The sequence below is a fragment of the Nodularia sp. UHCC 0506 genome (assembly GCF_034931045.1).
Lineage (GTDB): Bacteria > Cyanobacteriota > Cyanobacteriia > Cyanobacteriales > Nostocaceae > Nodularia.
In genome coordinates, this window is the sequence record NZ_JAYGHH010000030.1 from 1 (window position 1) to 57,483 (window position 57,483).

Consider the following 57,483-nt stretch of genomic DNA (forward strand, 5'->3'; position numbering starts at 1 on the left):
TTAAAATCCCAAATTTCTCAAATTATTGTTCCGGATTGTACGTGTATTTTGTCCTGATGTTGGGGGAGAATTTAAGGAATTAGACGGCATTTGTTGACTAGGCGATCGCCAAATTAAATTACCATTTTGATCAGCTACCACTGGGGATATCTGTGTAAAATTATGAGGATTGGGAATTGGAGGCTGAATAGTAGAGTAGGGTTCCATATTAGTTTGTACGCCAGTTGGCATACCATAGCTAACAGGTGGTGTCAAGGTTGTGGGCTGTACTGGGTTAGGCAATCCTTGGATATTATTGACATTATTGAATGAGTTTGGCGGTAGGTTATTTGGTACAGCTACAGTTGCTTGAATACCAGTCGGCGAATTTAACCCGGTTCTAGGTAAACTGTTGTTAGGCTGGATTGGCATAACTCCAACCGAGGAAGTTTGTCCTAAAGCATTGATTGGATTGACAGTCTCACCATTTAAACTAGGCAAAGTTTGGTTGCTTGATTGATTAAGTGGTGTTGGTAAAAAACTCCCTGAGTCATTATTTTGACTATTGTCGGTTTGATTAACGCCAACACCTGATAGATAAGATGTTGCTGTTGTTCCTGTTGGTTGTAATGAAGTGCCTAAAGAGTTAATACCTAAAAACTGATTACCAATATTCACCCCACCCGGCTGCAACAAGTTTTTAGCTTCTGAAATAAAAGGATTCTGCCCTGGAAGTGCAGAAGTGCTATTAAATGTACCTGCTGCCGGATTTAATCCTGCACTGTTAGAAGATTGTTTTTTGTTAACTTCCTTGAGTAAATTGTTGTTATTCTTGGGCTGAGATTTTGCAGGAGGAAGATTAACTATAATCGGCAGATTTCCCTGCTCTAAATCTTTAAACAAAACTGGTAAATTATCAATATCTGCTGCAACGGCTTTGTCTTCTGCGGAAATAGCAGAATTATCACCCTCAAGGGCAGTAACTTCTTCGTCTTGATTGTAAATAAACAGATTTGGGTTATACCAGTACTCCCGAATTACCAGGCCGATGACAGATAAAAAAATTGCTGTTCCCCAAATACTAGGTCTGGTTAAATTTAATAACCTGGCTTTGAGATAACGTAAATAGGCAGGAGGATAATGACGATTTGGCATAATAAGTGCTGAGTGCTGGATAGAACTAAGTATGAGTGAGTATGGCTACGCCAATCCAGCTATAACAGATATACTCAATTACAAACAATAATTTTAATAAACCCGCCCCTATGTCAAGGCTTTGAGGAATCAAGAATATCCTCACTTCCTTGGCGGTTGCTATAACTTTATAGTACCTTTCGACTCATTAAAATTATCACTCCCTAACATTTCTCTATATTGACACTGCTATATAAATACTAAACAAAGCTATACATTTACTTCTTACGTCAAAGGGAGCATGGGAGCGGTTATCCCTCGGTAAGCTTTCATAGCTCTCCCCGCGCCCCTGGCTCTTCGCTCAACGTTCAGCAACCCGCATCAATAAAAATAAACCTACCCCTAAAAACAGGAAATTAGGTAGCCAAGCTCCCATAAAGGAAGATAAAACACCGGCTTGTCCCATTGCACCACTGATAAAGAAAATTAAATAATAAGTAAAAATTACTATGACACTCACACCAAAACTCGTGCCTTTTCCGCTACGTTGGGGTCTGCTTCCCATCGCTGCACCTACCAAGCCAAAGACTACGCAGACAAATGGCAAAGAAAATTTTTGTTGAATACGTACTTGCAGTTTACGAATTTTTTGCCTATCGCCGCCAATACGTTCGATTTCTAATTGTTCTAAAGATTCAGCAATATTCATTTCGCCATAGTCTCGGCTTCTTTCAACTAAATTTAATGGTGTGCGAGGTAGTTGTAACTGCTGATGTTCAAATCTTAAAATGTTGCGATAGGAGCGGTCAGGAGCTACTAAATAAACCGTACCATCGTAAAAATCCCAAACGTTTTGAGAAGCATTCCACTGGGCAGAATTTGATACGACAATTTGATTCAAACCTTCTGTGGTGCGGTCGATAATTGTTAAACCATTCATCTGCTTACCATCAAATTGGTCAGCATAAAATAAGCGTGACAATATCCTATTTTTGCTACCATCTGGCTGCTCAACGTCTCGATATTCGGGATAAAAGATATTTGACTGTTGAAAAGTTGGTTTGTCTGACTTGAGGGCTTTTTCTAGGGTAATAGTTGCTTGGTAATTTGCGGCTGGTGCTATTTGTTCATTAAAAACGAATGTCATACCTGTCACCAACAGACTCAACATCACAGCCGTTAGCACCATGCGATAGACACTTACTCCACAGCCACGCATAGCAATTAGTTCGCTCTCACTCGAAAGACGACTATAAGTCATCAAAGTAGCCAGCAGCGTAGACATGGGAAAGGCTAAAACAATAAAATTGGGGAATTTCAGTAAAAAAACCTGAATTGCAACGCTGATTGGCAATCCAGATTCCACTATTCGCCTCACTAACTCAAACACAGCATCAATGGTGACACCCAGGGATGAAAATGCCCCCACACCAAATAAAAATGGTGCTACCAATTCTTTAGTCAGGTAGCGGTCCATGAGCGTAAAAGGCAACAGCGAATTGAGGCTGTATAAAGAATTGAGCTTCTTTGAGATCATAAGGAACTATCAAAATTAAGTATGGACACCCTAGCACCGCTACGCGGAAGTCAAAAGTCAAAAGTCAAAAGTCAAAAGGCTTATAAATAGGCTTTTGATTTATTTAGAATGGTGGTTTTATTTACGCCAAGCTGTATTAGGCATAGCAAAGCACAAGTATTTCCTTGATAATTATCAGAAATTCGAGATTTATTTGTAGTTCCTCTGTTAGTCTCCTAATTTATTCCATGACAAAATCTGATGATTTTCATTAATTAAGTTTTAATCAAAAATTAAACAATTAAAGTATTCATGACGAATTTAAGCTTGAAAGTTATCTCCCAAATAGTATTGCCGGACTAGGGGATTATTATAAAGTTCTTCAGGATTACCAAAAGCGAGGATTTGTCCTTCACGCATAATATAGGCACGGTCTGTAATGGCTAAGGTTTCGCGGACATTGTGGTCTGTTATTAATATACCCATGCCGCGATCGCTTAGTTGTGCGACAATGTTTTGAATCTCAGAAACTGCGATGGGATCTACACCCGCAAATGGTTCATCCAAAAATAAGAATTTCGGGCCTTCTCTTCCCGCAGCTAACGCCCTAGCTAATTCTGTCCGTCGTCTTTCCCCTCCAGAAAGTTGAATTCCTTTACTATTAGCGACTTTTTCCAGGCGAAATTCGTGCAGTAGAGCTTGCATTCGTCTTGACCATTCCCATCGTGGGACATTAGTTTGTTCTAGCACCAAGAGAATATTCTCCTGTACTGAAAGTTGGCGAAAAACACTTGGTTCTTGAGCTAAATAGCCAATGCCTAACTGCGCTCTTTTGTGCATAGGCATTGCAGTTATTTCCATACTATCCAGCCAGACTTTCCCCTGATTGGGCTTTTCTAAGCCTGTAGCAATATAAAAGGTTGTCGTTTTACCCGCACCATTGGGGCCGAGTAACCCAACCACTTCACCCTGAGAAATAGAAAGGTTGACGCGATTAACGATATTTCGCTTACCGTAAGATTTGTGAATATTTTCTAAAACAATTTTCACGATTCGCGCCTATTTTGGTCATTGGTCATTGGGAAGTTATCGTCTTCTGCACCCTGTACCCCTTGCCTTTTATTGGTCATTTGGGGTGCATACCCTGACTACGCTATGTTAGCTATAGTGCTTTTGGTTAACTAATGACTCGGCATAGGGGATTGATACTAATTAGATTGTCTACCAACTTCGGTATCATTCACCATGTAGGTGGACTCTACCTGACGGTTGGATTGAGGTAACGCCAGAAAACGTCCTTCGTCAATGAGATAAGTCACTTTTTCCGCACGGATACTATTGACTCCCTCTTGTAAAATATAAACGTTCCCACTCAAATCAATGCGGCGTTCCTGACTAAAAAATTGTGCTTGAGCAGCTGTTGCTTTAATCTGGCGAGCAGGATACAACATTTGCACGTTACCGCGAGCTGTTGCTACTTGAGTGTTGGCGTTATATTCTTGCACATCAGCGCTGATGGTAAGGGGGCTATTTTGTTTAGAGGCCTGTGCAGTAGCAGTTTGGACATGAGTCGGAAATGTAAAAGTACCCAAGAGTGCAGCTGGTAGCATCAAGATTAATCCCAGGCGACGCATTTGTGATCCGGGTAATTGATAACAGGACATCATAATTGTAATTACGAGGTTAGGATATTAGCTTGTATATTGACTATCTCAATTTTTTTCTCCAAAAATCTACATTCTGGAGTAATTTGGGATCATCACTTGGAGGATTGACGCTGTGTCAAGCCTTAAGGTTTCGCCAATATCCACATTTATAGCAGTCTTGAATTGATTTTTATCATGGATGATTTTTGAGAGAGTATCCCCAAAGCCTGCATTCCCAGCTCAGGCCGGGAACGAGTCCATGAGGGGGTTAACTTTACGGGTTAATTAGCACAATTTTGGGGGAAGGCAAAGCCTGAAGATTATCCAAGTCACCAGCACTAAACTTTTCTGCTCCCATTTGCTGTAGTTCTGACAACAGTGCTGCACTCTGATTCAATAACTCGTCTACATCAATGTTGCTGTAAACAGATGGGTAACGCCGCAGGCGACTGCTGCCTTCTCCCAGTAAAATTACTGCACCTCGCCAATTACGGTTTCCCAAATGATATTGTGCGACAGCAATTTGCAGAATGCCTTGATAAAAGGTTTTTTCTGGTTCGCTGGCTTCTATCCACAAGGCTTCTAAAGTGTCATGACAAGCATAGAACTGTCCAGAATTAAACTGTTCTACTCCTTGCCAAAACTCTGGGGGGATAATTTCACTCATCCCATGCTGTCTCGCACTTCTTTAATGGTTTCTAAAGTAATTTCTTGTTTTTCTCCAGCAAACTCGTTATCTGGGGTCAGAAATAGCATACAATGGCACTCCTTGCGTTCCCTCATGGGTACACAGGGACAATTCCAATATGTAGCATGAACTTCGGCTTCTTTGTCTTCGTAGTGGCGACAGGGACACAAAGGCGCACCTAAATCGTCTTTATGTTTTGCTAGTCCTTCAATCACGACTGCGGTTACAGAAGGTTCAGAACAGAAGTATGTTCCAGTTCGTTTAGCATACTGTTCGGAAAAGTGCCGCATTGCCTCAAGGCTTTTATCTGTGGATGTTGTGTTATTTTCTGATGAGATCATATTGGATCGGCGCTCATAATTTAAATATTTCTTTGCATTGTACCTCAGCCTTACGGGGCTATTGCTGGGGGATTTCCCCAACTTGAATAAATCGAAATCAAAAATCTGGGATATTCAGAGTTATAGCAAAGTGCTGAGTAAGAACCGAGTCGGGACGGGTTGATTAAAATTATTATTAGTCATTTGGCGTGGCGTAGTCATACCCGTTGACTATAAACGTAATGACTTTTGCAGTTGCGGTTGCAGTTCTTGTTCGTTCTGTACCACTATGCCAGGATAGTCTCGATTAACTACCGCTTCTTCAGTTGGTGAAGTCAGATTCTGCCATAATACCCAACGACTGCCTTGTGTTAGGGAAGTCAGGCTTAAAGGGTTTTGAGTTAGCCAAATTAAGGCTTGGCTTTGACGTTCGGCAAAGTTGCGATCGCTTGTGCTAATTTCTTCTTGATATGTGGTTGCTGCTAAGGTTTCTAAAACTACGCGATCGCCTTTAACTAAACCTGTGGATGCTGTCCATAATTGTACTTGCATTTGCTGGCGTTGGGCATAAAAATACAACGATGCGGCGGCAATTACGGCTTGTTCAAAGTTATCTGTTTCCCAATTCCCCGCACTGTCAAGGGCAATGATTATATCTTGTCCACCTGTAACTATTTCTAACTCCCGTACCCGAAATTCCCCGTAACGAGCGCTTGTCCGCCAGTGAATTAGCCGAGTAGGATCGCCCATGCGGTATGGACGGAGCGATCGCACTAATCCAGATGTTGCTGTCTGTAAAGGTCTACCACGGGGATCACCTCGTCTGCTCTCTTCTTGCCCCATTTCATCCACTAGAGGGCAGGTAGCCAAAGGTAATACGGTGGGATAGACAATGGCTGTAGCTGCACAATGACGCTGACGGCGACACCAAAATAATCCTAAAGGCTCACCAGTACCTAATTCGACTGTATGCCAGCGATATATTCCTCGTTGCGAAGTTGGTTGATAGTATACCCAACGGTAACTGCTTTGACGGTTAATTGTTTCAATAACCGTTTTAACTGGTTTTCCTAAGACAAATGGTAATATATCCTCGACTTGGAACAAGCTGACAGGGTGCTGTGTTTGATTGCAGATTTCTAATTCCACTGTCAAGTCATCCCCTGCTGAGACAGGTTGCATGGGGCGACGTTTGACCAATAAACCCACAAGCGATCGCGGGGGCAAAAAAGCAGCTATACCTAAAAGTGCAAAGCTAATGCCACTAATAGCATATAGCCAGCCCGCCATAGTATTCACAGCAGCTCCAAAAAAACAAATAGCAATTCCTCCTAACACCCACCCGCTATGTGCAGGGGCAATAGCATGGGTTTCTAACCAATTAGTGATCGGCTTAATTATTTTCATGTTTCTTTTTTAACCCAAATTACCTAAATTTTGCACTCCAGGCGAAAGTCAAAATTCAAAATTCAAAAGGTTTAATGGTTGCTTTATTTACGCAATGTATTATGGGACTCCTATTTAAATTTTGATAAAATTCCTTATTCCCTATTCCCTACCTCTACGAATAAATGCAGAAACCAAACCGGATTCCTATAGTTCCCAGTGATACAAGTCACGGCTAATAGGATGAGTAGTATTGTAATTTTTTAAACCAGCAGATTTATTGCTAACAGCGATCGCTATACCCTCAGACTGATTATTAGGGCTGAAACCCTAGTTTTTACGTTCATTCGCTAAAAATCCTGGTTTAATGATTCACATTATGTTATGATCTGTATTATTCTAGTGTTATGTTTTGTATACTGGCTCTAAGATATCGACTAGCAAATTATTTGTTAGTTTAAGCTAAAATAGCTTAATTTAAATCTAGACAGCCAATTAAAACATATTTAGAGTTTACGAGACACACAACCGTTCCTTAACAAACTTAAACTTTAGTTACAATTCACTCAGATATCTTAAATTTCTGAACTTTCAGGAGCTACTAAGGTAGTTATTTTAAATACTGCGTAGTAACTTAGGTGAACAAGACAGGAACCATACCCACATTCTTAATGAATGTAATCAATCATCTAATTTTTTAGCCCTTGTATATTTTCAGACTTATACCAAAAAATAGGTGTCTGATAATTAATTGTGGGGATAATTTCCCACCTCAGTTAGTAAATAGACCATATTTAGTAGTTGAGAAATATAGGAGTTTTGCCAAGTTTCACGATGGGAAAGTTGCTATTGTCAAAAACAAGTGGAATTAATTAAAATACGGAAAAATTCCTCAAAGTCCACTGTCATTCTCAGCCAAATAGAATGTAGCGAGTTTAGCAATATAAGGTTTGATGATCATGCTTAGAAACAGCGAATTAAGAGTTAATCAGGGTTCTCAACTCAAATTAAAGATTGGAGATAAACGATATGAACATTTCTCCAGGATAGGATTTTTACGAAATCTCACCATTGGCAAGCCATTAGAATTAAAGATAGTGGAATGAATCTTAATTCAGATGAATCTTTGCCAATTAGAGTCAAAATACTGAAAAACAAAGTGCCAATGTTATGTCCATAAAAGGACTAGTGCATCTGTGAAGAAGTCAAAAGGCTTTTATTGAGGAATTTTGAACTTTTGGAAATCCTATGCCTATTTATGCTTTGCTGTACTAGTTGGCTAATTGAGAGATAATCTCGAATTAGAGGTTAATCCACGTAAAGAAGTTACTCAAATGAATGGTGTTGTTGAATAACATTACCAGTCAGGAATAAAATGCAGTTTTCTGATTGAAAGCCCATTTTATCGTGCCTTTAATTTCAAAGAATAAATAGCATAATTTCTGGCTGGCTTGCATTAGGGTAAATCGGACTTAAATACCGTAATCTCACAATTTTTTTACTTGGAATAAGGTCAACAGACATGAATAAAGTACAAGCATCCTTTGAAGCTACAGCCACAGCATTTCACGTAGAAGGGTACGAAAAAATTGATTTTAGTCTTGTCTATGTGAATGGTGCATTTGATCTCAAAAACCGCGAAATTGCCGATAGCTACGCTAAATTTGGGCGCTGCTTGACTGTGATTGATGCCAATGTTTATGAACTTTATGGCAAGGAGATCAGGTCATATTTTAAGCACTATGACATTGAACTCACAGTATTTCCCATCATCATTTCGGAACCAGATAAAAGCCTGGCAACTTTTGAAAAAATTGTTGATGCTTTTTCCGACTTTGGCTTAGTTCGTAAAGAACCAGTTTTAGTCGTCGGTGGTGGTCTAGTTACTGATGTGGCTGGATTTGCTTGTGCAGCTTACCGTCGTAAGAGTAATTACATTCGCATTCCGACCACATTAATTGGTTTAATTGACGCAGGTGTAGCGATTAAGGTAGCAGTGAATCATCGCAAGTTAAAAAATCGCTTGGGAGCATATCACGCACCTTTGAAAGTAATTCTGGATTTTTCATTTTTGCAGACCTTGCCCACATCTCAAGTTCGCAATGGGATGGCAGAGTTAGTAAAAATTGCTGTGGTGTCTAACTCACAAGTGTTTGAACTGCTATACGAATATGGCGAACAACTGCTTTCAACTCACTTCGGATATGTGAATGCGACACCGGAAATTAAAGAGATTGCCCATACAGTTAACTACGAAGCCATCAAAACCATGCTGGAGTTAGAGACTCCTAACTTGCATGAATTAGACTTGGATCGAGTGATTGCCTATGGACACACCTGGAGTCCTACCCTAGAATTAGCGCCTCGCGTACCCCTCTATCATGGTCACGCGGTGAATATAGATATGGCTTTATCTGCAACTATTGCGGCACAACGGGGCTATATTCCCACAGGAGAACGCGATCGCATCCTTGATTTAATGAGTAAAATTGGTTTATCTCTGGATCATCCCCTACTGAATAGCGATTTACTTTGGGATGCTACCGAGTCTATTAGTCTAACACGAGACGGCAAACAACGGGCAGCTATGCCTCGTCCCATTGGTGAGTGCTTCTTTGTCAATGATTTGACCCGTGAAGAACTGGATACAGCTTTGGCTGAACACAAACGTCTTTGTGCTAAATACCCCCGTGGTGGCGCAGGCGTTGACGCATATATTGAAAGTCAAGCAGCCAAGCTATTGGGAGTGTGAAGATATGACCAGTGTTGCCGGAAAAGAAACAGCTAGACCAATCACGCCACACAGCATTTTAGTGGCATATCTCCAAAAAACACTCAAATTAGCCGAAGAGAGTCACATTTCCCCAGAAATATTAGATTCTTTGCGTCAGGGAGTGGAATTAGCCGCAGGTTTAGATCCCTATTTGGATGATTACACCACCCCCGAATCGAGCGCATTAAGAGCATTAGCGCAGAAAACCAGTCAAGAAGACTGGGGAAAACGCTTTAGTAATCAAGAAACCGTGCGTCAATTAGAGCAGGAAATGCTTTCAGGACATCTAGAAGGACAGACATTAAAAATGTTTGTTCATATCACCAAAGCCAAGCGCATTCTCGAAGTGGGAATGTTTACAGGATATTCCGCCTTGGCAATGGCAGAAGCACTACCCAGCGATGGAGTACTAATAGGTTGTGAAGTAGACCCTTATGTGGCTCAATTTGCTCAGGATTGCTTTAGTGAGTCTCCCCACGGCAAAAAAATCATTGTTGAGGTTGCACCAGCCTTAGAGACAATTCACAAGTTAGCAGCCAAAAAAGAAGCATTTGATTTGATTTTCATCGATGCAGATAAAAAGGAGTATGTCGAATACTTCCAAACAATTTTGGAGCATGATTTACTGACTCCCGACGGGTTAATCTGCGTCGATAATACTTTGCTGCAAGGACAAGTATACCTCCCAGCAGCACAACGTACCGCTAATGGTGAAGCGATCGCCCAGTTTAACCGTGTTGTTGCGGCTGACCCTCGTGTAGAGCAAGTTTTGTTACCTATCCGAGATGGTGTCACCCTCATTAGACGCGTCGCGTAAACTTTCTTTCTCGGCGCTCTCTGTGCCTCTGTGGTTTTAAAAGTCATTTATTTAACCACAGAGACGCAGAGGACACAGAGTTAAGAGGATACCCCTTTTTTTAAATGACTTATGACACAATCAATTTCTTTATCTCTGGCGAAATCTCCAGGGACTTCAACGGGTGTTTGGGTAAAGTTAGTGGCTTTATTTCAGACCCTGGGTACTTTGATATTATTACTGATAGCTTTGCCGTTCAATGCTTTAATCGTCTTGATATCTTTATTGTGGGGAATTGTACAGTTACCTTTTAGACAAAAAGCTGTAGTCGCGTCTCATCCCCAGACTATCTTGGTAAGTGGAGCCAAGATGACCAAAGCATTGCAATTGGCTCGTTGCTTTCATACAGCCGGACACAGAGTGATTTTGATTGAAGGTCACAAATACTGGTTATCTGGGCATCGATTCTCTAAAGCCGTCAGTGGTTTTTATACAGTCCCCGCACCCCAATCAGACCCAGAAGGCTATATCCAGGCGTTGGTAGAAATCGTTAAAAAAGAGCAAGTTGACGTTTATGTACCTGTATGCAGTCCTGTAGCTAGTTACTACGACTCTTTAGCAAAGCCGGCATTATCAGCATACTGCCAAGTTTTCCACTTTGACGCAGATGTTACCAAAATGCTAGATGATAAATTTGCCTTTACTGCTCAGGCGCGATCGCTTGGTTTATCTGTCCCCAAATCCTTTAAAATCACAGATGCCCAGCAAGTGATCAATTTTGATTTTAGTCAAGAAACCCACAAATATATCTTAAAAAATATTGCTTATGATTCCGTTCGCCGCTTAAATTTAACTAAACTTCCCTGCGATACCCCAGAAGATACAGCCGCCTTTGTCAACAGTTTACCCATCAGCGAAGAAAACCCTTGGATTATGCAAGAGTTTATTCCTGGTAAGGAGTTATGCACACATAGCACAGTCCGGGACGGAGAATTAAGACTGCATTGCTGTTCAGACTCTTCCGCATTTCAAATCAACTATAAAAACGTAGAAAATACCCAAATTCGGGAATGGGTGCAACACTTCGTTAAAAGTTTGTCACTAACTGGGCAAATTTCCTTCGACTTTATCCAAGGGGAATCCGGTACAGTGTACGCCATTGAATGCAATCCCCGCACCCATTCAGCCATCACCATGTTCTACAATCATCCTGGTGTAGCCGCAGCTTACCTAGATAAAACTACCCTAGCTGCACCATTAGAACCCCTAACAAATAGCAAACCCACCTACTGGATATATCACGAAATCTGGAGATTAACAGGTATACGTTCCTGGAAACAATTGCAAACAGCCCTAAATACCCTATTCCAAGGTACAGATGCAATTTTCCAGCTAGATGATCCTGTACCATTTTTAACTCTACATCACTGGCAGATTCCCCTACTACTGCTAAAAAACCTGCAACAACTCAAAGGTTGGGTAAAAATAGACTTCAACATTGGCAAACTCGTAGAACTAGACGGCGACTAAATCAGTTAACAGTTAACAGTTATCACGCCGATTTAGTCAGGGGTTTCGACTCAATTATGTCTCTAAAAACCCTCTTTACCTTTGCGCCTCTGCGCCTCTGCGTGACAATAATCCATATTAATAAACTATGCCATTACTTCGTATCCTGCACTTAGTCGGTTCCGCACAGAATGACTTTTACTGCAATTTGTCACGGCTTTACGCCCAAGATTGTTTGAATGCAACAGCAGAGCGATCGCGTTATGACTTTCACATAGCATACATTACACCGGATGGCCAGTGGCGATTTCCTCGCTCCCTGAATCCAGAAGATATCGCCATTACTAAACCAATTTCTTTAGTTGAGGCTATAAAATTTGTTACAACACAAAACATTGACCTCGTGCTACCCCAAATGTTTTGTATTCCCGGAATGACATACTACCGCGCCCTATTCGACCTACTCAAAATCCCCTACGTAGGTAATACTGCGGATGTCATGGCAACAGCAAGCCACAAAGCCAGAACCAAAGCAATTGTCGCCGCCGCCGGGGTGAAAGTACCTCAAGGAGAACTGCTTCGCCCCGGAGATGTACCGACAATTACACCTCCAGTAGTCATCAAACCTGTAAATTCTGACAACTCTTTAGGGGTGGCTTTAGTTAAAGAAGCTAGTGAATATGAAACTGCTTTAAAAAAAGCATTTGAGTATGCAGATGAAGTAATTTTAGAAACATTCATCGAACTCGGTCGGGAGGTCAGATGTGGTATTCTTGTTAAAGATGGGGAACTAGTGGGTTTACCCCTAGAAGAATATAAATTAGATCCTAAGGAGAAACCTATCCGCAGCTATGCTGATAAACTCCAACAAACTGATGATGGTAAATTGCATTTAACAGCGAAAGATAATATCAAAGCTTGGATTGTAGACCCTAGCGACCCCATTACCCAAAGAGTTCAAGAAATCGCTAAAATCTGTCATCAGGCTTTGGGTTGTCGCCACTACAGTTTATTTGATTTCCGCATCGACCCAACGGGACAACCCTGGTTTTTAGAAGCCGGCTTGTATTGTTCTTTTGCTTCCAAAAGTGTAATTTCGGCCATGGCGAAAGCAATGAACATCCCTCTCCATGAGTTATTCACCACAGTTATCAATGAAACCTTGGGCAGTTGGGAAAGGAGTAAAGAATTGGGGACACGACCCACTCAAGTGAAGTATCCCCAAAAACTTATTGCCAAAGATAAATTAGGATAAACAAAACAATCCAAATCACATCAACGAAGTGCCAAAATAACGAAGTAGCATTCACACCAAAGTGACCTGAATCGTAGTTACCAGGAAGGTAAGAACGGACAAAAATAATTGACTGCAACAGAATACCGGTGAAAACGTGCAAACCGTGAAAACCAGTTAGCAGATAGAACATTCCACCGTATACCCCAGAAGTAAAGCCAAATTCTAGGTTACTCCATTCAATACCTTGCCCTACTAAAAAGTAGCTACCCATTGCCATTGTCGCCCCAAGGTATAGGCGAAATCCCTTTAAGTTGTGGTTTTGCAGGGCGCGTTCTGCTAAGTAAATCACGAAGCTACTGGAAACTAGAATGACTGTGTTGATTGCAGGTTCTTTGATTTCTAGTCCCGTAACTCCGGCTGGTAGCCAGTTAGGAGTTGTGGTTTTGTAAACGATATAGCCGGCGAAGAAGCTGAGAAAGATGACGCTTTCTGAGAGGAGGAACACGATGAAGCCAAACATTTTGTTGCCTTCTTCGTCGTGTTCGTGTTCAACGCCTGGGTGATGGTGAGGTAGTTGTAATTCGTCTGGGTTGATGGAACTGTCCATTGAGGGAAATTCTCCTTTTTTAAACGCAGAGGAACGCGAAGGGAAGCGCAGAGGTGCGCGGAGGGAGTTTAGTCTGCGTTTTTTAATGCGGGGTTGTTGGCTGTTAAGGGTTCTGTTTTGCCGTAACCGTAGGGTTCGGAAATGATGATGGGAATTTGTTCAAAGTTTTCTACTGGAGGGGGTGAAGAAACCATCCACTCTAGTCCTATGGCGCGCCAAGGATTATCGGGGGCTTTTTCTCCTTGCATCCAGGACACTATCATGTTGAATATGAAGGGTAGGGTGGACATTCCTAAAAGGAAGCCGCCTAAACTAGCGATAATGTTCCAAAATTCGTATTCTGGGGCGTAGGAGGAAACACGGCGTAACATTCCTTGCAACCCTAATGGGTGCATGGGTAAAAAGTTGAGGTTAGTACCAATGAATGTTAACCAAAAGTGTAGTTTACCCCAGCCTTCGTAGTACATTCTGCCGGTCATTTTGGGAAACCAGTGGTAGATGGCAGAATATAAGCCCATCGTCACTGTGCCAAAGAGAACGTAGTGGAAGTGACCAACTACAAAGTAAGTGTTGTTTACGTGTACGTCTACAGGTACGGAGGACAGCATAATTCCTGTGATACCTGCGAAGACGAACATTACTAAAGCACCCAGGGAAAACAGCATGGCTGTATCTAGCCGCAGTTTACCGCCCCAAATGGTGGCTACCCAAGCAAATACTTTAATGCCTGTGGGTACGGATACAAACATGGTGGTCAGCATGAATATCAACCGCATCCAGCCTGGTGTACCACTGACATACATATGGTGTACCCAAACAATACCACTGACTACCGCAATTAACATTGAGGAAATGGCAACTACTTTGTAGCCAAACAATGGTTTGCGGGAGTAGACAGGGAATATTTCGGAGAAAATCCCAAAGATGGGCAGAATAATCACGTAAACGGCAGGGTGGGAGTAAAACCAGAAGTAATGCTGAAACATGACTGGATTACCCCCTTGACTGGGGTTGAAAAAGGCTGTACCAGCTGTGAGGTCTAGTAGCAGCATGACTGCACCGGCTGTGAGTGCAGGTAGTCCAAACAATTGGATAATCTGGGCGCTAAATACTGCCCAAACAAATAAAGGCATCCGAAAGAAGCCCATGCCTGGGGCGCGCATTTTGACAATGGTGGTGACAAAGTTAACTGCCCCCATAATTGAGGATACGCCAGATATGGCTACTGCTAGTAACCACAGCACTTGACCATTAATCAAGTTACCGGTGGGGTTTTGCAGACTCACTGGGGGATAAGACCACCAACCTGCTTGGGCGGGACCACCAGGAACTAAGAAACTGGCCATTAACAATGTTCCGACTACCGGCACCATCCAAAAGGCGACGGCGTTAAGTCGGGGAAATGCCATATCTCGCGCCCCAATCATTAGGGGTACTAGATAGTTAGCAAAACCGACTAGGGAAGGAAATGTCCACAAAAACAGCATGATAGTGCCGTGCATGGTGAACATTCCGTTATATACGGTACGGTCAACTAGGTCAGATTCGGGTGTAATTAGTTCTCCCCGAATCACCATGGCGAAGATACCACCGACGAGAAAGAAGATAAATGAGGTGACAAGGTACTGTATACCTATTACCTTGTGGTCGGTGCTAAAGCTGAAGTATGTTTTCCAGTCACTTGGCTTCTCACCAGGGTGACTGATGCCTGCGAGAGGGATATTTGTCATCGGTGAGTTTCCTATGAACCAGGATAATTTACGAGAGGAGATGCCGCAGGTGCAACGGTAGTCCAACCAGTTTTGACTGACTGACTAGCTGCTTGGGCATACTCGGAGGCTGCTTGATTGTGTGCTGCTGTGGGTTGTTGGGTGGCAGCGTGGGATAGCCATTGGTGGTAATCTTCGGGAGATTCCACGACTACATTGGCTTGCATGGTGGCAAAGTATGTACCGCTATATTGGGAGTCGGTTAACCGATACTGTCCCGCACGGATGGGTGTAAATTCAAAGTCAATGGTGTGGTTAGGAACTATATCTTGCTTGAGGCGGAATGCAGGAATATAGAAGCCATGCAGCACATCTTCTGATTTTAGTGCCAAACGTATCCGGCGATCGCTTGGTAAATGCAATTCGGTACTAGTCACATTTTTTTCAGGGTAGTGAAACACCCACGCCCATTGTTTAGCCAGGACATCAATGTTTTCTACAGGTTCGGCCAAGGCGTTGACTGGTTCATCTTTTGGTGCGGCATAAGCCGATTCCATACCCACAGGATTATGCAAATGTACCAGTTCCATCGGCCCTTGAATTCCCATTTGTTCGTAGACTTGATAGCTATAGCCAGCAATCCACAATACCAACATAATCGGAATGGCTGTCCAGACAACTTCTAAAGTGACATTACCCTCAATGTGGGGGCCATCTGTCAAGTCGCCTTTTTCCGCCCGATGGAAAATCAGGGAATACATCAGGGTGCTGGTTACGCCCAAGAAAATGAACGCCCCCAGGGTAACTAAGAAGCTAATCAAATCATCAATTAGCACGGACTCTGCTGCTGCTTGGGGGGGAAGCCAGGTATACGCCTGATGTCCTATCCAGAGACTGATTACAGTCACTATGGTTGCACCCACAAACACGGTGAAAATATTTAAAATCTTCCGCATTTCCATAATTATTCGTCATTAGTGTTAGTCATGTGTCATTAATCGAAAATGACCAACATTGGTTATTTCAGCATTGTGTTGAGGTCTTCGCCCAACCGCAGCAAGCTATCTGCTGTATTATGTATGCCAAACTCAGCTGCCATTTGCGCCCCTAGTGTGCCGTGGACGTACAGAATTAACATGACTGCTATACCTGTGGCGAGATAACTCCACTGCACTTGTTGGTTTGCCTCTTCACTCCAAACGAAACGTTGCCATCCTCTCCAAATGGTCATGCCAGAAATCAGCCCTAGTAAGAATACGCCACCCACACCATGCCAAATCATGGTTTCCATTGCCTGCATTCCCCAGGCACTTTTCACGTCGGCTGGTGGGGTTGCCAGCAGCATTTCATAAAAACCTGCGGCGACTGTGAAAATAGTAATGATGGTAGAACCCACCATGTTGTACCAGCCCACATCAAAAAAGTTGGACTGTTCTACAGGAATGGCTAAAAACTTGAAGACCCATTTTTGGAAGGGGAACAGTTTACCCACAATATCAAAGGTAATCCCAATGATGAATAAACCCAAAGTCAAATGGACTAAGTTCGGATGAATGGGTATTGAGTAAGGTAATCCATTTGCACCAAATTGTGCGCTTAATTGATCAATGAGTTCTGAGTTCATGGCAAGATACCTTCCTTGACTGCTTCAACAACTGGTACTGTGTGCAGTCCATATACCCAAACCAGTTGATCTCCGAGATATACTTGCACGCCCACAATCACTGTCAAAAACAACCCAGCCAACATATAATTAATCGACAATTTGTGAGGGTTGCGGCTACGAATTACATAGCGCCAAGCTGTAATTGAGGCGATAATTCCAGACAGTGACCAACCAACTAATGTATGTACATTCAAGACTGATTTAACTAAGTCGTAAGGTTGTGCTAAACCTGCTTCAAATTGACCAAAAATAATCGCCACAAAGATAGCGATAGTAGCCACAAACATATTCCACCAACTCACCTCATAAAGATGAGTTCTACCAGTAAAATAGCCTAATATATCGCAGAAGAATGCAAATAAAACCATCGCAATTACAAAGTGGACAACGATGGGGTGCATCGTATCTGGATACGGCAAATTATGGTCGTTCAATGATGTCAGATACTCAAGCATTGTGTTCTCCTGGACATATCTATTGCACCTCAATCGTCAATATTGACAGCCCTCGCACCACTACAATTATTTCCACCTGACCGGAGTTTGTATGTCTACGCCACGCAAGCTATCAGATACGCGTGGTGCAATCCGGTTGATGGCAAGATATAGCACTGCTACGTCTCTACTGTGGTCTTCACGGGATGCAGTTACTATTTATCATCAATGATTGAGTTCAATTCATTTGTTCATGCCGATCATCTACAACAGCAATTTTTAATTTATCTAACAAAATTGCTTTATTCTGTTTGATTTGTGTAACCTATCTTTTAGCTTAAAGATTTTTTTACGAATTGTCAAAAAAATTAAGATGAACTTTGAAAAATGCTTATAAAATTCAAATAAATATTTTTATAATGTAAACTAGCTTGCATTTATCATATATTGCATACATGAAAAGCTTTGAATGTCCAATATGGAACATTTGTAAATTATGATTTTGTGATATCGATTACAAACAAATATAATTATGAATTTGCAATTTCAAAATAAATGTTAAAAAAACTATAAGCTAATCGCATAACATAGGCGGGCATCTTTGCCCTCTCCACAAGAGTTTAAGGTAATTTAAAGATGCAAACTAGATATTTTTAGATGAGCATATTCTTGACATTTAGCATCATACTCCGAACCCTACCCGTTAGTGAAAAGGGTAAGTTTGGCGTTAGCCAAAAGCTGGGTAGGGTGTTCAGGATATATTTGTGGCGGGAAGGGTTACATTACAAATCGACCTCGAAAGTTTTTCCTTCTACTGTTACTTTGTCGCCTAATACTAATTTTCGTCCGCGTCGGGTTTCAACTTCACCATTGACTTTTACGCCACCATCAATAATTATTAGTTTGGCTTGTCCTCCAGTTGAGGCTACACCCATAAACTTTAAAAATTGGTCGAGTTTGATCATTTAAACTAGGGAATTCACTTTATGCACGATGCTTTCATTTTAGTTTGAATAGTTGATCATCTGGCTAAGATTGTTGGTGATTAGCTATGCTGGCAATATATTGGGTTAAGGGTGCAAAATGAGAAGATATTGGCAAGTATTAAAGCTATTTTGGAGTACTGCGATCGCAGCTGAGATGGAGTATCGTCTTAATTTTCTCATAGCTACCCTCAGCAGTTTGGGTAATCTCGCTGGCAGTCTGTTTGGATTATCCTTATTTTACAGTACCGGTTACACCTTTACCGGCTGGTCATGGTCAGCAGCTTTATTAGTTTTGGGAATTTTTACCTTACTACAAGGCTTTGCAGCTACCTTTCTCGCCCCAAACCTGAATCGCATTGTCCGCCATGTCCAGGAAGGTACATTAGATTTTGTCCTACTTAAACCTATCCGCAGTCAGTTTTGGCTTTCTACTCATACCTTGTCACCTTGGGGACTACCAGATTTAGTTTTTGGCAGTCTAATCATCGGCTATGCAGGTACAAACCTGGGTTTGGGAATCAATAATTACCTCATGAGTGCATTGCCGTTATTATTCGGCTTGGCAATCCTTTATAGCTTGTGGTTTATGCTGGGTGCAACTAGCATCTGGTTTGTCAAAATATACAACGCCACCGAAGTTTTACGAGGTTTGTTAGAAGCTGGTAGATACCCTATGGTAGCTTATCCCACCGCTTACCGCTTTTTCTTTACTTTTGTAGTACCTGTGGCTTTTTTAACAACTATCCCAGCAGAAGCGATGCTGGGTCAGGGTGAAATTAATTGGACAATAGGTGCTGGAGTGTTAGCTGTGGTGCTGTTCTGGGTTTCCAGCGCTTTTTGGCGGTTTGCCTTGCGCTTTTATACTAGTGCATCAAGTTAATGCGAAAGGAAATTACTTTGCGGTTATTGGTATAAATTTGGGATTCAAGTTATTTTATTTGTACCTTGATCAGATACCCTCAGTCAAGGGGAGACAATATAGCTAAAAAAAACTCTTTTATGAATCATAACCAGAAAGCAGGTATAATTTTTTATTAAATGTTGATTCACTATTTACTGTGTATCCTTTTAGGAGTAAGCAAATACTAGGCTATTGGTTCTAATGCAGAGCAATACATTTCTAATTCAGAGATTGAGAGACAAATTTTTAGCTCAAAATTTGAGTGAATTTCATGTTGTTCTCCCACAAAATAATTTGAATCTTGAAAATAAAACACGTTCAAATATCTTTTCTTGGCGTGGTCAGTTTTCTCCTCAATTAATTGAAAATTTGCTCCTTTCATATTGTCCCAAAAAAGCTAAAATACTTGATCCTTTTGCAGGCAGTGGAACGACTCTTTACGAGGCTGCCTGTTTTGGATTACAAGCTTATGGATGTGAAGTCAATCCAGCAGCTTGGATTTTGAGTAGAACTTATCAACTAATGAATTTACAATTAGAAAACCGGGAGATGCTAGTTAGTTCAATCACAGAAAAGTTAGAAACTTATTTTCCGAAACCTCAGCTTTTTGATAATTCTCAGACTAGGGAATTAAGTGTTGCCGAGTTTGAAAAATTTATTCCTGATTTATATAAAGAAACTAATTACTGGGAAACAATTATTCTCGACACCTTTGTAATACTACTAGATTTGGCAAATAATAAGCTAACTACAGAGTATATACATAATATTTGCTATAAGCTTTGCCAAGTTATAAAAAATTTTCCTTACTCCCCAGCACCAATCACTGCCTTATTATGTGATGCTCGCTCCCTTCCTATTGATACTGATAGTATAGACTTTGTTATTACATCGCCCCCATATATTAATGTATTTAATTATCATCAAAACTATAGACTTTCAGCAGAAGCACTGGGTTGGGATTTACTAAAAATTGCTAAATCTGAAATTGGTTCAAATAGAGCAAATCGAAAAAATCGATTTTTTACAGTAGTTCAGTATTGCTTAGACATGGCTTTTGTTCTTAGAGAGCTACAAAGAGTTTGTACATACGATGCCAGAATTATATTTGTAGTAGGTCATGAATCAAATGTTTTAGGTGTCCCATTTTACAACTCACAAATCATTTCAGAGCTTTCAACTCAGTCTAACTTGTTTGAATTGAACCTTACACAAAAACGCATCTTTAAAAACAAATTTGGTAAGGTTGTCCGTGAAGATTTACTTAACCTTTCTAATAAAAACTCTAGCTTATCTGTAGAAGATACTGAGGAAATTGCTAGAAATATTGCGCGGAAAGTTATGAATGATGGATTAGTAATTGTTTCGGAACAAAATAAGCCTGCTCTTATGGAAGCAATTGAGAAGATATCTAATTTAAGTAAGTCTCCTCTCTACAATCTTCAGACTACGAATTACTACCAAAAAGCTTAATTTTTTTAATATCAAAAATACAATAATGCCTCAACTACCAACTCCTCACTATGATAAAATTATTGCTTGCTTAAAAAATCCTAGATTACCGGATGCCGATAAAGAAAGATTTGAAGAAGCTGTAAAGAAGTATAAGCAATGGATTCAAGCACTAGAATCAGTGGAACAAGGACAACCTGATACTGTTCAAAAATTAGTTGAAGCAACAAATCAATATAAAAGATTCATTGAACTCGATTTAATCTTCGATAGCCAAGATAATTTTCTTTATCGACAGAAGGGACAACTTAAACTTGACAATACTATTCTTGAAGAATTTCTTCCTCAAGTAATTTATCGAAGTTTGAAAGGAATAGATGATACATTTGAAGTCGGACCTAAAAAAACTTTTGCAGGGTTAAGCTTTTTATCTTCACTAGGAAATCCAGGAATAGGTGGGGAACCTACACTAAGAACAAAAAACCAAGATTTTGTTTTAGGCAAAAAACTTTACTTAAAAACTTCGTTTGATAGTCAGTTTACAAATTCTAAGCTGGTAGAGTCTTATCTTGGATATGTTTGTGCTGAATGTAAGACAAACTTAGATAAAACAATGTTTCAAGAGGCTGTAGCTACCAGTAGGGATCTAAAATTAGCAGTTCCTAGTTCACTTTACTTTTTAGTATGTGAGTTTCTTGATATGACTCCGGTTTCTATTACAGCTACTCAAATTGATGATGTGTTAATTGTTAGAAAATCGAAACGTATATCTGCAAATATTCGCCAAGAATATAAAACTCCAGAGTCAAGACAGCAACATAGACAAGAGTATGCCGATTTTATTGAGATGTCAAAGTACTATCCTGATGTTTTTCAGAAAATGATTGATAAAATTCAAACCTTGGTAGATGATACAGCCCCAAAAGTTGATCAAGTGCTGAAGCGAGGGCATTTCTGAAATCAATTAAGTCGGTGTAAACTTAATCTTGTGCCAATTAAAGATGATTATAAGTTACTGTTGATCCAAGTTCTAAAATTACGCGTAGCTTGACTTCTACCAATGGTTAAACATTGCTGAACATATTCATTGATCAATTCCACAATGGGGATATTAGGAAAATTAGGGCTAGATTGAGCTTTTATATATTTTCTTCCCTGTAACAATGAAATTTCTAAACCTTGTTTTGTATATCGCCAAAGTTCAGGAACACCCAAAATCTCATAATTATCAAATCGAGTCCGGGAAGTAATATCAATTTCAATTGCTAAATCTGGTGGCGGGTCTATAGTTAAATCAAGACGATTTTTACCAATTACAGCAGCTTGATTTTCAATGTAAAAACAAGTATCAGGTTCCACTGCTTGGCGCATTTGTTCATTTTTGAGTGTGGTGGAACCAAAAGGTTCAAAATCAATTTCGAGGTAGTCTAATAAAATTCTTACCAACTCCCCAACAATTTCTTTATCTTTTTCGTGTTCAGGTAAAGGAACCATAATTTCTAACCAACCATCACTATAAGAAATACGTGCAGCCCGTTTTTCTCCCATTTCTGCCAAAATATTCTCTAACTGCTGCCAACTAATATCTTTTAGCAACATTTCTTGTCCTGGTTTGACGATAATCTGTTGTAGTTCTAAGAGCATACCGCCTCAGATAGTGGGTGTAAATATTATTCTAAATCCGACTTTGTAATTTAGGCGATCGCTCCACCATCATCGTCTTGCTTAAATATCGCTAACTTCCGTTAAAATCAAAACTTAGGGATTATGGATAGGGAGATACAAGGGTGCCTACACTGGGAGTTAACATTGACCACATCGCCACCATTCGTCAAGCACGGCGAACAGTAGAACCAGACCCCGTAGCGGCGGCAGTACTGGCAGAATTAGCGGGTGCAGATGGAATTACAGTGCATTTGCGGGAAGATCGGCGACATATTCAAGACAGAGATGTGCTATTGTTGCGGCAGACAGTGCGATCGCATCTCAACTTAGAAATGGCCGCTACAGACGAAATGTTAGCGATCGCTCTCGATATTAAACCCGATTATGTAACCTTAGTTCCCGAAAAGCGGGAAGAAGTCACCACAGAAGGTGGACTAGATATTGTCGGACAAATTGCTAGAATAGGTGAGATAGTCGATAAATTGCAGAGCGCTGGTATTCCAGTTAGTTTATTCATCGATGCACAACCAGCACAAATAGAAGCATCTGTCAAGATAAAAGCGCAATTTATTGAACTACACACCGGACAGTACGCTGAGGCTAAAAGCGAAACCAATCGCCAGCAAGAATTAGCCATATTAGCTCAAGGGTGTGAGCAAGCAATAAAAGCAGGCTTACGCGTCAACGCAGGTCATGGACTCACCTACTGGAACGTTTACCCTGTAGCTGCACTACCAGGAATGGAAGAACTGAACATTGGTCATACCATAATCAGTCGCGCCGCATTAGTCGGAATCGAAAGAGCCGTCCGCGAAATGAAACAAGCCATACAAATTCAGTAGTACTGAGTGCTAACTAAAGTTAGTGCTTATACCACTACTAACTCTGAGTTCTCTTCCCACTCAGCACTCAGCACTCAGCACTCAGCACTTTTAATGAGGGGTTGTAACTGCGAAATCCAGAAAATTGGAGTTAAATCTTTCCGCACAAACTTCTATGACCTCAACAGAGTCTAACAGCCTACCCTTGTGGGTACAGCACAGAGATAAAGTACTAGAACAAAGTACCGATATCGAATGGCGCTATGGCAAATTTCCCGATTATACCCGTTCCAACGAAAACCTAGCCAAAGAAAGTACACGTAATCATCCTCAAGGTTCACTAGAAGCCATAGTGCAGAACTTGGTGAGAACCTTCGATGTAGAAGCGAACTTCAAAACCAACCCCCAGCAATGGATATCAGTTGTCAACGAAAAGTTCCGCATGAGTACCAATGGAGGCCCCAGCTACACAATATCAGATGTAGTCGAGTCAGGAACTTACAAACTCTTAATCGGCAATACCCAACATTACAAAGCTGCTGAAGAAAACTTTGAAACATCCACAAGCCTCTTTCACACAGCATTTCCAGAAGGATTTATGTGGGAAGTGCTAGAAGTGTTCTCAGCCCCCCCCACAGTTGCCTTTAAATGGCGGCATTGGGGACATTTTAAAGGCGCATACAAAGACAACGCCCCCACAGGAGAGACAATAGAAGTGATTGGCATGAGCGTTGCCCATGTCGCCGAGGACTTGAAAATCCTTTCCTTAGAACACTACTATGACAACACCAAGTTCTTAGACAAGCTGACAGCAAGTGGACAACCAGAAACTGGTGAACAAAAGCAAAAACAACCAAATTTTTGGAGTTTTTTCCAAAAATTTTGGAATTGGCAAGAAAAACCTAGAACTGGCGAAGCAAAAACCAGTGCTTGCCCTTTCAGTGCTTTGATGAGGTAATTCTGGTTTAATTATTTTTTAGGGGTACATGATGTAGCTCTGTACCCTTAAATTATTCAATAGTAAGCAAAGGTTTAAAAATGAAAACATACTATTATGCTTTGGCAAGTCAAAAATTTCTGGTTCAAGAAGAACCAACCGCAGAAGTGCTGAAAGAACGCACTCGCTACTACCATGAACAAGAAAAAGAAATTGATTTTTGGTTAGTGAACCAGCCAGCTTTCTTAGAATCACCTGAGATGGCAGAGCTAAAAGCGCAGTGTCCTCAACCAGCCGCCGCCATTATTTCCACCAATGCTCAATTTATTACCTGGCTAAAACTGCGATTAGAGTATGTAATTACAGGAGAATTTCAGGCTCCTTCCCAAACAATTTCAGATCCTTTAGCATCCCTCACCTCAGTCTCTTAACAAGTTCGTAGTCAGGACTTTAGTCCTTATCTTCTAATAGAATTTATTTGTAAAAAACCGTGGCGAATTTCCTTCCTTCTTTGTGTAGTTAGCGTCCTTAGCGGTATGTGCTGCGCGCACGCTTCCCTTTAGCGGTTCGTTCAACTTGAATTGGAAGCACTAAAGTGCTGACTACGAACTCTCAACACGACTGTAAGAGATAGTCAACTTCACCAGTTACGACAATTTGGGGTAGGTGAACAACCTGCCCTAAGATTAGAGAAAAAAGGCATTTTTAAATTCTTTGGAAAAAATCCAGTTTATGCATCCTAATTTTGTGCAGAAATTTGATACTTTATTTGGTGCATTAGCACTTGCATCAGCAAGTTTCATCGGTAGTATGACTTCTGTCACTGCCCAACAAAATATTCCCATTTGTCAACCTCCTCGTTCTGGGGAATATCTTTTGCTGGTAGTCAGTCCCACCGCAAATAGTCAGAAACAGTTACTTAGTGCCTTACCAAACGAAATTCAAGCTACAACTTGCCGATATCTCACTGATACAGTGACGCGGATAAGTGGGTTTAGCAGAATTGACGATGCTAATCGTTGGGCGAGATATATAGATAATATTGTTGGTTTAACTGCCATCATCACGACAAGACCGACGGCAAATAATATCACACCAGCACCAAATCAACCTCCAACAATCAGCTTTAATCCCCAAATACTAGGAGATGGTTATGCTGTATTAGTAGATTATTTTAACAAACCAGAACTGGCAAATAGCGTCCAACAAGTAGTGGGAGGTAACATAGGTTTTGCTTCCTACGGACAACGCCCTTACTTACTGGCAATTTATACGGGCAACCAACGAGAAGCATACAACACATTACAAAAGCTCAACGAACGAGGTTTTTTTGCCGTACTAGTAGATGGAAGAAAAGTAATGTTATTGCGGTCATCTGTGCGTTTATAAACTCGTACAAGTTGGAGTAAATAAACCGGAATTACGAATTACGAATTACGAATTACGCTACTAGTAAGCAGACCGAGCTAACCAATAGATGGTGACACCCAAAACCGAACCAGCTATCACCTGCACCGGTGTATGCCCCAGTAATTCTTTGAGACGGTCTTGGCTAAAGTCTGGTTTTTCGTGGAATAATTCATCAATCATTTGATTGAGAATTCGAGCCTGCTTGCCAGCCGCTTGACGAACTCCGGCTGCATCGTACATGACAATGATGGCAAAAACTGTAGCCAAAGCAAATTCAGGTGATGCCCAACCCAGACTTTGCCCTACACCAGCTGCTAGAGCTGTCACCAAAGCTGAATGGGCGCTAGGCATACCTCCAGTTGTCACTAAAACCCGCACATTCAGCTTACGATGTTTGACTACCTCAACTACAAGTTTTAATACTTGAGCAATTAAACAAGCTACCAGAGCAACCAGCAGCACCCGGTTATCTAAAATATGGCCTATGTCCTGCATGGTCTTTTGGTTCGGTTAGTAAATTTAGCAGCAATTATTTTATGAGGAAACATTTTCATGCAACCCAAAATCCCAAATCCCAAATTGACCTAGTGATTGCGACTGGTGATATAGTGAGCCAGCGCTTTGAGTGGCTGTGCCAATTTTCCAAATGTCTCTAATTCCTTACAGGCTGCTTCCACTAGCTGTTGAGCTTTGGAGCGTGATTCTTCAATTCCCCAAAGACTAGGATAGGTAACTTTTTTAGCGATGAGGTCTTTACCAGCAGTCTTACCTAATTGTTCCTGTGTAGCAGTGATATCCAGAATATCATCTATGATTTGAAATGCTAGACCAATGTTTTGAGAATAGCGAGAGAGTCGTTGCACATCTTCAGAAGATGCCCCGGCGATAACGCCCCCACAAACAACACTAGCTTCTAAAAGAGCAGCAGTTTTGTGGTTATGAATAAAATTCAGGGTTTCTAGAGAAATATCTGTTTTACCTTCTGAGTCTAAATCAACCACTTGACCGCCCACCAAGCCAGCAGCCCCCAAAGCTTTGCCAAGACGAGCTATGACTTGTAAAACTTGCTCTCTCGAAACGGTTTCTGGGGTTTGAGTGGCAACAAATTCAAAAGCATAAGCCAACAAACCATCACCAGCTAAAATAGCGATGTCTTCACCATAAATCTTGTGATTTGTCAACTTCCCACGACGATAATCATCATTATCCATCGCTGGTAGGTCGTCGTGAATTAACGACATTGTATGGATCATTTCCATCGCACAGGCTGTAGGCATGGCCATTTCAATTGTGCCGCCGATCATTTCACAAGCAGCAAGGCAGAGAATGGGGCGCAGACGCTTACCTCCAGCTAATAGTGAGTAGCGCATTGATTCATAAATCTTTTCTGGATAAATGACCGGAATAGCTTGATCCAGAGCAGTTTCACAAAGATTTTTCCGCTTTTGGAGATAGGCGGTTAGGTTAAAGTTTGCTTCCTCTTTGATTTTCTGGACGTTATCAGCTGCTACCATTCTTAAAATTCCTTCAATTTTAGGCTGTTGGCTGTTTATCTTATCCGTCACAATTTTAAGATGCTGTGGCGCGAAAAAAGTCAAACAAATTTAGATTTTGGATTTAGGATCTAGGGGTGTGAAAATTTTCGATTGATTCCACAGATAAATCTGGTGACTTGTACCATTAAGGCAATATTGGTCATGAGTGAGGAGTCAGGAATTAAAAATTGAGAATTCATAACTCATAACTTACAACTACTTCGCTTTTTGCAAATAGCTGGCAACTGTATTTTGCAATAAAATAGCAACTGTCATCGGACCAACACCACCAGGAACTGGAGTGATATATTCCGCTACAGCAGCAGTTGATTCCCAGTCAACATCTCCGACTAAGCGACTTTTGCCACTGGCATCTGTTACACGATTCATCCCCACATCTATCACAACGGAGCCTGATTTTACCATCTCGCCAGTAATTAATCCTGGCCGACCGACAGCCGCAATAATCAGATCAGCATTCTTCGTGATAGTACCAAGGTCTAGCGATCGCGAGTGAGCAATGGTAACAGTCGCATCAGCTGCCAATAACATCAAGGCCATTGGTTTGCCTACTAAAATACTGCGTCCCACCACCACGGCGTGTTTTCCCTGCAAAGGAATTTCGTATTCCTGTAATAGTCGCATCACACCAGCTGGCGTACAACTGCGTAAACCAGGTTCTCCCCGCACTAACCGCCCCAAGTTCACTGGATGTAGTCCATCAGCATCTTTGTCTGGGTCAATTTTATTCAGCAGGGCGACAGCATCCAAGTGACTCGGTAAAGGCAACTGCACGAGAATACCATCTACACGCTCATCTTGATTGAGTGCAGCAATTACTTCCTCAAGTTCCCCTTGGGTGGTTTCTGTGGGAAAATGCTTGCCAAAAGAAGCAATACCGACTTTAGCGCAAGCGCGTTCTTTATTACGGACATAAGCGGCTGAGGCTGGGTTATCCCCCACCATTAATACAGCTAAACCAGGCGATCGCCCAAATTTTGCTTGTGTTTGGGTAGTCATAGCTGAAAGTTCTTGATGAATTTTTTCAGCTAAAGCTTTACCATCGAGAAGTTTGGCAGTTTTTGTTTCCATTAAAATCCCTACAGGACTGCCTTTAGTCCATATTTCAGTCTTTTGCAGCCCAGCCAACAGACTTTTGCCTATTGACTATGAAGGCGTTGCTGCTTAGTGCCTTAGCGTCTTTCCACATAAGACTATACTCATATTATTTATCTTCTCAGATAAACTGCCTCATCTGAACAGCGAAAGAATGAAATATAAAGGGTAATGGGGAATGAAGAATGGGGAAGCATCCACCTTAAATTTACACAAAGGAACTAACCTCATGGAACCAACAACAAGATTTCACCTTTGCCGTATGATGCCTTATCGTCGGGGAATTGCTTTATTACTTGTAGCTGGACTTTGTAGTTGCAGTTCTTTGAGAACACCAAGCTTAAAAGCCGGTAACTTCAGCATTGGTAGTAATGTCACTCTAATTCAGGATATTAAACCAGAGACAGACCAGGAGGCCACAGTTTATGTCCAAGGGAAGGTAGAAAAGCAAGTTCCCTTAATTAAGCAGTGGGCATATCAAATTAATGACTCCACTGGTAAAATTTGGGTGATTACGAACCAACCCAATCTGAAAGAAGGAGAGCAAGTGGTAATTAAGGGTAAAATTCGCTACAAGAGTATCCCCTTAGCTGACCAAGAATTTGGAGAAGTTTATATAGAGGAAAGTTAAAAATTTTAGGATAAATCACTAGTATAAATTAATGAATGATCAACCAGTTCATGTAGCGATCGCAATTCTTCACCAAAAAGACAAGTTTCTCATGCAACTGCGAGATAATATCCCTGGTATTCTTTACCCTGGTTACTGGGGACTATTCGGTGGACATCTCGAACCTGGTGAAACACCAGATATAGCAGTCCAGCGAGAAGTTATCGAGGAAATTGGCTACAAGCTACCATCATTTATAGAATTCGGTTGTTATGCAGATGGTACTGTTGTTCGTCATGTCTTTCACGCACCACTCCTAGTCAAATTAGATCAACTAGTTTTAAACGAAGGCTGGGATATGAAATTATTAACACCTGAAGATATTCGCCAAGGTAACTGTTATTCACCAATTGCCGATGAAATCCGACCTTTAGGCACTATACATCAGCGCATCATGTTGGATTTCATTAATATTAGAGAACTCCACAAAAAAGTTGATCCAAATTTCTGCAACTAAAATGACCTTTCCTCCCCCTGCTCCCCGCTCCCTGCCCCCCTGCTCTCAAAACGACGGGATATTTTTTTATTTGGAAGTCTCTTAGTCATTGGTTATTAGTCATTGGTCATTGGGAAGTCACAATCTTTTCCCCCCTACCCCTGCATCCTGCACCCCTCTGCCTCTTCCCCTCATTTCCCACACAGTCAAGTGTTGAAATTCCGGTACAAAACCGTACTTAAACCGAAACTTGTTCCTGAGATGAATTCCCTAGACTAATATAGTGAGAGAGGCAAAAATATTAAGCTGCTGAGTCTCAATACTCAGTTGAATATAAGTAAAATGGGATTCTTTGACTCTGATATAGTTCAGCAAGAAGCAAAACAGCTGTTTGAAGATTATCAAGCACTAATCAACCTTGGCAACAACTACGGCAAGTTTGATCGCGAGGGCAAAAAGCTGTTTATTGAGCAAATGGAAGCTATGATGGATCGCTATCGCGTCTTTATGAAGCGATTCGAGCTATCAGAAGATTTTATGGCGCAGATGACTGTGCAGCAACTCAAGACTCAGCTAAACCAATTTGGTGTGACTCCGCAACAAATGTTTGAGCAAATGAATCTTACCCTACAGCGAATGAAAACCGAACTAGAAAAACAGCAATAGTTAGGGTTTGCTGTTCGCGTAGCGTGCCGTTAGGCATAAAAGTTATTTGTGAGAATAGGGAACAGAGAACAGTTTCAGCTATCTGTCATCCCCAAATTTTCTGATTTATTCAACCCAAAGTTCACACTTTTGATGGTACATCCTTCAAAAACCTTGCACATACTTTCGGGTTTATCAGCCTCAAACCTTTGATTTATCTGGGTTTTACATTTATTCACCAAACCCTAGTTAATCTGAAGGGTTAATTGGTTTAAGCATTGCCAGCAATGGATAGTTGATTTTAAGGCGTGTCGCGGAAAGAGAAAACCTAAAAAGTAATTTTTAGAATCACTGCTCTGTTAGGGCGGTGAGAATGTCAATTTATGTATAGCGGTTTTCAGATGAATGAGAACAGTGTTAATCACTTGAAATCATTGATGTAGGGGCAGGTATGGCTACGCCACGCAAGCTATGACAGATATGCTCAATTACCAATAATAATTTTCATTAACCCGCCCCTACTGGCTTTATACTAAGTATTCAGAAAATCCCCAACCCCTACTTATTATGGTTTGGGGCGCTTAAATTGAGAGGGTGGCTTAAAGTTTTCCGAAGGTACACCTTTGAGGGCTTGCTGCATAAAATCTTTCCAAATGGGAGCCACCATACCCCCACCTGTTGCACCTCTAGATAATGGTCTGTTATCGTCTCTACCTACCCAGACAGCAGTTGTTAACTGTGGCACAGTCCCAACATACCAAATATCTCTTTCAGATGAAGTTGTACCTGTCTTACCAGCACTGGGACGGCCAATATCTGCTGCCTTCCCAGTACCAGAAGTAACTACCGAACGCATCACATCGATAGTTGCTGCTGATGCCCATTGATCCAGAACTAACTGGGGTTTGGGTGTATTATCTAACAAGATATTGCCACTGCTATCAGTAACACGCGCCATAACTGTTGCTGGCGATTGCCAGCCATAATTAGCAAAGGTAGCGTAAGCACTAGCTAATTCTAAAGGTGTAATGCCTATAGCTCCCAAAGGCAAAGAAGTCACAGGAGCCATCGGACTCATGATTCCCAATGTCCGAGAGGTTTCTACGACTTTATTCATCCCGATAGCCATACCCACTTTAATTACTGGAATATTGCGAGACTGGGCTAGGGCGGTGCGAACTGTTATTGAGCCTTGAAAACCACCGTCGTAGTTCCTCGGACTATACCAATTGCTACCATCTCGATAACGAACTGGTGTATCTTGTAATATCGTATCTGGTGTATATTTACCAGTAGCGAAAGCAGCATAATATACTAATGGTTTAAAGGCGGAACCTGGTTGACGCTGGGCTTGCGTTGCCCGATTAAATTCACTAGCTCTAGAATCTACACCACCTACTAAGGCCTTGACAAAATGGGTGCGGGGGTCGATGGCTACCAGTGCAATTTCATTACCACGTAAACCTCGACCATTCAATGTTTTACTCCACTTGCTGACAGTTTTTTCCGCCATCATTTGGAAGTCAGCATCAATAGTAGTTTGCACACGCATTCCACCTTTAATCAGCGCCTCACGCCCAAATTTTTGCACTAATTCTTGAGATACAGTATTGGTTACATAAGGTAAGGCACTACCTTGGAAGGAGCGGATACGACCAAATTTAAGTTCTTGCTTCAGAGCATCATCATATTCTTGTTGACTAATCCAGTTCAATTCCAGCATCCGCCCCAAAACTTCCCTTTGTTTGCGTCTTGCCAGTTCCATATTCGCAAAGGGACTGAATTCTTCTGGTGCTTGGATTAAACCCGCCATCATTGCTGACTCAGCCAGGTTTAAATTTACGGCGGACTTGTCGAAGTAAGTGCGTGCTGCTGTTTGTACACCATAGTTATTATGACCCCAATAAACTTGATTGAGGTACAGTTCTAAAATTTGGTCTTTGCTGAGAATTTGCTCTAACCGAATTGCCAGTACTCCTTCAGCTAACTTGCGAGTAAAGGCACGTCTTTGAGATAAAAACAAATTTTTCACCAGCTGCATGGTGATGGTAGAACCACCTTCTCGCACCCTACCAGCTGCCAAGTTTACAATCAAAGCCCGTCCGACACCACTAGGATTGATACCGTGATGATCATAAAAATGACTATCTTCACTGGCTAGTACTGCCCGCTTCAGATTTGGGGAAATTCTATCTAATGCCATGACTTCTCGGTTGGCTTCACCGTGAAGACTTGTTAACAGTTTGCCATTAATGTCATAAATGTAAGTTGTTTCTGATGGCACAAAGTTACGCAATTGTCTGACATCTGGTAAGTTACGAAAACTAATAGCCAGACCAACCAGGCCTCCGGCTACAATAGAGCTTGTCAGCATGATTATTGATAACAGAGTACCGCCAGTGATTTGGCCTACTCCTTTCAAAAACTCAAAACCTGATGAAGCCTGACGTTGTGGTTGCTTATTTGTAAAAGTCCTAGAAGACGACACGGCGTTCTTACTTCCTCACTGGTAAATATAACTGTAATTCATTGAATGAAGCTTGGCGGTTAATTTTTGCAATTATATTAATTTGGTAGATTAAAGTACTGACAAATTGCCTGTGAATATAACCAACCCAACTTTTAGAGTAAAAAGCGTAGTTAATAGCGAATCTCTTAGTATGACGCAAAATTTTTCTTGGTTACATCGTGGAATAGTAGAAATTTTTCCCCAACCAACTGATGCTGATAGTGAAAGTGAAAGTTTAGAGAAGCGTTTGTTAACTACGAACCGACCTTTAAGGATCAAATTGGGAATTGACCCCACAGGATCTGATATTCATCTTGGTCATAGCATACCAGTACGCAAACTGCGAGCGTTTCAAGATGCGGGTCATACAGCAGTTCTAATTATTGGTGATTTTACAGCTCGTATTGGCGATCCTACAGGTAAATCTGAGGTACGTCGTCAGCTGACAGAGGCAGATGTGGCACAAAATGCTCAAACTTATCTTGACCAAGTGCGCCCTATTTTAGATTTTGACACACCAGGCAGGTTGGAGGTGCGTTATAACTCCGAATGGCTTTCCCAGATGAATTTAGGGAAAATTCTTGAGTTACTTTCTACGATGACGGTGGGGCAGATGTTGGCTAAAGAGGGATTTGCTGAACGTTATAAACAAGAGAATCCAATTTTTATCCATGAGTTCCTCTATCCATTGATGCAGGGCTATGATTCAGTGGCTATTGAGGCAGATGTGGAATTAGGGGGAACTGATCAAAAATTTAACATTGCGGTGGGACGAGATTTGCAACGCCATTTTGGACAAAAGCCCCAGTTTGGCTTGCTGTTACCGATTTTAATAGGTACGGATGGTGTGCAAAAAATGTCTAAATCCTTAAGTAATTATGTTGGTCTGTCAGAACATCCTGCCCAAAAATATCAGAAGTTACAAGGTGTTCCTGATAATTTGCTGTCACAGTATTTTGAACTGTTGACGGATTTACCTTTGGAAAAATTGCCAGAAAATCCCCGCGATCGCCAAATGCTTTTAGCTTATGAAGTTGTGAGACAATACAACGGTGAAATTGCCGCTAATGAAGCCAAGGATGCTGCCAAAAGCGGCGGGAAGGAAGGCGCGGTTCCCGAATTTTCTCTGGCTGGGGTGTCAGAATTTCCTGTAAAGTTAGCGTATCTTCTCAATGTCACTGGTTTATGCAAAAGTACTGGAGAGGGTAAACGAAAAATTCAAGAAGGTGGAGTGCGTCTAGATGGCGATCGCATCACTGATGTTGATACCAGTTTTGAGCAGCCTAGTCAATTACACGGGCGCGTGCTACAAGTTGGTAAAAATAAGTTTGTCCGACTTGTAAAGAACTAATAACCAATGACTAATGACCAAATAATTGTGCCTTTGGATGTACCAGATTTACAAAGTGCGATCGCTCTTGTAGATCAATTGCCGCAAGTAAATTTCTGGAAAGTGGGTTTAGAATTATTTACTAGTTCTGGCTCCACAATCCTGGAAGTTTTAAAATCCCGGCAAAAACGGATATTTTTAGATTTGAAGTTTCACGATATTCCCAATACTGTAGCTGGGGCTTGTCGTAGTGCTGCTAGTTACGGAGTGGATTTACTCACAATTCACGCCACGGCTGGCAGAGATGCCCTGAAAGCGGCAACTGAGGCTGTACAGGTGGGGGCAATGCAAGCAGGTGTCAAACCACCGCAATTAATTGCCATTACCCTGCTGACGAGTATTTCTTCTAGGCAACTAGCGTTTGATTTGAAAGTTCCTCTGGAATTACCAGAATATGCTTTAGAAATGGCATTGATGGCGCAGGAATGCGGAGTAAATGGGGCTGTTTGCTCACCCCAGGAGGTTACACAGTTACGCCAAACTTGTGAAAATGACTTTTTGCTGGTTTGTCCAGGTGTGCGCCCAACTTGGGCAGATAAGGGAGATCAAAAGCGATCGCTTACACCCTCCCAAGCTATCAAAGCTGGTGCAGATTACCTCGTAATTGGTCGTCCGATTACTGCGGCTGCTGAACCTGAGTTAGCCTGGAATAAAATTGTTGAGGAGTTAACGGCAGTGGGATGAAGGCAAAAGTCAAAAAGAAAAATTATGGCTTATGGCTTTTAGCTTTCGCCGTGTGGCTAGTAGCGGCAGATAGCATGAATAACTCAGCATTTGCCAATACACCTGTTTTCCTAACTCAGAGTCAAGCCGTTCACAATGGGCTGAATTCTATTTGTTCTGAACAAAGTTTAGAAAAATTAACTACTCAGCTATTGCAGGATTTACCAAGTTATGCAAATCGCGCCACTCAACGCGCCCGCCGTCTCCGTCGCAGCAGTGATGTTTACAGTTATATGCTGGTGGCAGGAAAACCAGAGTTTCAGCCCCTACCCATTAACACCGGTGGGTATAACGCCGATGGGCAGAAAAATACAGCAACAGGAGTTGAGCAAGTTTTCTTTACGACTTTAGAACGGCAGTATATAGCTGGTAAAATTGTTGAATCGCAGCAATTTCACTGGTTGTTATTGACAAAAACTAACAGTGGCTGGCGTTTGGTAATGATGTTTACCCAAATTGGTAGTGATTCTCAACCAGTAGTATCGCCCCCCAGGGATAGTAGTAAGGGTGTAATTGCCCAAGCCGTGAAAGCTTGGTTGCGTGATTGTCAAGCCGGCAGTGTGCGGCTGCGTTCTGGAATTTAATAACCGCCACTATCACAACTACTACCGCCATCATAACTACCACTATCGCAACTACTGCTGCTACCATAGCCACCACTATCGCGATTACTGCTGCTGCTATAGCCACTACTGTCGTTACTACTGCTGTCGCCATAACCACTGCTGCTACTAGAGTTATAGCTACCATAATCGTGTACGTATGAGCTACTCCAAACACTGTTATTGTGATGAGAAATTGCTCGATAACGATGACGTTTTTTCTTTTTAGCAGATGAGGCAGAATTCAGATAAAGATATATCGCGCCGAGCAAAATTCCCCACACACATACAAACAATATAATTAAGTTCCACATATTTTCTCTCCTGTGCTAACCGATTCCCCGTATTAAGTAAGTAGGCGAGAATAAATCAAAGTACATTAAGTAATGTAAAAATATTGAGATTGTTTCGTAGTGAGGGCTACAGCCCTCAAATAAGGACTAAAGTCCTTACTACAAACATTGAATTATTCCTGCTGCTCTACTTAACTACAGTTCTTACAATCGCTATTCCAGATTTCATCATCTGGCTAAATTGAAGCCAGTCTGAAACCATCACAGTTTTTCAGGATAATGGTAGCTATTCCTCAACAACCCCTAAAAATGACCGTCCAGGAATATCTGACATGGGAACCCCAACAAGATATTCGCTATGAATATGTCAACGGCAAAATTTTTGCCATGACAGGTGGGACAATTCCGCACAATGATATTGCTCTTAATCTTTATACTGCTTTACGCCCTCATCTCCACTCTAAAGGCTGTCGAGTGAATGTGTCAGATGTGAAGGTGCAAGTCACTCCCAACAGTCCTTACTATTATCCTGATTTAATTGTTAGTTGTGATCCTCAAGACCTGAAAGCTCACAAATTTATTCAATATCCTCAAATAATTGTCGAAGTTCTTTCCCCAGGAACTAGCGCCAGAGATAGAGGGGAAAAATTATCTGATTATTTGAAAATGCCTACTTTACAAGAGTATCTTATGATTGACTCTGAAAAAATTTCGGTTGAGCGTTACTCACGGGGAGAAGGTAGAATGTGGCTTTATTATCCCTACATACCCGGTGACATTATTACTTTATCAAGTATTGATTTTGAGTGTCCTATTGAACTACTCTATGAAAATGTTGTATTTGCAACTGAAGAATAACTCAAACAGAGTTTTTGTTTTAATCGGTCTTCTGTCTGTATTTTTTAAATAGGTGAGAACAGTGTTACTCGCTCAAAGCCTTGATGTAGGGGCGGGTTTATTAAAATTCATATCTGTTATAGCTTGCGTGGCGTAGCTATACCCGCCCCTCCTTGGTTTCTACTCAGCACTCAGCAATTTGCTATAGGATTTCGTCCAACTTGGCACGCACGGCTTGGATATCTTGCCACATCAACCATTTAGGCTTACCAACTTCCTTAGAAGGGTTACGTAACAAGTAAGAGGGGTGAAAAATTGCCATACATAAACGCCCTTCCCACTCCAACCACTGACCGCGAATTTTCGTAATTCCCCGCTTATCGCCAGTGATGCCTTTAACCGCAGTTGCACCTGTGAGTAAAATAATTTTCGGGTCAACAAGGCGAATTTGTTCTAATAAGTAGGGTACGCAAGCCGCAATTTCATCAGGATTGGGCGCTCGGTTGTTTGGTGGACGACATTTGTTAATATTGGCAATATATACATCTTGTTCGGTAGTCAGATTTACAGATGCTAATATTTTCTCTAGCAACTGTCCTGATCTCCCTACAAATGGTAAGCCGGTTTCATCTTCGTTTTGACCGGGTGCTTCTCCGATAAGCATAATTGGTGCTTGGAGATGACCACGCCCAACTACAGCATGAGTTCGATTGTCTCCCAAGCCACAACGGTGGCACTGATTACAATCCTGTGCCAATTCGATCATATTGGGGTAAGTACCGGGTGTAATGGGAATTTTGGCGCTTGTGGGGATTAAATTGCGTGGGTTCGAGTTGGAGTTATCGAAGAGGCTAAGTTGAATGTCGCTGCTCATGAAAACCAAAATTTTAGGGTTAGCACCAAATGGCGCTATTGCTCACTGAGTCATGATATTACCATTGTATTGATGCCATTGGCGATCGCGACACTGTACCCTCAAGCCTACGGCATTGTTTCCCACCAAAAAGCATGGCCAATTGTGACCTTGGCATATTTTGATTTCCCCTCAATCACCAGTCACAAACGCAAAATATTAATATATTGATCAACCTTCGGCATTTTCTTGCGATAATTTCCAAAGGGTACGCGTTACTCTGGTGAATTTTTCAAGGGGAACAGATGACGATTAAGCGGTTAATTTTATTTTTTGTCCTAACACCGATAGCAATCCTGTTGTCAGTTTCGTCTTTATTTGGTACTTTGCAGGAACCACAGTTTCAAAGTCGTCTGGAACTGTACCAAACTAATATTGCTCTACAAGCCCAAGCTTGGCAGGCAGAAGATAGTAATGACGAAAATTTATCAGCAATTAAAGCCGCTATTCTGGGAGAGAAACCCCTAGAAAATGCTACAAGGCAATATCAACAGGTACGTCAGTCAGTTCAAACTAATTTAGACAAAGCTCAAAAACAACTGGCTCAATCTCAAGCTCTTCCTTTACCCCCTAAACCTTTACCAGATGCGCCTCCTGACACTAAGGTTTCTCCTCAAGAAAAGCAGGGAAAGTTACAGAAATCTCTCCAGCAGCTACAAAAATTACAGGCTGACTTAGATTTACGTCTAGGCATTTTACAAGCAAAGCAAGAAAAAACCGATACAGCGATCAAAATTTGGCATGAATTACAGCAAAGCGCTGAAATTGATCCAGAATTTCGGGAAACTGCGGCTGTGCTGAGTGGAATATGGAGTAACCCTCCGCGACTCTTACCTGATGCTCAACAGCTGATTAACAAAAATTTAGATGGCTGGTTTCGCTATACTTCTTTAATTCAACTTTACCAAATCCAGCAACGCCAAGCAGCTTTCTTAGAGGTTCAAGCCGAACAACAGGAAGCTGCTACTCAAGCTGTGGTGAAATTAGCTCTCATTGGCACAATTCCCACTGTGACAGCATTAACTGGTCTAATTTTATTGCTTTTCTTAATTGGTCAGCGTTTAATCAAGGGTAAAGCGGCTTTACTGGCTCAAAATGCTGATTTGCCTTGGTCAACGCCTTGGGGTGGAGAAACGATTCTACAGGTTTTTGTGGTGGGCTTTTTCTTTATGGGGCAACTGTTTGTACCTGTTTTGGTCATGCTACTTCCCATTCCGCGCCCCATTGTGAATGTCCGATTTCAGGCTTTATCTGTTTTAGTTAGTTACATCATGGTGGCTTCAGGGGCGCTGTTGGTGCTTTATTTATCCCTCAAGCGTTATTTTCCGTTACCAGAAAACTGGTTTCGCTTCCGGTTGCAGGATCGCTGGATTTTGTGGGGATTTGGCGGTTATTGCGCTGCTTTACCGATAGTAGTAGTAGTGTCGTTGATTAATCAACAATTATGGCAAGGTCAGGGTGGTAGTAATCCCTTGTTACAGTTGGCACTGCAAAGCCAAGATACTGTGGCGCTGGGGCTATTTTTCTTTACTGCGGCCATCGCTGCCCCCATTTTTGAAGAATTGCTGTTTCGTGGTTTTTTACTGCCCTCTCTGACTCGTTATGTACCTGTTTGGGGCGCAATTATTTTGAGTAGTTTGTTGTTTGCGATCGCTCACCTGAGTTTGTCAGAAATCCTGCCCCTGACAGCATTAGGGATTGTTTTAGGTGTGGTTTACACGCGATCGCGCAACCTCTTGGCTCCGATGCTACTTCATAGTCTCTGGAATAGCGGCACTCTACTCAGTTTATTTGTCTTGGGTAGTGGTAATTAATAAAACGTCATAACACGGTTGTTAATCTGCAAACTATTTGATTACATTTGCATATATAAATGTTATGTTGAGCATAAAAATTCTGCTAACAAATATAAGTTCAGCAATACTGTTAACTCAATTACAAAATGTTTAGCTAAACATCGAGTATTATTTAGGTAGCTTCAGCAATCGCTGAAAAATATATAGCCTTTTTTATGTATTTTTAGTAAGAATTATCGGGTTGCAGATTCCATTTATACTCCGGACAATTTCCCTCGATTTGTGAACTAATGCTGAACTTGTAAAATTTGTTTCCTAACTAATGAGGAAATGCATCTACAAATCATACAAGTAATTTTCATGACAGCAAAGCACAAAGTGGTGTAAAGCCCTGGGCTATAGCTGCGCTTAAAGCGGTACTGAGGATCAAGCCAGTAGGGGTGGGTTGATTAAAATTATTATTGGTAATTTAGCATATCTGTCATAACTGGCGTGGCATAGCCATACCCGCCCCGACATCAAGGCTTTGAGCTATCAAGAAATACAGAGAAATAATTCCTCTGTATGAGATTGTCAATTTTGCTTTTAAAGTATACAAACTGCTTTACCTATAGGTATTGGGGCGAAATTCTACTAACAAAAAATTCAAAATATATTTACGAAACAAATATATTTGACAATTTTGGTTTTCACTAGAATGAAAATTTTATAAACATTTCTCCAGGAGTAAAGCTAATATGTCTAATCTAAATTCTAGTCAACCCACCAAACAACTAATTGCTGGTTACTGCGGGATAATTTTTGGAGGAATTGGAGCGCATAAATTTATTCTAGGGTATGCCCCCGAAGGTTTTATCATGCTGGTGATCGCTTTAGTTGGAGGTTTTTTTACTTACGGTATTAGTTTGTTAATTATGCAGCTTGTCGGTTTAATTGAAGGCATGATCTACTTGAACAAGTCCCCAGAAGAGTTTGTTAATACCTACTTTGTAAATAAGCAGGGCTGGTTCTAAAAATTTCTCTATCATCTGTAGTTTGCTATTTCTCTGGCTATGCCACGCCAGATATCAGTACCGATAAGGGTGCAAAGCTTTATATGTTAACAATTAAACAAAAATATCTCATCTGGGCAATGTTGCTGCTGATGGGTATGGGCTACTTCAGCGTCATGTCTAATTTAGACATCAACTATTTTGCAAAAAGTCTGATTGCGATCGCTCCCATACAGGTAGTATCTGTGATTTACATCACTTATTTGAGGTGGAGTCGTAGGAAAAATCCGCGAAAGGCCATAAATTAATAAAATTAATATCTTCGACGTTCTGTCATATTTCCGAATTTCGCCTACGCTCAAAATAGAGACGCTTTGATTGAGGCGTTGAAGTTTCGTAGTGAACCCCACACTTGTCATGCAATTTGCCCCGAAAACTCAGCTTACTCCAGAACCAGCCCCGACTTCTGAGAAAATTATTCTAGATGTTGGGGGGATGAAATGTGCTGGATGTGTAAGCGCTGTAGAGCGACAGCTAACGCAATATCCAGGAGTTAAAAGTGCCTGTGTCAATCTGGCTACTGAGGTAGCAGTAGTAGAAACAGAAACTGGTGATCACGAAGCAGGGCGTAGCCCGGTAGATCCAGATGCACTAGCACAGCAACTGACATCAGCTGGATTTCCTTCTCAACCACGTCAATCTAGCGAAAAAGTATCAGGCAAATCCAACCTGCAAGATTCAGAAGAACGAAAACGCCAAGAAATGCGTTCTTCATTTGGGCAGTTAATTATTGCGGGGATACTGCTAGTGTTGTCGGGAATTGGACATTTTGGCAGCATGGGTGGTCAAAGACTGCCACTCTTGAATAACATTTGGTTTCATTGTGGATTGGCAACAGTTGCAATACTAATTCCCGGTCGCCCAATATTAATAGATGGTTGGCGGGGATGGCGAAGAAATGCCCCTAATATGAATACCCTCGTAGGATTGGGAACCCTGACAGCCTATACTGCGAGTTTAATAGCATTACTATTTCCCCAAATGGGTTGGGAATGTTTCTTTGATGAACCAGTGATGATGCTGGGTTTTATTCTTCTGGGTAGGACTTTAGAGCAACAAGCTAGAGGTCGAGCTTCTGCCGCTTTTAGGGAATTATTAGCACTTCAACCACAAATAGCCCGATTGATTCCTAACCCAGACCCAGAAAAATTAGGGTTGGGATCAAATATTGTAGAGATTCCTGCCGAAAAGGTACGCGTTGGTGAATGGTTGCAGGTACTACCAGGGGATAAAATTCCCGTTGATGGTGAGGTGCGCTTTGGACAAACCACAGTAAATGAGTCCATGTTAACTGGGGAAGCAGTACCAGTTATTAAACAGCCAGGAGATTTGGTAGCCGCAGGAACCCTGAATCAGTCAGGCGCGATCGCTATCATCGCAACTCGTACTGGTAGCGATACAACTTTGGCACAAATCGTGACTTTAGTAGAAACTGCCCAAACCCGGAAAGCCCCAGTCCAAAAATTAGCCGATACAGTCGCTGGTTACTTTACCTATGGTGTCTTGACGGCTTCTGTGTTGACATTTGTTTTTTGGTTCTTTTTCGGCACTCATATCTGGACTGATGTGAATGTGTCTGGGGGCATGGATATGATGAGTCATGGACTATTTTCTAGTCCAGAGGTGATGGATGGCGTTGCTAATCATTCCCATTCGGCTACGCTCACGGCAAGCCCCCTGCTTACGAGCTTAAAACTGGCGATCGCCGTTATGGTTGTGGCTTGTCCCTGTGCTTTAGGACTGGCTACACCCACAGCAATACTTGTCGGAACAGCCATCGGTGCTGAACGGGGTCTGTTAATCAAAGGTGGTGATGTCTTGGAAAGAGTACACCAGTTAGATACAGTTGTATTTGATAAAACAGGCACTTTGACTACAGGTAATCCCACAGTTACTGACTGTCTACCTTTTGAGGAATGGGATAATCATCAACCTGGCTCTCTTTTGCAACTAGCAGCAGCTGTAGAAAGTGGCACTTACCACCCCTTAGCCAAAGCCATTAAACAAGCAGCGCAAGAGCAAAAACTATTAATTCCTGATGCTGTAGACTTTCACACAGAACCTGGTTTGGGTGTATCTGCCATTGTCGAAGGTCTGTTAGTACTTCTGGGTAACTGGGACTGGTTGAGTAAACATGGAGTTTTGGCCAATGACGCTGCACAACAAATGGCTCAACATCTGGCAGAAGATGGTAAAACGGTGGTTGGCGTAGCAGTTGAGGGAAATTTAGCCGGACTCATTGCTGTTCAAGATACCCTCAGACCGGATGCTAAAACTACAGTTAACCAATTACGTCAGATGGGTTTACGGGTCATGCTGCTTAGTGGCGATAGATTAGAAGCATCTCACGCTATAGCTAAACAATTAGGAATAGATAGCGCTGATGTTATGGCTGGTGTTCTCCCAGCTAAAAAAGCAGATGTAATCAAATCTCTCCAGCTACCAGGAATATCAGAATCACCCTCCGTCGTGGCAATGGTTGGCGATGGGATTAATGATGCTCCGGCTTTATCACAAGCGGATGTGGGCATTGCTTTATATTCTGGAACGGATGTGGCAATGGAAACTGCCGAAATTGTCCTGATGCGCGATCGCATAAATGATGTTGTAGCATCAATTCAACTCAGTCGTGCCACCTTCAACAAAATTCGCCAAAATTTATTCTGGGCATTTGCGTATAACACTATCGGCATTCCTTTAGCAGCAGGCGTATTGTTACCAAATTTTGGTTTTGTCCTCAGTCCTTCTGGGGCGGCGGCATTAATGGCTTTTAGTTCTGTGAGTGTTGTTAGCAACTCTATTTTATTGAGGAAACTAGCTGATCGCCTTTGAAAATCGCTATTGAAAACAATCAATATTGTCAATTAAATGCTGTTTTTCTCGATCTCACGCTACACTTAAGTATCGATACTTAAGTGTAGCCAAAACCTGTTACAGTTCTTGCTGGAGCAACAGTAGCGCTAAGAGAGTAGAATGTCTAGACTTTAAACGATAATTAGCCACGATTTATCAATGGTAACTGAAACTAATGAAAGCCACCTACTGATTATTGAGGATGATCAAGGCCGCAAGGAGTTTTCTCTGGAAAATACGATCTACTCTTTGGGCAGAGACCGAGATTGTAATATTCGTTTAATGTCTCAGTTTGTCTCTCGTCGTCATGCCACATTAGTCAGAATGCAAAGAGGAGATAGTAATGGTTATGGTAGTTATTATTATCGAATTGTAGATGGCGATGCCAAAGGAAAGCCTAGTGCCAACGGTTTGATTATTAATGGACGTAAAATGCCAGTTCACAATCTCAAAAACGAAGATGAGATTGTTTTTGGTCCTCAAGTACGTGCTATTTATTATTTATTACAAAACACTCAGCTATCCAGACAAACGGATGAAGTTGAGTATGATATTACACTTATAAATCCCGGTATGAATGAAGATGAAGATATAGAAGATTAACCAAGTTAAAATAGGGGTTTGGTTGAGGTGCATTTGTGTGATGAAAGTAGCCATTACTGGAGCAACAGGATTTGTCGGTAGTCGTCTAGTTGAAAGACTACACAATGAGGGTCATAGAATATTAGTGCTAACCCGTAACACTACCTCGGCTCAAAAAGTTTTTCCACCAGAGGCTTTTCCTCATCTGGAAATTTTGGCCTATACACCCACCGTATCTGGTTCTTGGCAAGATGCGATTGCAGGTTGTGATGGTGTAGTTAATCTCGCCGGAGAACCCATTGCGGAGGAGCGCTGGACACCAGAACAAAAGCAGAAAATCCTCAATAGTCGCCAGCTAGGTACACAGAAAATAGTGGACGCAATAGCTAAAGCTAATCCTAAACCCTCTGTGTTAGTTAATGCCTCAGCTGTTGGCTACTACGGAACCAGCGAAATAACTACCTTTGATGAAACGAGTCCATCAGGTCGTGATTTTCTAGCTCAAGTCTGTCAAGCCTGGGAAGCAGAAGCACAAAAAGTTAAAGATGCTGGTGTGCGTCTTGTAATTTTGCGTTTGGGTATTGTTCTGGGGAATGGTGGTGCTTTAGGCAAAATGATTACACCTTTCAAACTTTTTGCAGGTGGGCCCCTTGGTAGTGGTCGGCAGTGGCTATCATGGATTCACTTAGATGACTTAGTAAATCTGATTTTAAAAGCTTTAACAAACCCAGAAATGACAGGTATATATAATGCCACTGCGCCTAATCCTGTACGGATGACAGAATTAAGCCAAACTTTGGGACAAGTCATGCAACGTCCTTCATGGCTACCTGTTCCTGGGTTTGCCCTCGAAGCGCTCTTAGGAGATGGCGCGATGGTAGTTTTAGAAGGTCAACAAGTCATGCCTAAACGTACATTAGAGGCAGGTTTTGAGTATGAATACCCTAATTTGCAGCCAGCGTTGTCACAAATTCTAGGAAAGTGCTGAGTGGGGAAAGTGCTGAGTGCTGAGTATGAACCGGGTTATTTCCAGCGTCTCAAGCCATCACTCAAAATAATGCCCAAATCTTCTTGGTGGTTGTTATATTCAGTCAGCTTGAAATTGGCGAGAAACCCAACTGACTAAACCGCTTAGAAGAGCGCCACCCATTAAAATGCCAATTGCGGGGTTAAATACAGGTAGCCAAAGTTGATGCCACAAATCTAATCCTAAGTTGACTCCCGCAGCATCACCAATGGCCGCGATCGCTAACCAGATAAAGCCAAATAAAACTAAGAATACATCAGCAACTAGAACTAGGTTTAGCCAGTTTAATAATTTTTCTTTCATCAGGGAATGGCAGTAAGGAGTAGGTGATAATTTATAGCTTTTGAGTAGACTAGTACAGAACGGCTAAAAAAGTTCAAAATTCTCAAATCCAGCCTTTTGATTTTTGACTTTTGACTTTTGACTTCCGCGTAGCGGTACTAGTCTCTCACCTTAACTATTCAAATAGCCAGGTTTTGACTTTTACCAAACTTTGCCAATCTGGTTTTCGGTTTAAACCATCGGCAATGCTATCTTTAATGTCTTTTTCCCATTCTTCGTTCACAAAAATCAACTGTTTTGCCAATTCAATATGTTCTCGCAAACCTTTTTGACCTGTTTCCAGCATGGACATAGCCAAGTTAATTCTGGCTTGCGGGTCTTGTGGATTTAACCTCACTGCTTTCTGTGCGGCTTTGTAAGCCAAATTGGGTTTGTTTTCTAGCAAATACAACCAAGATAAACAAATCCAAGCTGAACTTGTTTTAGGGGCGCGATCGCACACTTCTTTAAATACAGGTATTAAAGTTGCTGGTGCTTCACCAGCTTTATAGCGTTCCAAACCTGTATCAAACAGGAATTCAACTGTTTGAGCCATAGCAAATCAGTTAATAGTTATATAGTCACAGTTAGTAGTCAGTCATCAATAGTAATTAACAACTGACGACCGACCACTGATCATATTACACTCCAAACGACTTGCCGCAACCACAGGTTTGGGCTGCATTGGGGTTAGTGAATTGGAAACCACCGCCAATCATGGCATCGCTATAATCGAGCATTAGACCATAAAGGTATAATAAGCTTTTGCCATCGCAAACAATTTTGAAGCCATCGTAATCGAAAACTTCATCCTGTGGGGTGATCTTGCTGGTGTCCTCAAAGTCCATCATGTAAGACATTCCCGAACAACCACCTTGACGAACTCCTACTCGTAAGCATAATTCGTTGCCTTGCTTTTGTTGCAAGGATTTCACCTGGAGCAAAGCTGATTGGCTCAGTTGAATTCCACGTTGTTGCGACTGAGTTACTTGTGTCATTTTGCTATTTTAACTCCTTAAGTGGTCTAACTATTAACTGGGCGAGGTTTTTATGATCCTTGGTTCACCCTGTTTGTTTTTGCTTTCATTCTAGCGATATTGAGATTGTTAGTTGCCAAATTGTAAAGACTCCGTTAAAAGCAACCAAAACTTTTTATTCTAGAATTGAGGGATTCAGTCTGTTTAGGGATTTGGTATTTTTGGAGTTTAAGCCTTGTAGCAATCACCAGTTGCAAGCACTCTTCAGGTGTAGCCAGAAAAATTTTACCCAAGGCTAGTACCGTTGTGAAGTCAAAAATCAAAAATCAAAAGTCAAAAGCCGATTCTATAGGCTGTTCATTGATTTGAGATAATTGTGTGATTTACGCCATGCTGTACTAGTTATAGCAACTGTCAAGGAGGTTAGGAAATTGTTGATTGATTGCTGAAAGCCTTGAGATAACTTGGGTTCTACTCAGCACTCAGCACTTTGCTATATTCCTCATAGTTTACTGCCAAATTGCTTCTTTTTGATTAATCTACTTTATGACAAGTTTTAATCGCTCTACCAGTCGTCGGTTGAAGACATTAACTCAAATTCCTTCTGTATGGGAGGGCGATCGCCGTCCAATGTCAACGTCACCCACCCAGGATGCAGATTCCCAGGGTGAATGTATTCTTTGGGTAGATGGTTCACAGGGTGTCGTCCGTGGAATGGATGTGGTATCTCCGGAAACAGGCCCAGAAGCAATTGTCCGTACTTTGATGCGTGCAATGGAGCATCCCCATAGTCCTGGTAAACCCGCCAGACCCCAAAAAATTGTAGTTAAAGACCGAGAAATTCAGTTTTACCTGCGCGGTGTCCTGCAAGATTTGGATATTGCTATTGATTACGTTCCAGAATTACCCTTAATTGATGAACTTTTTCGTGGGTTTACAGAAATTCTGGAGAACCAAGTTCCTAATTTACCTCCCCAGTATGCACAAGCATTGCATAATAAAGCTTTAACTCTTTGGCAGTCTGCTCCTTGGGAATTCTTAGAAGAACAGCAAATCTTATCCATAGAGATTAATAGCTGGGATGTAGGTACACTCTACGCATCGATCATGGGGATGCTAGGCATGGAGTATGGCATTTTATTGTATCGCTCTGAAGATTCTCTCAAGCAGTTTCGAGCCGCAGTTTTGCAAGATGATGAATTACAAGAACGTTTAGAAGAAGCTTTCCTGAAACAAGATTGTCTGTTTCTGACTTTTGAAAGTGAAGATGAGGATGAAATCGACGAGGATGAAGATTTGGCCGATCTGCCGATATCCAAAATTGAACCAACTTTCGGTAATATTCATCCCTTAGAAGGATTACGTTCTGTTTTGTATGAAGAAGAGTCCCTTGCTGTCTTTGTGGCCTTAGAAAGCCTCAGCCGTTTTATCCGCGATTACCAAAGCCAGTTGGATAATGATACTTTTCCTAGCCTGAGTCGTAGCTATCCCATTTCTCTACCTAAATCAGAGTCAGAATCAATTAAATCTTTGTCTGTGACTGTCTCCACTATGCCGCAGTTAGCAGCAGAATTAGAGGAAATGGCAGGTTTTGATCTAGAAGAAGAAGAGGAAGATTTACTTGATTTTTCTTCCTTGCGGGATGATTTGATCCCAGAAGATTCCTTTCTCAGTTTGGGAGTAATATCTTGGGAAATGCTGGAGTCCTTGCGTCAAGGAGTTCAAACTCATCAAGGGTCGGAAATAGCAAAAGTGGGTGACGGCTTCCCGGTAATTTTAATTCAAACCTCCCGACCCAAGGCTAAAACTGTAATTGAGAGTATTGGCGCAGCAGGTGGTCTCAAAGCAATTTGCTTTAATCCAGGTGCAGATCCTTTTGATGGCGATCGCTATGATTTGGGTTTGTTGCAAACTGAAGATAATGAGTTGTTCTTGTTCGGTGAATTTTTAGATGATGATCCAACTCATATAGAAGCACGCAAAAAATGGAATCAGCGCTGTAAAAATACTAAAGGCTACTGTGGCTTGATTATTGCCAAAGGACTAACAGGGGCTTCTCGTGGTAATCCCCAATTGCGAGATATGATGGCTTTGTTTGAGACGCGATCGCTTTCTCCTCAAGATTTAGGTCTCGGCACTCTCCAACTCATGCCGCAAGTTTAATCCAAAAATGCACCAATCACCAAAGAGGTAGGGAGCAGGTTTGCTGTGAGGGTCATAGCTGCACTTACCGCCTAGCGTCCCTATCCCAAGGGAAATGGGAGCAGGAAACCGGGGGAAGTGTAAAGTTACTTTACACTTATTTCTCCTTTCACCCCTACCCCCTTTTCTCTTGTCTGACTAAGATTATACAGACAACACATTTCATCTGAGTTAAGTACATCAAGGCGTGCAGGACTTGGCGTGAGCTGAGTCAATAGTTTGTATGGCGTAGCCAGATACTGTACACCCCAAAAGATTGATAATATCAAGATATGTACTTGATTGGATGGCAAAGTCTCGTAAGTCAGTCAGTAGAAATATATACACATATGTTAATTCATGTCAAATGCTTGTAATTGATTTCCTAGTCAGGGTTTTACAGGTTCGCTAGTCTCTGATTGTAAAAAACCCGAAGCAAGTGTTAACTGACGACAAAACTGGAATCATTTAGGCTTTTATAATGGTTTGCGACTATTTTTAGATGCTATAGATCATGGCAAATCTTCAGACAATAGTTGAAAATTTGGGGGCGAATCATCTCCGCTACTTTATCGTAATTTCATAAAGTCCGTGTAATATCATCTATTTTGCTTGACATATTTAGCGAATCAATTTGTGTAAAAACCGTTGAATACTCCAGCAAAAATATTTACAGCTTAGTTTTTCTCAACTACACTTGCATAATTTTTCTACAGAATTAAGTAAAAATTTAGATATTTGAGCTATTTCTTCATGTTTTTTTTATAAAGTAGAAACCTGGAGTTAAATTACTATTTCATAAAGATTATTTAAAGTATAAAAATCATGGTTATAATAGCCGTACCAGACAAAAAAAGCAGATGACATTCCTTTAAACGGAAACTTATTAACAAAGAAGCTTTGTTTTATTTCAGGAGGATTATAGTCATAAATTTCCACTTGTTGTAGACACAAACTTTTAGGTAACTTATCAATTCACGTAATCATAAGTATGAAAGACAATGCTATGAGTAATTTAATGTAATGAAGAAGATGAATAGATGAGAATTTGAGTTAAAACAAGCTTTTATCCACAAGTAAAACGAAAAAAGATCAGCCAATTTATCAAAAATGTCAGGTTTTGATAAGCATCTTGATGGTGTAACTGTGTTTATCCAGAGAGAGTGTGCTATCTCTACTGCCACAATGATAATCCTATTTTTATATTGTATTGGGCAATGATCAATACATTTGATAAAGGTGATTTTTTTATCGCTTATGGCATTGCTTGTTTCTTGACACAAACTCTGATAATGTTATCGTCTTAATCTTGAATTAATTGTTCTTTTTGATGGTGTTAACATACAGCAGATAGCATGATAATGACTAATAAAAAATGGGCCGTAAAACGTATAACTGTCAATTTAGCAACACAGGAAGCAGAAAAACTAGAAAAATATTGTCAACAAACTGGTAGACCTGCAACAGATATCATTCGCGAACTGATTAGAGGACTATCTGTATCAGATGACAGCAAATAAACAAACAAGTAGGGATTTAGCTTTACTGCTTCGTAGATATCAATTTTATATGCCAACAAGTCTTGTTGTATTTCTTTAGTCAACATTCAATGACTAGAGTTTATATCTCAAGTAAAAACTCTTTGGTACAAGTCTATCTAATGAGTTGCCAAAATTCTCAGAAGTAATGAAGGTAAACCAATTACCAGAGGACATGGCGCTTTTGTAGTTTTGCCTCGATAGAGGACTCCTATTTGAATTTTGATAGCTGGCGTGGCGTAAGCCATACAAAACGACCTATTCCTTGATTCCTTCTTCCCTGTTCCCTGTTCCCTACTTCTACGAGTAAATACGGCTACGCCACGCCAGCTACAGAAACCAAACCGGATTTCTATATATAGCAAAGTGTTGTCAACCCCTGCGGGCGCGGCGTATCAACCCAATTGCTTCAAGGCTTTGAGCTATCAACACTGTCTGAACCGATATGACTGCGGCTATAAATAGCCAATTCCGACACCAACCCAGTTACAATCTGTAAAGAAACTGAAAAGGTAAGATGGAATCATGCGTGTTGCAATAGTGGGTGCGGGACTGGCTGGGCTAGCAACCGCAGTAGATTTGGCCGATGCTGGTTGTGAAGTCCAAATTTTTGAGTCCCGTCCATTTGTTGGTGGTAAAGTCAGCAGTTGGGTTGATGATGATGGCAACCATATTGAAATGGGGTTGCACGTATTTTTTGGGTGCTATTACCAGCTATTTGATTTAATGGAAAAAGTGGGGGCGTTGTCCAATTTACGCCTGAAAGAACATACCCACACCTTTATTAATCAAGGAGGACGCACTGGTACATTAGATTTTCGCTTCTTTACGGGTGCGCCTTTCAATGGATTAAAGGCATTTTTTACGACTTCTCAACTGTCATTACAAGATAAACTACAAAATGCGATCGCTTTGGGTACTAGCCCTATAGTCCGGGGGTTGGTAGACTTTAACGGAGCGATGAAAACTATCCGTACCTTAGATAAAGTTAGCTTTGCCCAATGGTTCCGCAGTCACGGCGGTAGTGAAGGTAGCATTAAACGAATGTGGAATCCCATTGCTTATGCTTTGGGATTTATTGATTGTGATAACATTTCCGCCCGTTGTATGTTGACAATCTTCCAGTTTTTTGCATCTAAAACGGAAGCCTCAATTATGCGGATGCTGGAAGGTTCCCCGAATGAGTATTTGCATCAGCCTATCCTCAAATATTTAGAAGCTAGAGGCGCTCAAGTCTATACTCGTCGCCAAGTCCGGGAAATTCAATTTACCGAATCAGGTGAACAAACTCACGTCACTGGCATAGCAGTTGCTGAAGGTGACACTACAGAAATTATTACGGCTGATGCTTACGTTTTTGCTTGCGATGTCCCAGGCATTCAGCGTATATTGCCCCAAGAATGGCGTAAGTGGTCAGAATTTGACAATATTTATAAGTTAGATGCCGTACCAGTGGCTACAGTACAGCTAAGATTTGATGGCTGGGTGACAGAACTGCAAGATGAAGAGCAACGCAAACAATTAAATCATGCTGCGGGAATAGATAATTTGCTCTATACTGCCGATGCTGATTTTTCTTGTTTTGCTGATTTGGCTTTGGCCAGCCCCAGTGATTATTATCACCCAGGAGAAGGGTCTTTATTACAGCTGGTACTCACACCGGGAGATCCTTTTATTAAACAAAGTAATGAGGCGATCGCGCAACACGTCCTCAAGCAAGTTCATGAACTGTTCCCCTCATCGCGAGAACTGAATATGACTTGGTATAGTGTTGTGAAACTGGCGAAATCTCTTTACCGAGAAGCGCCAGGAATGGACCCTTTCCGCCCTAACCAAAAAACGCCAGTGGATAATTTCTTTTTAGCAGGTAGCTATACTCAGCAAGATTACATCGACAGTATGGAAGGAGCAACTATATCTGGACGACGTGCGGCAAAAGTGATTTTAGAGAACGTCAAGAAATAACTCACCGCACTAAGCACACACCAAGCAAAGGAAGAAAAAAATGGCAGAGTGGTTAGAGCATAGTGTGCAGATTGAAGTAGAAGCTCCCATAGAATTAGTCTGGGGTCTGTGGTCAGATTTAGAGCAAATGCCCCGTTGGATGAAGTGGATTGATTCGGTGAAGATTTCGCCAGAGAATCCAGATATTTCTTTATGGACACTCAGCACTAATGGTCTGGAATTTAAATGGCAATCCCGGATGTTGAAAGTTGTCAAACAGCAAATTATTCAATGGGAATCTGTTGATGGGTTGCCGAATCAAGGAGCAATTCGCTTTTACGATCGCCACGGTAGTAGCATTGTTAAAATGACTATTTCCTATGCTATTCCGGGGCTGATTGGCAAGATTATGGATAATTTGTTTTTAGGTAGGGTAGTTGAGTCTACTATTCAAGCCGACTTAGAAAGATTCAAAGAATATGCTTTGAATGTCAAGTCTAATAGTTAAGACCTTGATCTAACTACCACGGCAATTTAAAACTATGCGGCGTTACATACTGTTGGTTCTGGTAGTGTATCGCCCGTAGCTTCATAAGCAATAATCAGAGATTCTAAGGCTTCAACGCCGTTGGCTACTGCTAATTGGTAAGTCTCCCCATGAGTTCGCCATTGTTGTCCGGGAAAATCCGGGAATCCTACCAAGAAGCAATTATCTGACTCTGACCATTGAATAATCATTTGGTATTTGAGATTACTCATTTTTTTATTTTCCCAATTTACCAGGATTTGTGTCTTAGTCTGGAAAAAATTAATTTTATAACCCATCAAGACACAAATAAGTTTTTCATCTATCCAAGTTTAAAAAATTACCAAGTTGGGTCACTATACAAATTAATTGTCATTTCTTCTTTGCGCCCTGGCGATACGGATGAAAGACAAGCGCGAATGACATCTCCATTTTCCAGTTCTACTGTGCAAGCGTGACAAGAACCCATAAGACAACCAGTGGGAATAAACACCCCAGCCCGTTCTGCTACATCTAACAGAGGTTCTCCCACTTCGGCATCAACAGTAATATTATCTGGCAAAAAGCGGACGCGAATACTCATGAAAAATTAGAATTTATTTAAGGTAAAAAGGGCGCTAAGTTTAAATGGGCTTCAATTTCTGTGGCTAGGGAGTCTAAAATCTGTTCTCGTTGTTCCCGATAATTAGCAACACCTGTGGGCAAAGATTTCAAGCCTCGTTGTTGACGCAAGCGATTTAACCAAGCACGTCGCCAAGGGCCATTGTCAAAAAGTCCGTGGAGATATGTACCCCAAATAGACTGACAGTTATCAACTAACCCTAAGTTAACATCATCAAATAAAGGTTGGAAAGTTGGATTATCTTCTTGCTGTTCTATGCGCGATCGCCCTTGGTGGATTTCAAAGCCATTCACTGGTAAACCCATCTGGGGATAATTGGAGCTAACTTGGCGCTGGCGGGCAATTTTCTGCCCTGTAATGACAGTTCTAATGGGTAAAAGATTTAACCCCTGAAATCTACCCGCTTGCCCTTCTACTCCTTCTGGATCTGCGATAATTTGCCCCAGCATTTGGTAGCCACCACAAATACCCAAGACCGTCCCACCAGAAGCTGCATAGTTTTGAATTGCTTCTGCCATACCACTTTTTTGCATCAATAGCAAGTCAGTAATTGTGGTCTTCGACCCTGGGATAATAACTGCATCAGGATGTCCTAATTCTTGCTTCATACTGAGGAATTTTACCGCTACACTTGGTTCAGATTCCAAGGGGTCAAAATCGGTAAAGTTGGCAATTCTCGGTAAGCGGATAACGGTGATATTGAGGTCAGCAGTGGATTTATATGAGTTACGTTCTAGCAAATCTAGAGAGTCTTCGGCGGGAAATACTTCTTGGAAATAAGGGATAACACCAACCACAGGGATACCAATCCGTTCTTCTAACCATTTTATCCCCGGTTCCAAGAGCGATCGCTGTCCCCGGAATTTGTTAATTACTATACCTTTAATTAAAGCCCGTTCCTCTGGTTCTAATAACTCTAGAGTGCCGACCACATGGGCAAAAGCACCACCACGGTCAATATCAACTACTAATATAGTTGGTGCATTTAAATATTTTGCTATCCGCATATTAGTTAAGTCACGGTGCTTGAGGTTAATCTCCGCCGGACTACCCGCGCCTTCACAGACTAGTAAATCAAATTCTGTGGATAAATGTTTTAGAGATTCTTGGATTGCCTGCCAACCAATATCAAAGTATTGTTCATAATAATCGGAAGCTTTAACTCTACCGACTGGTCTACCTTTGATAATGACTTGGGATGTCATATCTCCTTGGGGTTTGAGTAAAATTGGGTTCATTTCTACCCAAGGAACTACACCAGCCGCCCAAGCTTGTACTGCTTGAGCATAACCAATTTCTCCTCCATTAGCTGTAACATAAGCATTCAAGGCCATATTTTGGCCTTTAAAGGGAGCCACTCGCCAACCACGACGCGATAGAATGCGACAAATAGCTGTACTTATCAGTGATTTCCCTGCGTGGGATGTTGTTCCCACTACCATAATTGCTTTCATAATTCGTAATTCGTAATTCGTAATTCGTAATTCGTAATTTGTAATATTTCCTATGGCTACGCCACGCTGCGCTATCGGAAACCCTACGCAGTAAGCGCAGCTATGCCCGTCAAGGCTTTACGTAATTCGTAATTAAAAAGGTAGTCTAAACCAGTAAATTACCGAATTATATAGGCGATCGCTCCAAGAAGGATTGGGCAAAGTTTTGCCCTGGAATTGTTCGAGCAACTGATGACCCAGAGGAGTTAGGCGAAAAGCATCAGTAATTCCTTGACCATCGACTTCTCGCCGCAAAACACCGACTTGAATCAACCAGCCCAAAGCATTATCGCACACCAATTCTGATAAAGGGCGTTTGGTATAGCCATGCTTGACACCTTTTTCCATAGCGATCGCACCTAATGCTACACTCTGCTGACGCATTGTTTCAAACAGAATCAGATTGAAGGGAGAACAGATAAGCGATCGCTTTGCCCTTTCTTCTGTTTTACGAGTATAAAAAAACGTGTTCGGGTTTTGAGAATTAATATTTGTCATTGGTCATTGTTCATTGGTCATTGTTCATTAGTCATTGGTCATTGGGAAGTTACCGTCTTCTCCCCTGCACCCTGCACCCTGCGCCCCTGCCTCTTCCCTGGTCATTGGTCATTGGGAATTTACCGTCTTCTCCCCTGCACCCTGCACCCTGTCCCCCTGCCTCTTCCCTGGTCATTGGTCATTGGGAAGTTACCGTCTTCTCCCCTGCACCCTGCACCCTGCCCCCCTGCCTCTTATCTCAGTCCTAAGTAATACTTTTTCTAGTAAATCATTTAAATATTGTAAATTATTGTAAAATTTCAAAGTTATCAATTTAAAACAGGAAAGGTTCATTATGCCTCTAGCAGTTGGTACAGATGCACCTGCATTTACCGTCAAAGATACTAACGGCAAAACCGTTTCATTATCTGATTTTGCTGGAAAGACAGTTGTTTTGTATTTTTATCCCAAAGATGATACTCCTGGCTGCACCAAACAAGCTTGTAGCTTTCGGGATGCTCAACCTCAATATTTAGGTAAAGATGTAGTAGTGCTGGGAGTTAGCGCTGATGATGAAGCCTCTCATCAAGCGTTCACTCAAAAATATAATCTCAATTTTCCTCTGTTGGCTGACACCAATCAAAGTTTAATCAAGGCTTATGATGTCGATGGCGGTGGTTATGCCAAGCGTGTTACTTACGTAATTGACCCTAGTGGCAAAATCGTTCATGTTGACGCTAGTGTAAATACCACTACTCATGCTAGTGACGTTTTAGCTGCACTTGGTCTGTAGTTTTTAGATTTTGAATTGACCTCAACTCCGCCATTTAGGTTTCGGAGTTGAGGTTTTGAGATGAAATTTACGGCATTTGAGTTTCTTCCGGTTTTTCAGATGAATCTTTGTTTTGCTGTTGCTGTTGTTCAAAAGCTCTTTGTTGCCTAGCTCGAAAATCTGCGGCTGTTGAGTCTAAATTTTCTCTTTGCTGACTAGCATTCCAGTTAATAGTCCCCATATTTGCCCGGTGAATGATATCAAACATATTGAAATCACCCGAATTAGGGGCAGCAAAGGGATCGCTATTCTGGTTTGTACCACGATCCACGGAGTTGAATTGAGCCAAACTGGGTTGAGCGATAAATAAGGAAGCAAAGCCAATTCCGGCCGCAGTTAAAACTGACAGTTTAGTAACTGATAAAAATGGTTTTTTCATGAAGTTCTGACCCTTAAATTGCTTTAACGAATCCAGTTGTAATTTTACGCTAGAGTCCGTCGCAGTCTGGGTTGAATGCTCACTAAAGCGACAAAGGCAAAGCCAAACAACACCAGCAACGCTCCACCAAAGGTAACATTACCCCAAGGCGCTGTCATCACTACACTATCTAATCCCCAATTGCTATGAAGATAAAGATAGCGAATGGGTTCAATGGCAAAGCTGAGAGGATTTAGGGTAGCTACAACTTGCAACCACTGAGGCATAAAGGATAAAGGAGCCAAGGCGGTACTTGCAAACAGAAGTGGCAAGTTAGTTACAAATATTACTGCAATTAATTCAATATGTCCAGGTAAGGCAAAAGCCAATCCGAGGGAAATGGCAGTTACCCCTAATGCTAGGAGGAAAACAATTAAGGCGATCGCACCTAAACCGACTGCATCCGGTAGCCCTGCACCTAAAAAGGCTGCTGCTGCCACAATTACAGCTGCTTGCAATAAACTTTGGCTAATAATAAAGATGGCGGAAGCGAAGACAATAGAAAACCGCGATGCTAAAGGTGCTACCAGCAAACGATTTAAAAAGCCGAATTCCCGATCAAACATTATGGGTAAACCAGCATTCAAAGCCCCGGCAAAGGCTGTAAAAACAATTACGCCAGCAGCTAAAAATTGACCGTAGTTTCCATCTGTTCCAAACAAACCTTTGGGAGCATTTTGGAATAAAGCCCCAAATAGCACCAACCACATTACAGGCTGAATAATTCCAGCAACTAAGCTTGAGGGACGGCGTTGTAGTTGAATAAACAAGCGACGAGTTAAAGCTAAAGTCTCTTGCACTAGTTCACCCAAAAAACTGGGTGCAGCATTTACATCTAGTTCTGGTGATGCTAATTGCTGCCAATTCATTTCACTTTTAGGACTAACACTCATAATCAGTTATCAGTTATCGGGTTTTGAAGCGTTTATCTCATGTTTTGCTTTTTCTCGACTTTGGGATCGCGGGTGCTGACTGCTGCAAGTTCCGCATCCAGTAAGGTGCGTCCGGTGGCGGCGAGGTAAACGTCATCGAGACTGGGGCGAGATTGGGCAATGCCAAAGGTGGGCAAGCCGACGGTGTTTAAGGATTGCTGAATGGTAATTAGGGCATCACTTTGGGGTGTCACCACTAAGTTGAGGGAATTACCTTGAGCGTTATTGATAATAACTTCTTGCACGAAGGATAAATCTTGCAGGAGGTGTTTGGCTTTTTCGGCTTCTTCAATGGGGGAAAATTCGCGGATTCGCAAAGTGATGCGATCGCCCCCAACTTTGTCTTTTAATTGTGAAGGTGTGCCAGATGCAATCACTACACCACGGTCAATAATTGCCACACGATCCGCTAAGGCATCAATTTCTTCTAAATAATGGCTGGTAATTAGTACTGTTGTGCCAGAGGCGCGTAGCTGCCGCAAGAAATCCCATACCACAAAACGGCTATCTATGTCAAGACCAACTGTTGGCTCATCCAACACTAAAACATCTGGTGCGTGGAGTAAACCAGCCGCCAAGTCTAGACGCTTGCGTAAACCGCCTGAGTAGGTTCCGGTTTTTTTGTTCGCGTATTCCTGTAAACCGAGCAAATTCAATACCATATCAATACG

At 41.5% G+C, this 57,483-nt stretch carries 60 protein-coding genes (1 of these 60 only partly in view); 29 read left to right on the forward strand and 31 right to left on the reverse strand.

What is annotated here, in order from left to right:
• The 7 genes from VB654_RS16145 to VB654_RS16175 form a co-directional block, all read right to left on the reverse strand.
• Positions 1–1,134 (reverse strand): hypothetical protein, encoded by a 1,134-nt coding sequence (locus tag VB654_RS16145; protein WP_323214793.1) that lies wholly within the window; start codon positions 1,132–1,134, stop codon positions 1–3.
• 340 nt (positions 1,135–1,474) lie between these two features.
• Positions 1,475–2,590, reverse strand: coding sequence for an LptF/LptG family permease (locus VB654_RS16150; RefSeq protein WP_323214794.1), 1,116 nt, complete (start codon positions 2,588–2,590; stop codon positions 1,475–1,477).
• Between the two features lie 360 nt (positions 2,591–2,950).
• The gene (lptB, locus tag VB654_RS16155) at positions 2,951–3,679 is read right to left on the reverse strand and encodes an LPS export ABC transporter ATP-binding protein (protein ID WP_323214795.1); all 729 of its coding nucleotides are present in this window, start codon (positions 3,677–3,679) and stop codon (positions 2,951–2,953) included.
• 158 nt (positions 3,680–3,837) lie between these two features.
• Entirely contained in the window at positions 3,838–4,296 is a 459-nt protein-coding gene (locus tag VB654_RS16160) for an LptA/OstA family protein (RefSeq protein WP_323214796.1), read from the reverse strand.
• Between the two features lie 253 nt (positions 4,297–4,549).
• Positions 4,550–4,942 (reverse strand): DUF309 domain-containing protein, encoded by a 393-nt coding sequence (locus VB654_RS16165; protein WP_323214797.1) that lies wholly within the window; start codon positions 4,940–4,942, stop codon positions 4,550–4,552.
• Entirely contained in the window at positions 4,939–5,304 is a 366-nt protein-coding gene (locus VB654_RS16170; RefSeq protein ID WP_323214798.1) for a ferredoxin thioredoxin reductase catalytic beta subunit, read from the reverse strand. The genes VB654_RS16165 and VB654_RS16170 overlap by 4 nt, the downstream gene beginning before the upstream one ends.
• Positions 5,305–5,514: 210 nt before the next feature.
• Positions 5,515–6,690 carry a DUF58 domain-containing protein gene (locus tag VB654_RS16175; protein ID WP_323214799.1) on the reverse strand — a complete coding sequence of 392 codons (1,176 nt, stop codon included), beginning with the start codon at positions 6,688–6,690 and terminating at the stop codon, positions 5,515–5,517.
• A gap of 1,501 nt (positions 6,691–8,191) precedes the next feature.
• On the opposite strand from VB654_RS16175, the gene VB654_RS16180 reads away from it, so the two are divergent.
• From VB654_RS16180 to VB654_RS16195, 4 genes are all read left to right on the forward strand, one after another.
• Complete coding sequence (locus VB654_RS16180; RefSeq protein ID WP_323214800.1) at positions 8,192–9,421, forward strand: sedoheptulose 7-phosphate cyclase; 1,230 nt, start codon at positions 8,192–8,194, stop codon at positions 9,419–9,421.
• Positions 9,422–9,425: 4 nt separating this feature from the next.
• Positions 9,426–10,259, forward strand: a complete 834-nt coding sequence (locus tag VB654_RS16185) for an O-methyltransferase (protein ID WP_323214801.1) — start codon at positions 9,426–9,428, stop codon at positions 10,257–10,259.
• Positions 10,260–10,370: 111 nt separating this feature from the next.
• Positions 10,371–11,768 (forward strand): ATP-grasp enzyme, encoded by a 1,398-nt coding sequence (locus VB654_RS16190; RefSeq protein ID WP_323214802.1) that lies wholly within the window; start codon positions 10,371–10,373, stop codon positions 11,766–11,768.
• Positions 11,769–11,895: 127 nt separating this feature from the next.
• Entirely contained in the window at positions 11,896–13,002 is a 1,107-nt protein-coding gene (locus tag VB654_RS16195) for a D-alanine--D-alanine ligase (RefSeq protein ID WP_323214803.1), read from the forward strand.
• Here VB654_RS16195 and VB654_RS16200 read toward each other — a convergent pair.
• The 6 genes from VB654_RS16200 to VB654_RS16225 form a co-directional block, all read right to left on the reverse strand.
• Entirely contained in the window at positions 12,977–13,591 is a 615-nt protein-coding gene (locus VB654_RS16200; protein WP_323214804.1) for a heme-copper oxidase subunit III, read from the reverse strand. The two genes, VB654_RS16195 and VB654_RS16200, sit on opposite strands and share 26 nt — an antisense overlap.
• A 68-nt stretch (positions 13,592–13,659) precedes the next feature.
• Positions 13,660–15,321 carry a cytochrome c oxidase subunit I gene (gene ctaD, locus VB654_RS16205; RefSeq protein WP_323214805.1) on the reverse strand — a complete coding sequence of 554 codons (1,662 nt, stop codon included), beginning with the start codon at positions 15,319–15,321 and terminating at the stop codon, positions 13,660–13,662.
• A gap of 11 nt (positions 15,322–15,332) precedes the next feature.
• The gene (locus VB654_RS16210) at positions 15,333–16,262 is read right to left on the reverse strand and encodes a cytochrome c oxidase subunit II (protein ID WP_323214806.1); all 930 of its coding nucleotides are present in this window, start codon (positions 16,260–16,262) and stop codon (positions 15,333–15,335) included.
• A gap of 56 nt (positions 16,263–16,318) precedes the next feature.
• Positions 16,319–16,924, reverse strand: a complete 606-nt coding sequence (locus VB654_RS16215) for a DUF2231 domain-containing protein (RefSeq protein ID WP_323214807.1) — start codon at positions 16,922–16,924, stop codon at positions 16,319–16,321.
• The gene (locus tag VB654_RS16220) at positions 16,921–17,421 is read right to left on the reverse strand and encodes a DUF2231 domain-containing protein (RefSeq protein ID WP_323214808.1); all 501 of its coding nucleotides are present in this window, start codon (positions 17,419–17,421) and stop codon (positions 16,921–16,923) included. The genes VB654_RS16215 and VB654_RS16220 overlap by 4 nt, the downstream gene beginning before the upstream one ends.
• A gap of 761 nt (positions 17,422–18,182) precedes the next feature.
• Entirely contained in the window at positions 18,183–18,365 is a 183-nt protein-coding gene (locus VB654_RS16225) for an RNA-binding S4 domain-containing protein (RefSeq protein ID WP_323214809.1), read from the reverse strand.
• A gap of 118 nt (positions 18,366–18,483) precedes the next feature.
• On the opposite strand from VB654_RS16225, the gene VB654_RS16230 reads away from it, so the two are divergent.
• The 3 genes from VB654_RS16230 (at position 18,484) to VB654_RS16240 (ending at position 21,697) form a co-directional block, all read left to right on the forward strand.
• A complete protein-coding gene (locus VB654_RS16230) occupies positions 18,484–19,266 on the forward strand; it encodes an ABC transporter permease (protein WP_323214810.1) in 783 nt (260 codons plus the stop codon).
• 252 nt (positions 19,267–19,518) lie between these two features.
• Entirely contained in the window at positions 19,519–20,760 is a 1,242-nt protein-coding gene (locus VB654_RS16235; protein ID WP_323214811.1) for a DNA methyltransferase, read from the forward strand.
• A 25-nt stretch (positions 20,761–20,785) separates the two neighbouring features.
• A complete protein-coding gene (locus tag VB654_RS16240) occupies positions 20,786–21,697 on the forward strand; it encodes a Bpu10I family restriction endonuclease (RefSeq protein ID WP_323214812.1) in 912 nt (303 codons plus the stop codon).
• Between the two features lie 47 nt (positions 21,698–21,744).
• Here the strand turns inward: VB654_RS16240 and VB654_RS16245 are convergent, their stop codons facing one another.
• A complete protein-coding gene (locus VB654_RS16245) occupies positions 21,745–22,383 on the reverse strand; it encodes a Uma2 family endonuclease (protein ID WP_323214813.1) in 639 nt (212 codons plus the stop codon).
• Between the two features lie 143 nt (positions 22,384–22,526).
• Between VB654_RS16245 and VB654_RS16250 the strand changes: the two genes are divergently transcribed.
• From VB654_RS16250 to VB654_RS16265, 4 genes are all read left to right on the forward strand, one after another.
• Positions 22,527–23,246, forward strand: coding sequence for a pyridoxine 5'-phosphate synthase (locus VB654_RS16250; protein WP_323214814.1), 720 nt, complete (start codon positions 22,527–22,529; stop codon positions 23,244–23,246).
• A 154-nt stretch (positions 23,247–23,400) separates the two neighbouring features.
• Complete coding sequence (locus VB654_RS16255; protein WP_323214815.1) at positions 23,401–24,183, forward strand: ester cyclase; 783 nt, start codon at positions 23,401–23,403, stop codon at positions 24,181–24,183.
• Positions 24,184–24,263: 80 nt separating this feature from the next.
• Positions 24,264–24,593 (forward strand): MgPME-cyclase complex family protein, encoded by a 330-nt coding sequence (locus tag VB654_RS16260; protein ID WP_323214816.1) that lies wholly within the window; start codon positions 24,264–24,266, stop codon positions 24,591–24,593.
• Between the two features lie 301 nt (positions 24,594–24,894).
• Positions 24,895–25,551, forward strand: a complete 657-nt coding sequence (locus tag VB654_RS16265) for a hypothetical protein (RefSeq protein ID WP_323214817.1) — start codon at positions 24,895–24,897, stop codon at positions 25,549–25,551.
• A 60-nt stretch (positions 25,552–25,611) separates the two neighbouring features.
• Here the strand turns inward: VB654_RS16265 and VB654_RS16270 are convergent, their stop codons facing one another.
• The 3 genes from VB654_RS16270 to folD all read right to left on the reverse strand — a co-directional run bounded on the left by VB654_RS16270 (position 25,612) and on the right by folD (position 28,199).
• Positions 25,612–26,067, reverse strand: a complete 456-nt coding sequence (locus VB654_RS16270) for a divergent PAP2 family protein (RefSeq protein ID WP_323214818.1) — start codon at positions 26,065–26,067, stop codon at positions 25,612–25,614.
• Between the two features lie 89 nt (positions 26,068–26,156).
• Positions 26,157–27,086 (reverse strand): geranylgeranyl diphosphate synthase CrtE, encoded by a 930-nt coding sequence (gene crtE, locus VB654_RS16275; protein ID WP_323214860.1) that lies wholly within the window; start codon positions 27,084–27,086, stop codon positions 26,157–26,159.
• 237 nt (positions 27,087–27,323) lie between these two features.
• Positions 27,324–28,199: a bifunctional methylenetetrahydrofolate dehydrogenase/methenyltetrahydrofolate cyclohydrolase FolD gene (gene folD / locus VB654_RS16280; RefSeq protein WP_323214819.1), complete on the reverse strand. Its 876-nt coding sequence runs from the start codon at positions 28,197–28,199 to the stop codon at positions 27,324–27,326.
• Between the two features lie 253 nt (positions 28,200–28,452).
• On the opposite strand from folD, the gene VB654_RS16285 reads away from it, so the two are divergent.
• The 3 genes from VB654_RS16285 (at position 28,453) to VB654_RS16295 (ending at position 29,995) form a co-directional block, all read left to right on the forward strand.
• On the forward strand, positions 28,453–28,854 hold the full coding sequence (locus tag VB654_RS16285; protein WP_323214861.1) for a hypothetical protein: 402 nt from the start codon (positions 28,453–28,455) through the stop codon (positions 28,852–28,854).
• Between the two features lie 31 nt (positions 28,855–28,885).
• Entirely contained in the window at positions 28,886–29,350 is a 465-nt protein-coding gene (locus VB654_RS16290; protein WP_323214820.1) for an NUDIX hydrolase, read from the forward strand.
• 321 nt (positions 29,351–29,671) lie between these two features.
• Positions 29,672–29,995, forward strand: coding sequence for a DUF1825 family protein (locus tag VB654_RS16295; RefSeq protein WP_006194378.1), 324 nt, complete (start codon positions 29,672–29,674; stop codon positions 29,993–29,995).
• A gap of 544 nt (positions 29,996–30,539) precedes the next feature.
• Here the strand turns inward: VB654_RS16295 and VB654_RS16300 are convergent.
• Entirely contained in the window at positions 30,540–32,348 is a 1,809-nt protein-coding gene (locus VB654_RS16300; protein ID WP_323214863.1) for a transglycosylase domain-containing protein, read from the reverse strand.
• A gap of 286 nt (positions 32,349–32,634) precedes the next feature.
• Here VB654_RS16300 and tyrS point away from each other — a divergent pair, with 286 nt between their 5' ends.
• From tyrS to VB654_RS16315, 3 genes are read left to right on the forward strand one after another with little or no spacing between them, the layout of a single operon-like run.
• The gene (tyrS, locus tag VB654_RS16305; RefSeq protein ID WP_323214821.1) at positions 32,635–33,834 is read left to right on the forward strand and encodes a tyrosine--tRNA ligase; all 1,200 of its coding nucleotides are present in this window, start codon (positions 32,635–32,637) and stop codon (positions 33,832–33,834) included.
• 6 nt (positions 33,835–33,840) lie between these two features.
• A complete protein-coding gene (gene pyrF, locus VB654_RS16310; protein ID WP_323214822.1) occupies positions 33,841–34,557 on the forward strand; it encodes an orotidine-5'-phosphate decarboxylase in 717 nt (238 codons plus the stop codon).
• Complete coding sequence (locus VB654_RS16315; RefSeq protein WP_323214823.1) at positions 34,554–35,180, forward strand: hypothetical protein; 627 nt, start codon at positions 34,554–34,556, stop codon at positions 35,178–35,180. Before pyrF ends, VB654_RS16315 begins: the two co-directional genes overlap by 4 nt.
• Here VB654_RS16315 and VB654_RS16320 read toward each other — a convergent pair.
• Positions 35,177–35,512 (reverse strand): hypothetical protein, encoded by a 336-nt coding sequence (locus VB654_RS16320; protein ID WP_323214824.1) that lies wholly within the window; start codon positions 35,510–35,512, stop codon positions 35,177–35,179. The genes VB654_RS16315 and VB654_RS16320 overlap by 4 nt on opposite strands.
• A gap of 258 nt (positions 35,513–35,770) precedes the next feature.
• Between VB654_RS16320 and VB654_RS16325 the strand changes: the two genes are divergently transcribed.
• Complete coding sequence (locus VB654_RS16325) at positions 35,771–36,349, forward strand: Uma2 family endonuclease (RefSeq protein ID WP_323214825.1); 579 nt, start codon at positions 35,771–35,773, stop codon at positions 36,347–36,349.
• A gap of 181 nt (positions 36,350–36,530) precedes the next feature.
• Here VB654_RS16325 and VB654_RS16330 read toward each other — a convergent pair whose 3' ends face one another.
• Entirely contained in the window at positions 36,531–37,202 is a 672-nt protein-coding gene (locus tag VB654_RS16330; RefSeq protein ID WP_323214826.1) for a uracil-DNA glycosylase, read from the reverse strand.
• A 284-nt stretch (positions 37,203–37,486) separates the two neighbouring features.
• On the opposite strand from VB654_RS16330, the gene VB654_RS16335 reads away from it, so the two are divergent.
• From VB654_RS16335 to VB654_RS16360, 6 genes are all read left to right on the forward strand, one after another.
• Complete coding sequence (locus tag VB654_RS16335) at positions 37,487–39,055, forward strand: type II CAAX endopeptidase family protein (protein WP_323214827.1); 1,569 nt, start codon at positions 37,487–37,489, stop codon at positions 39,053–39,055.
• Between the two features lie 719 nt (positions 39,056–39,774).
• Positions 39,775–40,050 carry a TM2 domain-containing protein gene (locus VB654_RS16340; RefSeq protein WP_323214829.1) on the forward strand — a complete coding sequence of 92 codons (276 nt, stop codon included), beginning with the start codon at positions 39,775–39,777 and terminating at the stop codon, positions 40,048–40,050.
• An 83-nt stretch (positions 40,051–40,133) separates the two neighbouring features.
• Entirely contained in the window at positions 40,134–40,337 is a 204-nt protein-coding gene (locus tag VB654_RS16345; RefSeq protein ID WP_323214830.1) for a hypothetical protein, read from the forward strand.
• 109 nt (positions 40,338–40,446) lie between these two features.
• Positions 40,447–42,921, forward strand: coding sequence for a heavy metal translocating P-type ATPase (locus VB654_RS16350; protein ID WP_323214864.1), 2,475 nt, complete (start codon positions 40,447–40,449; stop codon positions 42,919–42,921).
• Between the two features lie 180 nt (positions 42,922–43,101).
• Entirely contained in the window at positions 43,102–43,545 is a 444-nt protein-coding gene (locus VB654_RS16355) for an FHA domain-containing protein (RefSeq protein ID WP_323214832.1), read from the forward strand.
• Positions 43,546–43,585: 40 nt separating this feature from the next.
• Positions 43,586–44,512 (forward strand): TIGR01777 family oxidoreductase, encoded by a 927-nt coding sequence (locus tag VB654_RS16360; protein ID WP_323214834.1) that lies wholly within the window; start codon positions 43,586–43,588, stop codon positions 44,510–44,512.
• A gap of 99 nt (positions 44,513–44,611) precedes the next feature.
• On the opposite strand, the gene VB654_RS16365 is transcribed toward VB654_RS16360, so the two are convergent.
• The 3 genes from VB654_RS16365 to VB654_RS16375 form a co-directional block, all read right to left on the reverse strand.
• Positions 44,612–44,854, reverse strand: coding sequence for a hypothetical protein (locus VB654_RS16365; RefSeq protein WP_323214835.1), 243 nt, complete (start codon positions 44,852–44,854; stop codon positions 44,612–44,614).
• A 154-nt stretch (positions 44,855–45,008) separates the two neighbouring features.
• Positions 45,009–45,428: a hypothetical protein gene (locus VB654_RS16370; protein WP_323214836.1), complete on the reverse strand. Its 420-nt coding sequence runs from the start codon at positions 45,426–45,428 to the stop codon at positions 45,009–45,011.
• Positions 45,429–45,513: 85 nt separating this feature from the next.
• Entirely contained in the window at positions 45,514–45,870 is a 357-nt protein-coding gene (locus VB654_RS16375) for a HesB/IscA family protein (RefSeq protein ID WP_089093278.1), read from the reverse strand.
• Positions 45,871–46,395: 525 nt separating this feature from the next.
• On the opposite strand from VB654_RS16375, the gene VB654_RS16380 reads away from it, so the two are divergent.
• Positions 46,396–48,012, forward strand: a complete 1,617-nt coding sequence (locus tag VB654_RS16380; protein ID WP_323214837.1) for a Nif11-like leader peptide family natural product precursor — start codon at positions 46,396–46,398, stop codon at positions 48,010–48,012.
• A gap of 1,373 nt (positions 48,013–49,385) precedes the next feature.
• Positions 49,386–49,550: a CopG family transcriptional regulator gene (locus tag VB654_RS16385; protein WP_323214838.1), complete on the forward strand. Its 165-nt coding sequence runs from the start codon at positions 49,386–49,388 to the stop codon at positions 49,548–49,550.
• A gap of 137 nt (positions 49,551–49,687) precedes the next feature.
• Here VB654_RS16385 and VB654_RS16390 read toward each other — a convergent pair whose 3' ends face one another.
• A complete protein-coding gene (locus VB654_RS16390) occupies positions 49,688–49,816 on the reverse strand; it encodes a hypothetical protein (protein WP_323214839.1) in 129 nt (42 codons plus the stop codon).
• Between the two features lie 277 nt (positions 49,817–50,093).
• On the opposite strand from VB654_RS16390, the gene zds reads away from it, so the two are divergent.
• Complete coding sequence (zds, locus tag VB654_RS16395; protein WP_323214841.1) at positions 50,094–51,533, forward strand: 9,9'-di-cis-zeta-carotene desaturase; 1,440 nt, start codon at positions 50,094–50,096, stop codon at positions 51,531–51,533.
• Positions 51,534–51,573: 40 nt separating this feature from the next.
• Entirely contained in the window at positions 51,574–52,020 is a 447-nt protein-coding gene (locus VB654_RS16400) for an SRPBCC family protein (protein WP_323214842.1), read from the forward strand.
• Positions 52,021–52,052: 32 nt separating this feature from the next.
• On the opposite strand, the gene VB654_RS16405 is transcribed toward VB654_RS16400, so the two are convergent.
• From VB654_RS16405 to VB654_RS16420, 4 genes are all read right to left on the reverse strand, one after another.
• On the reverse strand, positions 52,053–52,271 hold the full coding sequence (locus VB654_RS16405) for a type II toxin-antitoxin system HicB family antitoxin (protein WP_323214843.1): 219 nt from the start codon (positions 52,269–52,271) through the stop codon (positions 52,053–52,055).
• 107 nt (positions 52,272–52,378) lie between these two features.
• Positions 52,379–52,621 (reverse strand): 2Fe-2S iron-sulfur cluster binding domain-containing protein, encoded by a 243-nt coding sequence (locus VB654_RS16410; RefSeq protein WP_323214845.1) that lies wholly within the window; start codon positions 52,619–52,621, stop codon positions 52,379–52,381.
• A gap of 17 nt (positions 52,622–52,638) precedes the next feature.
• The gene (gene cobQ / locus VB654_RS16415) at positions 52,639–54,114 is read right to left on the reverse strand and encodes a cobyric acid synthase CobQ (protein ID WP_323214847.1); all 1,476 of its coding nucleotides are present in this window, start codon (positions 54,112–54,114) and stop codon (positions 52,639–52,641) included.
• A 132-nt stretch (positions 54,115–54,246) separates the two neighbouring features.
• The gene (locus VB654_RS16420; RefSeq protein WP_323214848.1) at positions 54,247–54,651 is read right to left on the reverse strand and encodes an Npun_F0494 family protein; all 405 of its coding nucleotides are present in this window, start codon (positions 54,649–54,651) and stop codon (positions 54,247–54,249) included.
• 334 nt (positions 54,652–54,985) lie between these two features.
• Here VB654_RS16420 and VB654_RS16425 point away from each other — a divergent pair, with 334 nt between their 5' ends.
• Positions 54,986–55,423: a peroxiredoxin gene (locus tag VB654_RS16425; protein ID WP_323214849.1), complete on the forward strand. Its 438-nt coding sequence runs from the start codon at positions 54,986–54,988 to the stop codon at positions 55,421–55,423.
• Positions 55,424–55,490: 67 nt separating this feature from the next.
• Here the strand turns inward: VB654_RS16425 and VB654_RS16430 are convergent, their stop codons facing one another.
• The 3 genes in view from VB654_RS16430 to VB654_RS16440 are tightly spaced (at most 44 nt apart) and all read right to left on the reverse strand, a layout consistent with a single transcriptional unit that may run on beyond the window.
• The gene (locus VB654_RS16430) at positions 55,491–55,841 is read right to left on the reverse strand and encodes a hypothetical protein (protein WP_323214850.1); all 351 of its coding nucleotides are present in this window, start codon (positions 55,839–55,841) and stop codon (positions 55,491–55,493) included.
• A gap of 44 nt (positions 55,842–55,885) precedes the next feature.
• Complete coding sequence (locus tag VB654_RS16435; protein ID WP_323214851.1) at positions 55,886–56,773, reverse strand: ABC transporter permease; 888 nt, start codon at positions 56,771–56,773, stop codon at positions 55,886–55,888.
• A gap of 32 nt (positions 56,774–56,805) precedes the next feature.
• Positions 56,806–57,483 carry the 3' portion of an ABC transporter ATP-binding protein gene (locus VB654_RS16440; RefSeq protein WP_323214852.1) on the reverse strand. 342 nt of this gene lie beyond the right edge of the window, so 678 of the gene's 1,020 nt are visible here — the last part of the coding sequence; the start codon falls outside the window, past its right edge; it ends in the stop codon at positions 56,806–56,808.

Bases quoted from the DNA above. Each gene is read 5' to 3' on its own strand.
- VB654_RS16160 (WP_323214796.1), bottom strand. From the start codon at position 4,296: ATGATGTCCTGTTATCAATTACCCGGATCACAAATGCGTCGCCTGGGA.
- VB654_RS16200 (WP_323214804.1), bottom strand. From the start codon at position 13,591: ATGGACAGTTCCATCAACCCAGACGAATTACAACTACCTCACCATCAC.
- VB654_RS16420 (WP_323214848.1), bottom strand. From the start codon at position 54,651: ATGACAAATATTAATTCTCAAAACCCGAACACGTTTTTTTATACTCGT.
- VB654_RS16345 (WP_323214830.1), top strand. From the start codon at position 40,134: ATGTTAACAATTAAACAAAAATATCTCATCTGGGCAATGTTGCTGCTG.
- VB654_RS16355 (WP_323214832.1), top strand. From the start codon at position 43,102: ATGGTAACTGAAACTAATGAAAGCCACCTACTGATTATTGAGGATGAT.
- cobQ (WP_323214847.1), bottom strand. From the start codon at position 54,114: ATGAAAGCAATTATGGTAGTGGGAACAACATCCCACGCAGGGAAATCA.
- VB654_RS16260 (WP_323214816.1), top strand. From the start codon at position 24,264: ATGAAAACATACTATTATGCTTTGGCAAGTCAAAAATTTCTGGTTCAA.
- VB654_RS16325 (WP_323214825.1), top strand. From the start codon at position 35,771: ATGGTAGCTATTCCTCAACAACCCCTAAAAATGACCGTCCAGGAATAT.
- VB654_RS16270 (WP_323214818.1), bottom strand. From the start codon at position 26,067: ATGCAGGACATAGGCCATATTTTAGATAACCGGGTGCTGCTGGTTGCT.
- VB654_RS16265 (WP_323214817.1), top strand. From the start codon at position 24,895: ATGCATCCTAATTTTGTGCAGAAATTTGATACTTTATTTGGTGCATTA.
- folD (WP_323214819.1), bottom strand. From the start codon at position 28,199: ATGGAAACAAAAACTGCCAAACTTCTCGATGGTAAAGCTTTAGCTGAA.
- VB654_RS16405 (WP_323214843.1), bottom strand. From the start codon at position 52,271: ATGAGTAATCTCAAATACCAAATGATTATTCAATGGTCAGAGTCAGAT.
- VB654_RS16365 (WP_323214835.1), bottom strand. From the start codon at position 44,854: ATGAAAGAAAAATTATTAAACTGGCTAAACCTAGTTCTAGTTGCTGAT.
- VB654_RS16380 (WP_323214837.1), top strand. From the start codon at position 46,396: ATGACAAGTTTTAATCGCTCTACCAGTCGTCGGTTGAAGACATTAACT.
- VB654_RS16180 (WP_323214800.1), top strand. From the start codon at position 8,192: ATGAATAAAGTACAAGCATCCTTTGAAGCTACAGCCACAGCATTTCAC.
- VB654_RS16175 (WP_323214799.1), bottom strand. From the start codon at position 6,690: ATGAAAATAATTAAGCCGATCACTAATTGGTTAGAAACCCATGCTATT.
- VB654_RS16195 (WP_323214803.1), top strand. From the start codon at position 11,896: ATGCCATTACTTCGTATCCTGCACTTAGTCGGTTCCGCACAGAATGAC.
- VB654_RS16165 (WP_323214797.1), bottom strand. From the start codon at position 4,942: ATGAGTGAAATTATCCCCCCAGAGTTTTGGCAAGGAGTAGAACAGTTT.
- VB654_RS16145 (WP_323214793.1), bottom strand. From the start codon at position 1,134: ATGCCAAATCGTCATTATCCTCCTGCCTATTTACGTTATCTCAAAGCC.
- VB654_RS16370 (WP_323214836.1), bottom strand. From the start codon at position 45,428: ATGGCTCAAACAGTTGAATTCCTGTTTGATACAGGTTTGGAACGCTAT.
- VB654_RS16170 (WP_323214798.1), bottom strand. From the start codon at position 5,304: ATGATCTCATCAGAAAATAACACAACATCCACAGATAAAAGCCTTGAG.
- VB654_RS16300 (WP_323214863.1), bottom strand. From the start codon at position 32,348: ATGCTGACAAGCTCTATTGTAGCCGGAGGCCTGGTTGGTCTGGCTATT.
- VB654_RS16220 (WP_323214808.1), bottom strand. From the start codon at position 17,421: ATGCTTGAGTATCTGACATCATTGAACGACCATAATTTGCCGTATCCA.
- VB654_RS16295 (WP_006194378.1), top strand. From the start codon at position 29,672: ATGGGATTCTTTGACTCTGATATAGTTCAGCAAGAAGCAAAACAGCTG.
- VB654_RS16320 (WP_323214824.1), bottom strand. From the start codon at position 35,512: ATGTGGAACTTAATTATATTGTTTGTATGTGTGTGGGGAATTTTGCTC.
- VB654_RS16290 (WP_323214820.1), top strand. From the start codon at position 28,886: ATGAATGATCAACCAGTTCATGTAGCGATCGCAATTCTTCACCAAAAA.
- VB654_RS16335 (WP_323214827.1), top strand. From the start codon at position 37,487: ATGACGATTAAGCGGTTAATTTTATTTTTTGTCCTAACACCGATAGCA.
- VB654_RS16435 (WP_323214851.1), bottom strand. From the start codon at position 56,773: ATGAGTGTTAGTCCTAAAAGTGAAATGAATTGGCAGCAATTAGCATCA.
- VB654_RS16255 (WP_323214815.1), top strand. From the start codon at position 23,401: ATGACCTCAACAGAGTCTAACAGCCTACCCTTGTGGGTACAGCACAGA.
- tyrS (WP_323214821.1), top strand. From the start codon at position 32,635: ATGACGCAAAATTTTTCTTGGTTACATCGTGGAATAGTAGAAATTTTT.
- VB654_RS16425 (WP_323214849.1), top strand. From the start codon at position 54,986: ATGCCTCTAGCAGTTGGTACAGATGCACCTGCATTTACCGTCAAAGAT.
- VB654_RS16400 (WP_323214842.1), top strand. From the start codon at position 51,574: ATGGCAGAGTGGTTAGAGCATAGTGTGCAGATTGAAGTAGAAGCTCCC.
- VB654_RS16330 (WP_323214826.1), bottom strand. From the start codon at position 37,202: ATGAGCAGCGACATTCAACTTAGCCTCTTCGATAACTCCAACTCGAAC.
- VB654_RS16230 (WP_323214810.1), top strand. From the start codon at position 18,484: ATGAGAAGATATTGGCAAGTATTAAAGCTATTTTGGAGTACTGCGATC.
- VB654_RS16340 (WP_323214829.1), top strand. From the start codon at position 39,775: ATGTCTAATCTAAATTCTAGTCAACCCACCAAACAACTAATTGCTGGT.
- zds (WP_323214841.1), top strand. From the start codon at position 50,094: ATGCGTGTTGCAATAGTGGGTGCGGGACTGGCTGGGCTAGCAACCGCA.
- VB654_RS16150 (WP_323214794.1), bottom strand. From the start codon at position 2,590: ATGGACCGCTACCTGACTAAAGAATTGGTAGCACCATTTTTATTTGGT.
- VB654_RS16360 (WP_323214834.1), top strand. From the start codon at position 43,586: ATGAAAGTAGCCATTACTGGAGCAACAGGATTTGTCGGTAGTCGTCTA.
- VB654_RS16285 (WP_323214861.1), top strand. From the start codon at position 28,453: ATGGAACCAACAACAAGATTTCACCTTTGCCGTATGATGCCTTATCGT.
- VB654_RS16225 (WP_323214809.1), bottom strand. From the start codon at position 18,365: ATGATCAAACTCGACCAATTTTTAAAGTTTATGGGTGTAGCCTCAACT.
- VB654_RS16350 (WP_323214864.1), top strand. From the start codon at position 40,447: ATGCAATTTGCCCCGAAAACTCAGCTTACTCCAGAACCAGCCCCGACT.
- ctaD (WP_323214805.1), bottom strand. From the start codon at position 15,321: ATGACAAATATCCCTCTCGCAGGCATCAGTCACCCTGGTGAGAAGCCA.
- VB654_RS16190 (WP_323214802.1), top strand. From the start codon at position 10,371: ATGACACAATCAATTTCTTTATCTCTGGCGAAATCTCCAGGGACTTCA.
- VB654_RS16315 (WP_323214823.1), top strand. From the start codon at position 34,554: ATGAAGGCAAAAGTCAAAAAGAAAAATTATGGCTTATGGCTTTTAGCT.
- VB654_RS16245 (WP_323214813.1), bottom strand. From the start codon at position 22,383: ATGCTCTTAGAACTACAACAGATTATCGTCAAACCAGGACAAGAAATG.
- VB654_RS16240 (WP_323214812.1), top strand. From the start codon at position 20,786: ATGCCTCAACTACCAACTCCTCACTATGATAAAATTATTGCTTGCTTA.
- VB654_RS16185 (WP_323214801.1), top strand. From the start codon at position 9,426: ATGACCAGTGTTGCCGGAAAAGAAACAGCTAGACCAATCACGCCACAC.
- VB654_RS16390 (WP_323214839.1), bottom strand. From the start codon at position 49,816: ATGGCTTACGCCACGCCAGCTATCAAAATTCAAATAGGAGTCCTCTAT.
- VB654_RS16430 (WP_323214850.1), bottom strand. From the start codon at position 55,841: ATGAAAAAACCATTTTTATCAGTTACTAAACTGTCAGTTTTAACTGCG.
- VB654_RS16215 (WP_323214807.1), bottom strand. From the start codon at position 16,924: ATGAACTCAGAACTCATTGATCAATTAAGCGCACAATTTGGTGCAAAT.
- crtE (WP_323214860.1), bottom strand. From the start codon at position 27,086: ATGGTAGCAGCTGATAACGTCCAGAAAATCAAAGAGGAAGCAAACTTT.
- VB654_RS16410 (WP_323214845.1), bottom strand. From the start codon at position 52,621: ATGAGTATTCGCGTCCGCTTTTTGCCAGATAATATTACTGTTGATGCC.
- VB654_RS16375 (WP_089093278.1), bottom strand. From the start codon at position 45,870: ATGACACAAGTAACTCAGTCGCAACAACGTGGAATTCAACTGAGCCAA.
- VB654_RS16385 (WP_323214838.1), top strand. From the start codon at position 49,386: ATGATAATGACTAATAAAAAATGGGCCGTAAAACGTATAACTGTCAAT.
- VB654_RS16210 (WP_323214806.1), bottom strand. From the start codon at position 16,262: ATGGAAATGCGGAAGATTTTAAATATTTTCACCGTGTTTGTGGGTGCA.
- pyrF (WP_323214822.1), top strand. From the start codon at position 33,841: ATGACTAATGACCAAATAATTGTGCCTTTGGATGTACCAGATTTACAA.